59 protein-coding genes (2 of these 59 running past the window's edge) are annotated in these 55,448 nt (G+C 66.2%); 29 read left to right on the plus strand and 30 right to left on the minus strand.

Annotation, left to right across the window (positions count from 1 at the left end; all coding sequences use genetic code 11):
* Positions 1–230, minus strand: partial view of an iron chelate uptake ABC transporter family permease subunit gene (locus AB0C34_RS21385; RefSeq protein ID WP_357075883.1) — the beginning only. 784 nt of this gene lie to the left of the window's left edge; only the first 230 of its 1,014 coding nucleotides appear in the window; it begins with the start codon at positions 228–230; the stop codon falls past the left edge of the window.
* An 80-nt stretch (positions 231–310) separates the two neighbouring features.
* Entirely contained in the window at positions 311–1,357 is a 1,047-nt protein-coding gene (locus AB0C34_RS21390; protein WP_357075556.1) for an iron ABC transporter permease, read from the minus strand.
* Positions 1,358–1,455: 98 nt separating this feature from the next.
* On the opposite strand from AB0C34_RS21390, the gene AB0C34_RS21395 reads away from it, so the two are divergent.
* From AB0C34_RS21395 to AB0C34_RS21415, 5 genes are all read left to right on the plus strand, one after another.
* A complete protein-coding gene (locus tag AB0C34_RS21395; protein ID WP_357075559.1) occupies positions 1,456–2,157 on the plus strand; it encodes a hypothetical protein in 702 nt (233 codons plus the stop codon).
* 205 nt (positions 2,158–2,362) lie between these two features.
* Positions 2,363–2,809, plus strand: a complete 447-nt coding sequence (locus AB0C34_RS21400; protein ID WP_357075562.1) for a PaaI family thioesterase — start codon at positions 2,363–2,365, stop codon at positions 2,807–2,809.
* 80 nt (positions 2,810–2,889) lie between these two features.
* A complete protein-coding gene (locus tag AB0C34_RS21405; protein WP_357075565.1) occupies positions 2,890–3,192 on the plus strand; it encodes an urease subunit gamma in 303 nt (100 codons plus the stop codon).
* A gap of 55 nt (positions 3,193–3,247) precedes the next feature.
* Entirely contained in the window at positions 3,248–3,559 is a 312-nt protein-coding gene (locus tag AB0C34_RS21410) for an urease subunit beta (RefSeq protein WP_357075568.1), read from the plus strand.
* Between the two features lie 81 nt (positions 3,560–3,640).
* Positions 3,641–5,362: an urease subunit alpha gene (locus AB0C34_RS21415; protein ID WP_357075571.1), complete on the plus strand. Its 1,722-nt coding sequence runs from the start codon at positions 3,641–3,643 to the stop codon at positions 5,360–5,362.
* A 292-nt stretch (positions 5,363–5,654) separates the two neighbouring features.
* Here the strand turns inward: AB0C34_RS21415 and AB0C34_RS21420 are convergent, their stop codons facing one another.
* Positions 5,655–5,933 carry a hypothetical protein gene (locus AB0C34_RS21420; protein ID WP_357075574.1) on the minus strand — a complete coding sequence of 93 codons (279 nt, stop codon included), beginning with the start codon at positions 5,931–5,933 and terminating at the stop codon, positions 5,655–5,657.
* Between the two features lie 541 nt (positions 5,934–6,474).
* Here AB0C34_RS21420 and AB0C34_RS21425 point away from each other — a divergent pair.
* The 3 genes from AB0C34_RS21425 (at position 6,475) to AB0C34_RS21435 (ending at position 7,493) form a co-directional block, all read left to right on the plus strand.
* On the plus strand, positions 6,475–6,777 hold the full coding sequence (locus AB0C34_RS21425; protein WP_357075577.1) for a hypothetical protein: 303 nt from the start codon (positions 6,475–6,477) through the stop codon (positions 6,775–6,777).
* 128 nt (positions 6,778–6,905) lie between these two features.
* On the plus strand, positions 6,906–7,274 hold the full coding sequence (locus AB0C34_RS21430; RefSeq protein ID WP_357075580.1) for a nuclear transport factor 2 family protein: 369 nt from the start codon (positions 6,906–6,908) through the stop codon (positions 7,272–7,274).
* A 9-nt stretch (positions 7,275–7,283) separates the two neighbouring features.
* Positions 7,284–7,493, plus strand: a complete 210-nt coding sequence (locus AB0C34_RS21435) for a hypothetical protein (RefSeq protein ID WP_357075582.1) — start codon at positions 7,284–7,286, stop codon at positions 7,491–7,493.
* On the opposite strand, the gene AB0C34_RS21440 is transcribed toward AB0C34_RS21435, so the two are convergent.
* Positions 7,494–8,183, minus strand: coding sequence for a TVP38/TMEM64 family protein (locus tag AB0C34_RS21440; protein ID WP_357075585.1), 690 nt, complete (start codon positions 8,181–8,183; stop codon positions 7,494–7,496). It abuts the gene before it with no gap.
* A gap of 178 nt (positions 8,184–8,361) precedes the next feature.
* Here AB0C34_RS21440 and AB0C34_RS21445 point away from each other — a divergent pair, with 178 nt between their 5' ends.
* From AB0C34_RS21445 to meaB, 3 genes are read left to right on the plus strand one after another with little or no spacing between them, the layout of a single operon-like run.
* Positions 8,362–10,218, plus strand: a complete 1,857-nt coding sequence (locus AB0C34_RS21445) for a methylmalonyl-CoA mutase family protein (protein WP_357075588.1) — start codon at positions 8,362–8,364, stop codon at positions 10,216–10,218.
* Positions 10,218–12,497, plus strand: coding sequence for a methylmalonyl-CoA mutase (gene scpA / locus AB0C34_RS21450; RefSeq protein WP_357075591.1), 2,280 nt, complete (start codon positions 10,218–10,220; stop codon positions 12,495–12,497). Before AB0C34_RS21445 ends, scpA begins: the two co-directional genes overlap by 1 nt.
* Entirely contained in the window at positions 12,494–13,534 is a 1,041-nt protein-coding gene (meaB, locus tag AB0C34_RS21455) for a methylmalonyl Co-A mutase-associated GTPase MeaB (RefSeq protein WP_357075593.1), read from the plus strand. Before scpA ends, meaB begins: the two co-directional genes overlap by 4 nt.
* A gap of 54 nt (positions 13,535–13,588) precedes the next feature.
* On the opposite strand, the gene AB0C34_RS21460 is transcribed toward meaB, so the two are convergent.
* Together AB0C34_RS21460 and AB0C34_RS21465 are read right to left on the minus strand one after the other, a co-directional pair.
* Positions 13,589–14,491, minus strand: a complete 903-nt coding sequence (locus AB0C34_RS21460; RefSeq protein WP_357075596.1) for an amidohydrolase family protein — start codon at positions 14,489–14,491, stop codon at positions 13,589–13,591.
* Positions 14,488–15,540: a nucleoside hydrolase gene (locus AB0C34_RS21465; RefSeq protein ID WP_357075599.1), complete on the minus strand. Its 1,053-nt coding sequence runs from the start codon at positions 15,538–15,540 to the stop codon at positions 14,488–14,490. The genes AB0C34_RS21460 and AB0C34_RS21465 overlap by 4 nt, the downstream gene beginning before the upstream one ends.
* A gap of 119 nt (positions 15,541–15,659) precedes the next feature.
* Between AB0C34_RS21465 and AB0C34_RS21470 the strand changes: the two genes are divergently transcribed.
* Both AB0C34_RS21470 and AB0C34_RS21475 read left to right on the plus strand, forming a co-directional pair.
* Positions 15,660–16,244 carry a TetR family transcriptional regulator gene (locus AB0C34_RS21470; protein WP_357075602.1) on the plus strand — a complete coding sequence of 195 codons (585 nt, stop codon included), beginning with the start codon at positions 15,660–15,662 and terminating at the stop codon, positions 16,242–16,244.
* 195 nt (positions 16,245–16,439) lie between these two features.
* Entirely contained in the window at positions 16,440–17,309 is an 870-nt protein-coding gene (locus AB0C34_RS21475; protein WP_357075605.1) for a serine hydrolase, read from the plus strand.
* Here the strand turns inward: AB0C34_RS21475 and AB0C34_RS21480 are convergent.
* Positions 17,294–18,244 (minus strand): LysR substrate-binding domain-containing protein, encoded by a 951-nt coding sequence (locus AB0C34_RS21480; protein WP_357075608.1) that lies wholly within the window; start codon positions 18,242–18,244, stop codon positions 17,294–17,296. The genes AB0C34_RS21475 and AB0C34_RS21480 overlap by 16 nt on opposite strands.
* A 191-nt stretch (positions 18,245–18,435) precedes the next feature.
* On the opposite strand from AB0C34_RS21480, the gene AB0C34_RS21485 reads away from it, so the two are divergent.
* Positions 18,436–19,308, plus strand: a complete 873-nt coding sequence (locus AB0C34_RS21485) for an MBL fold metallo-hydrolase (protein WP_357075611.1) — start codon at positions 18,436–18,438, stop codon at positions 19,306–19,308.
* 221 nt (positions 19,309–19,529) lie between these two features.
* Positions 19,530–20,291 carry an alpha/beta fold hydrolase gene (locus AB0C34_RS21490; RefSeq protein WP_357075614.1) on the plus strand — a complete coding sequence of 254 codons (762 nt, stop codon included), beginning with the start codon at positions 19,530–19,532 and terminating at the stop codon, positions 20,289–20,291.
* 20 nt (positions 20,292–20,311) lie between these two features.
* On the opposite strand, the gene AB0C34_RS21495 is transcribed toward AB0C34_RS21490, so the two are convergent.
* Together AB0C34_RS21495 and AB0C34_RS21500 are read right to left on the minus strand one after the other, a co-directional pair.
* Positions 20,312–20,722, minus strand: a complete 411-nt coding sequence (locus AB0C34_RS21495; RefSeq protein WP_357075617.1) for a DUF2784 domain-containing protein — start codon at positions 20,720–20,722, stop codon at positions 20,312–20,314.
* Positions 20,723–20,759: 37 nt separating this feature from the next.
* Positions 20,760–22,190, minus strand: coding sequence for an SDR family NAD(P)-dependent oxidoreductase (locus AB0C34_RS21500; RefSeq protein ID WP_357075620.1), 1,431 nt, complete (start codon positions 22,188–22,190; stop codon positions 20,760–20,762).
* Between the two features lie 211 nt (positions 22,191–22,401).
* On the opposite strand from AB0C34_RS21500, the gene AB0C34_RS21505 reads away from it, so the two are divergent.
* The 3 genes from AB0C34_RS21505 (at position 22,402) to AB0C34_RS21515 (ending at position 25,409) form a co-directional block, all read left to right on the plus strand.
* Positions 22,402–23,547 carry an acyl-CoA dehydrogenase family protein gene (locus tag AB0C34_RS21505; protein ID WP_357075623.1) on the plus strand — a complete coding sequence of 382 codons (1,146 nt, stop codon included), beginning with the start codon at positions 22,402–22,404 and terminating at the stop codon, positions 23,545–23,547.
* Positions 23,548–23,557: 10 nt separating this feature from the next.
* On the plus strand, positions 23,558–24,193 hold the full coding sequence (locus AB0C34_RS21510) for a helix-turn-helix domain-containing protein (RefSeq protein ID WP_357075626.1): 636 nt from the start codon (positions 23,558–23,560) through the stop codon (positions 24,191–24,193).
* A 457-nt stretch (positions 24,194–24,650) separates the two neighbouring features.
* On the plus strand, positions 24,651–25,409 hold the full coding sequence (locus AB0C34_RS21515; RefSeq protein WP_357075629.1) for a DUF4190 domain-containing protein: 759 nt from the start codon (positions 24,651–24,653) through the stop codon (positions 25,407–25,409).
* A gap of 264 nt (positions 25,410–25,673) precedes the next feature.
* Here the strand turns inward: AB0C34_RS21515 and AB0C34_RS21520 are convergent, their stop codons facing one another.
* The 7 genes from AB0C34_RS21520 to AB0C34_RS21550 form a co-directional block, all read right to left on the minus strand.
* Positions 25,674–25,802 carry a transposase gene (locus tag AB0C34_RS21520; protein WP_357075632.1) on the minus strand — a complete coding sequence of 43 codons (129 nt, stop codon included), beginning with the start codon at positions 25,800–25,802 and terminating at the stop codon, positions 25,674–25,676.
* A 188-nt stretch (positions 25,803–25,990) separates the two neighbouring features.
* Positions 25,991–26,992 (minus strand): non-homologous end-joining DNA ligase, encoded by a 1,002-nt coding sequence (ligD, locus tag AB0C34_RS21525; RefSeq protein WP_357075635.1) that lies wholly within the window; start codon positions 26,990–26,992, stop codon positions 25,991–25,993.
* Positions 26,989–28,128 carry an ATP-dependent DNA ligase gene (locus AB0C34_RS21530; RefSeq protein WP_357075638.1) on the minus strand — a complete coding sequence of 380 codons (1,140 nt, stop codon included), beginning with the start codon at positions 28,126–28,128 and terminating at the stop codon, positions 26,989–26,991. The genes ligD and AB0C34_RS21530 overlap by 4 nt, the downstream gene beginning before the upstream one ends.
* 137 nt (positions 28,129–28,265) lie before the next feature.
* Positions 28,266–28,670, minus strand: a complete 405-nt coding sequence (locus AB0C34_RS21535) for a cold shock domain-containing protein (RefSeq protein ID WP_357075641.1) — start codon at positions 28,668–28,670, stop codon at positions 28,266–28,268.
* 34 nt (positions 28,671–28,704) lie between these two features.
* A complete protein-coding gene (locus AB0C34_RS21540; RefSeq protein ID WP_357075644.1) occupies positions 28,705–29,805 on the minus strand; it encodes an SPFH domain-containing protein in 1,101 nt (366 codons plus the stop codon).
* Positions 29,806–29,824: 19 nt separating this feature from the next.
* Positions 29,825–30,058 carry a hypothetical protein gene (locus AB0C34_RS21545; RefSeq protein ID WP_357075647.1) on the minus strand — a complete coding sequence of 78 codons (234 nt, stop codon included), beginning with the start codon at positions 30,056–30,058 and terminating at the stop codon, positions 29,825–29,827.
* 427 nt (positions 30,059–30,485) lie between these two features.
* Positions 30,486–31,112: a TetR/AcrR family transcriptional regulator gene (locus AB0C34_RS21550; RefSeq protein ID WP_357075650.1), complete on the minus strand. Its 627-nt coding sequence runs from the start codon at positions 31,110–31,112 to the stop codon at positions 30,486–30,488.
* Positions 31,113–31,290: 178 nt separating this feature from the next.
* Between AB0C34_RS21550 and AB0C34_RS21555 the strand changes: the two genes are divergently transcribed.
* A complete protein-coding gene (locus AB0C34_RS21555; RefSeq protein ID WP_357075653.1) occupies positions 31,291–32,787 on the plus strand; it encodes a condensation domain-containing protein in 1,497 nt (498 codons plus the stop codon).
* Positions 32,788–32,797: 10 nt separating this feature from the next.
* Here AB0C34_RS21555 and AB0C34_RS21560 read toward each other — a convergent pair whose 3' ends face one another.
* The 4 genes from AB0C34_RS21560 to AB0C34_RS21575 are packed head-to-tail and all read right to left on the minus strand — an operon-like array spanning position 32,798 to position 38,209.
* Positions 32,798–34,123 carry a pyridoxal-phosphate dependent enzyme gene (locus AB0C34_RS21560; RefSeq protein ID WP_357075656.1) on the minus strand — a complete coding sequence of 442 codons (1,326 nt, stop codon included), beginning with the start codon at positions 34,121–34,123 and terminating at the stop codon, positions 32,798–32,800.
* On the minus strand, positions 34,123–35,655 hold the full coding sequence (locus AB0C34_RS21565; protein WP_357075659.1) for an alanine racemase: 1,533 nt from the start codon (positions 35,653–35,655) through the stop codon (positions 34,123–34,125). Before AB0C34_RS21565 ends, AB0C34_RS21560 begins: the two co-directional genes overlap by 1 nt.
* Positions 35,652–36,941 carry a heavy metal-associated domain-containing protein gene (locus AB0C34_RS21570; RefSeq protein ID WP_357075662.1) on the minus strand — a complete coding sequence of 430 codons (1,290 nt, stop codon included), beginning with the start codon at positions 36,939–36,941 and terminating at the stop codon, positions 35,652–35,654. The genes AB0C34_RS21565 and AB0C34_RS21570 overlap by 4 nt, the downstream gene beginning before the upstream one ends.
* Positions 36,938–38,209, minus strand: a complete 1,272-nt coding sequence (locus AB0C34_RS21575) for an aminotransferase class V-fold PLP-dependent enzyme (protein ID WP_357075665.1) — start codon at positions 38,207–38,209, stop codon at positions 36,938–36,940. Before AB0C34_RS21575 ends, AB0C34_RS21570 begins: the two co-directional genes overlap by 4 nt.
* Before the next feature lie 165 nt (positions 38,210–38,374).
* On the opposite strand from AB0C34_RS21575, the gene AB0C34_RS21580 reads away from it, so the two are divergent.
* Entirely contained in the window at positions 38,375–38,806 is a 432-nt protein-coding gene (locus AB0C34_RS21580) for a pyridoxamine 5'-phosphate oxidase family protein (protein ID WP_357075668.1), read from the plus strand.
* On the opposite strand, the gene AB0C34_RS21585 is transcribed toward AB0C34_RS21580, so the two are convergent.
* The 4 genes from AB0C34_RS21585 to AB0C34_RS21600 form a co-directional block, all read right to left on the minus strand.
* A complete protein-coding gene (locus AB0C34_RS21585; RefSeq protein ID WP_357075671.1) occupies positions 38,803–39,237 on the minus strand; it encodes a CBS domain-containing protein in 435 nt (144 codons plus the stop codon). The genes AB0C34_RS21580 and AB0C34_RS21585 overlap by 4 nt on opposite strands.
* Positions 39,238–39,342: 105 nt before the next feature.
* Positions 39,343–40,605, minus strand: coding sequence for a helix-turn-helix domain-containing protein (locus tag AB0C34_RS21590; RefSeq protein WP_357075674.1), 1,263 nt, complete (start codon positions 40,603–40,605; stop codon positions 39,343–39,345).
* Positions 40,606–40,833: 228 nt separating this feature from the next.
* Positions 40,834–41,076 (minus strand): hypothetical protein, encoded by a 243-nt coding sequence (locus AB0C34_RS21595; protein ID WP_357075677.1) that lies wholly within the window; start codon positions 41,074–41,076, stop codon positions 40,834–40,836.
* 222 nt (positions 41,077–41,298) lie between these two features.
* Positions 41,299–42,096, minus strand: a complete 798-nt coding sequence (locus AB0C34_RS21600) for an SAM-dependent methyltransferase (protein WP_357075680.1) — start codon at positions 42,094–42,096, stop codon at positions 41,299–41,301.
* A 323-nt stretch (positions 42,097–42,419) separates the two neighbouring features.
* On the opposite strand from AB0C34_RS21600, the gene AB0C34_RS21605 reads away from it, so the two are divergent.
* Both AB0C34_RS21605 and AB0C34_RS21610 read left to right on the plus strand, forming a co-directional pair.
* Positions 42,420–42,641, plus strand: a complete 222-nt coding sequence (locus AB0C34_RS21605; protein WP_357075683.1) for a DUF397 domain-containing protein — start codon at positions 42,420–42,422, stop codon at positions 42,639–42,641.
* A gap of 89 nt (positions 42,642–42,730) precedes the next feature.
* Positions 42,731–43,618: a helix-turn-helix transcriptional regulator gene (locus AB0C34_RS21610; protein WP_357075686.1), complete on the plus strand. Its 888-nt coding sequence runs from the start codon at positions 42,731–42,733 to the stop codon at positions 43,616–43,618.
* A 229-nt stretch (positions 43,619–43,847) separates the two neighbouring features.
* Here AB0C34_RS21610 and AB0C34_RS21615 read toward each other — a convergent pair whose 3' ends face one another.
* The 5 genes from AB0C34_RS21615 to AB0C34_RS21635 all read right to left on the minus strand — a co-directional run bounded on the left by AB0C34_RS21615 (position 43,848) and on the right by AB0C34_RS21635 (position 46,400).
* Entirely contained in the window at positions 43,848–44,075 is a 228-nt protein-coding gene (locus AB0C34_RS21615; RefSeq protein ID WP_357075689.1) for a hypothetical protein, read from the minus strand.
* Positions 44,076–44,369: 294 nt separating this feature from the next.
* Complete coding sequence (locus AB0C34_RS21620; protein ID WP_357075692.1) at positions 44,370–44,672, minus strand: putative quinol monooxygenase; 303 nt, start codon at positions 44,670–44,672, stop codon at positions 44,370–44,372.
* Between the two features lie 64 nt (positions 44,673–44,736).
* Positions 44,737–45,396: an SDR family oxidoreductase gene (locus AB0C34_RS21625; RefSeq protein WP_357075695.1), complete on the minus strand. Its 660-nt coding sequence runs from the start codon at positions 45,394–45,396 to the stop codon at positions 44,737–44,739.
* A gap of 33 nt (positions 45,397–45,429) precedes the next feature.
* The gene (locus AB0C34_RS21630) at positions 45,430–45,762 is read right to left on the minus strand and encodes a DUF2599 domain-containing protein (protein ID WP_357075698.1); all 333 of its coding nucleotides are present in this window, start codon (positions 45,760–45,762) and stop codon (positions 45,430–45,432) included.
* Between the two features lie 398 nt (positions 45,763–46,160).
* Complete coding sequence (locus tag AB0C34_RS21635) at positions 46,161–46,400, minus strand: hypothetical protein (RefSeq protein WP_357075700.1); 240 nt, start codon at positions 46,398–46,400, stop codon at positions 46,161–46,163.
* 343 nt (positions 46,401–46,743) lie between these two features.
* Between AB0C34_RS21635 and AB0C34_RS21640 the strand changes: the two genes are divergently transcribed.
* From AB0C34_RS21640 to AB0C34_RS21670, 7 genes are all read left to right on the plus strand, one after another.
* The gene (locus AB0C34_RS21640) at positions 46,744–47,919 is read left to right on the plus strand and encodes a lipase family protein (protein ID WP_357075886.1); all 1,176 of its coding nucleotides are present in this window, start codon (positions 46,744–46,746) and stop codon (positions 47,917–47,919) included.
* A gap of 237 nt (positions 47,920–48,156) precedes the next feature.
* Positions 48,157–49,554 (plus strand): lipase family protein, encoded by a 1,398-nt coding sequence (locus tag AB0C34_RS21645; protein WP_357075703.1) that lies wholly within the window; start codon positions 48,157–48,159, stop codon positions 49,552–49,554.
* Positions 49,555–49,757: 203 nt separating this feature from the next.
* Positions 49,758–50,822: a fused (3R)-hydroxyacyl-ACP dehydratase subunits HadA/HadB gene (locus AB0C34_RS21650; RefSeq protein ID WP_357075706.1), complete on the plus strand. Its 1,065-nt coding sequence runs from the start codon at positions 49,758–49,760 to the stop codon at positions 50,820–50,822.
* Positions 50,823–51,261: 439 nt separating this feature from the next.
* Entirely contained in the window at positions 51,262–52,119 is an 858-nt protein-coding gene (locus AB0C34_RS21655) for a helix-turn-helix transcriptional regulator (RefSeq protein WP_357075889.1), read from the plus strand.
* A gap of 618 nt (positions 52,120–52,737) precedes the next feature.
* Positions 52,738–52,890, plus strand: coding sequence for a hypothetical protein (locus AB0C34_RS21660; protein ID WP_357075710.1), 153 nt, complete (start codon positions 52,738–52,740; stop codon positions 52,888–52,890).
* A gap of 142 nt (positions 52,891–53,032) precedes the next feature.
* A complete protein-coding gene (locus tag AB0C34_RS21665; protein ID WP_357075713.1) occupies positions 53,033–53,683 on the plus strand; it encodes a helix-turn-helix domain-containing protein in 651 nt (216 codons plus the stop codon).
* On the plus strand, positions 53,674–54,258 hold the full coding sequence (locus AB0C34_RS21670; RefSeq protein ID WP_357075716.1) for a hypothetical protein: 585 nt from the start codon (positions 53,674–53,676) through the stop codon (positions 54,256–54,258). The genes AB0C34_RS21665 and AB0C34_RS21670 overlap by 10 nt, the downstream gene beginning before the upstream one ends.
* A 191-nt stretch (positions 54,259–54,449) precedes the next feature.
* Here AB0C34_RS21670 and AB0C34_RS21675 read toward each other — a convergent pair whose 3' ends face one another.
* A protein-coding gene (locus tag AB0C34_RS21675) for an acyl-CoA carboxylase subunit beta (protein ID WP_357075719.1) crosses the window boundary here: on the minus strand, positions 54,450–55,448 show its 3' portion. It continues 552 nt past the right edge of the window; the window shows 999 of its 1,551 coding nt (coding positions 553–1,551); its start codon lies beyond the right edge, outside the window — the gene reads right to left on this strand; the stop codon is at positions 54,450–54,452.

Consider the following 55,448-nt stretch of genomic DNA (forward strand, 5'->3'; position numbering starts at 1 on the left):
AGAATCGACTGTGTGATGGCGCCCGCGAGTCCGAGTGCGATCCCCACCATGAGCGCGGTAAGCGCCCGTGGTAGCCGGGATTCGAGCACGATGAACCGCTGTGCGCGGGTGCCGCCCCCGGTCAGCACGTCGAGCACACGCCCGAGCGGGAGGTGTGATTCGCCGACGGCGATGTCGAGGCAGAACAGGACAAGTGCCACCACCGCCAGCGCCGCGGCGATCAGCGCCATCCGCGGGCGCAGCACGGTCGAGGCCGGCCCGACGCGCACTGCCGGCCGGGCGCCGCCTGCTGTGATCTGCGGCGAAAGTCTCACAGGCCCACCAACTTCCTGCGACGGACGAACGCGAGGAAGAAGGGCGCGCCGAGCGCCGCCAGTACCACCCCGACCTGTAGCTCGCCGGGTCGGGCCACCACGCGGCCGATGATGTCGGAGACCAGCAGCAGCAACGCGCCGAGCAAGCCGGAGTATGGAATCAGCCAGCGATAGTCCGGCCCGGTGAGCACCCGTGCGAGATGTGGAACGGCAAGGCCGAGGAACGCGATCGGCCCGACCGCCGCCGTCGCGGCTCCCGACAACAGCACGACGGCCGCCAATCCCAGTGCCCGGCTGCGACCGACGTGCACGCCGAGACCCCGCGCGACCTCCTCGCCGAGGCTCAGCAGATTCAGGCCCGGCGAGGCCGCCACGCTGAGCAATGTGCCGACCGCCAGAAAGGGAAGCACCTGCCAGAACACCTCGGCATCGCGCCCCGCCACGGTGCCGACCACCCAGAAGCGGTAAGTATCCAGGGCCGACGCGTCGAGCAGGATGACGGCGTTTGTCATCGCCTGCAGGAACGCGGTCACTGCTGCGCCGGCGAGCACGAGGCTCAGCGGGCTCGCCTTTCCACCCCCGACGGCCGAGATTCCGAACACCACCAACCCGGCGATCAATGCCCCGGCGAACGCGAACCAGATGTATTGCTCCGGCGTGCTGAACGCGAACAGATACACGCTCAGCGCCGCGAGGAAGGCCGCACCCGCGTTGAGGCCGAGCAGTCCGGCGTCGGCCAGCGGGTTTCGGGTGTAGCCCTGGATGAGGGCGCCGGCGATGCCCAGGGCAAGTCCGCAGACCAGCGCAAGCGCGGTGCGGGGGAGTCGCAGCCCCCGCACGATTTGTTCCTCGGTGGAGTCGGCCGCGCAGGAAAAGGGCCCGCCGGGGCAGGTGAGCGCGTGGTGCACGGCGTCGTAAACAGTGCCCGGTGCGAGCGATCGGGCGCCGACCGTGACGCCCGCCACGATCGCCAGCGATAGCAGCGTGGTGACCAGAAGTAGTCCGGTCAGTCGCCGTCGGCGCACGGTGTCGAGGGGTGTCACGCGGCGAACTACTCCTGACTCGGCAACCGGGCACTTGCTAGGTCTGGTAAGCCTAACCTATCTTTCGGTGCGACGGAGCCAACCCTCGAGGAGGTTCGATGACCGAACTCAGCACCACGCCGCGCCGATCTCAGGCGGCGTTCGGGCATGCCTGCGCGAAGCTCCGCGCTCTGCGGCCGGAGCATCCGCGGGTGTATGCCGTGGCCGCGATGGTCGAGCAGGGGAAGCGGCGGTGGTGGCCGCTGTTGGGTGGGGCGCGCGAGGGGCGGATCGAACTCATGTACCAGCGCCACGCCGCAGAGATGATCAGTGCCGACATAGCGGCGGAAGTTGTGGCGACAGCGCTGATTCACGCGGTCATCGGCAGGGTGAGCGCGCTGCTCGTCGTGGCGGGGCGCGCATGGGACCCTGGCGTGGAGAACCTCTGGATTCACACCGACAACGATGGCGGGATCGACTGGGCGGGCGTGGTGGACACCACGATTCGAGTGTTGGACGGCGATCGCCTCGCGGGTCGGCCCGGTGTGGTCGCACTGCCGTGCGAGGAGGCGATGTACGTGTGGCTCGCTCATCGCTGTGAGCCCGCTCTGGCGCTCATTCAGGCGAGCATGGCCCGCTGCTCCGGGCTGAGTCGGCGCCGGTTCTGGTTGTTGGTCGGCGAATCTATCGCCGGCGCTTCGACCTACGTGCCCGATCTGGCGCGGACCGACGCAACTGTGGGCGCGCGGCGCGGCCAGGGACTGCTGGCGGCGCTGACTGATCGCGGACTGCCGGTGCGTCCCACCGCCCGGGTTGCTTAGTTAGGTAAGCCTGTCCTACACTAGACCCGGCGTACGGATCATGCGAGAGTCCCGAGGGCTGCGGCGACCCCTGATCCCGTGCCGCGACGGGCTCCACTCCGGTGGGGCCCGTCGCTCTGCTCCTTCCCGATCGCAGTCGACCCGCGGGTGTCCGATCGGACGATCCTGCGGCGCCCGTTTGTCGACGCTGTGCGACAGTGAACGAATGACGCAGCAGGAGACCCAAGCGATCGGCTCGCTGGCGAATGTCACGCCCGAGCAGATGAACAAATACAGCGAAGGTACCTTCGCCGACCTGATCGGCCTCCGCTACACCGAGTTGACCGCCGACCGTGTACTCGGCGAATGGGTAGTCAAGCCGCATCTGTACCAGCCCGCCGGTATCCAGAACGGCGGCGTGTACTGCACCGTCATCGAGACGCTGGCCAGCGTTGGGGGCGGAATCTGGTTCGGCGACCAAGGCACGGTCGTCGGCGTGAACAACAACACCGACTTCCTTCGCGCGGTCCGCGAAGGCACCCTGTCCGGCGAAGCGACACCAGTGCATCGAGGCAGGCTCCAGCAGCTGTGGCAGGTCGTCATCACCGATGAGCAGGGCCGCACCGTCGCGCGCGGCCAGGTGCGGCTGCAGAACCTGCCACATCGGTCCTGACCGCGCTGGTCCGGACACGATGGAACGGGGCGGTGCCAGAATGACATCATCCAGCCACTGCGACCCGGGGAGGAGTGCGGATGCGACTGTCGCCGCACGAGCAGGAACGTCTGCTGTTGAGCTACGCCGCCGAGTTGGCTCGGCGCAGAAGGGCGCGCGGACTCGTGTTGAACCATCCGGAGGCGATCGCGCTGATCACCGACCACGTGCTCGAGGGTGCGCGGGACGGGCGCACCGTCGCCGAGCTGATGTCTTCGGGCCGAACGGTGCTGACCCGCGACGACGTGATGGACGGCGTGCCGGAGATGATTCACGACGTCCAGATCGAGGCGACTTTCCCGGACGGAACCAAACTGGTCACCGTGCACAACCCGATCGGGTAGAAGGCCGGATGCGATACCGGAGCGAAACGTTTCCCGGCGTGGGGCGAGGCGCGGAATGATTCCGGGTGAATACCTGTGTGCCGAGGGCACCATCGAGCTGAACTCCGGCGCGGACCGCATCGAACTGGAAGTGGTCAACACCGGCGATCGGCCGGTGCAGATCGGCAGCCACGCACACTTCCCACAGGCGAACCCGGCCCTGTACTTCGACCGAGACGCCGCGCACGGCCGTCGCCTCGACATCCCGGCCGGGACCGCGGTGCGCTTCGAACCCGGTCTCTCTCAGCGTGTGCGACTGGTGCCGCTCGGCGGCGCCCGCGAGGTCCATGGGATCACCCTGACCCCGCCCGGCCGTCTCGATGACTAGTAACTACGTGGATATCGCCCGATTCGATGGGGTGCTCGGGCGTTCGCAGAACGCGGTGCACGGTTCGAAACGGAGGACGCGATGAGTGAACTGAGCCGGGCCCGGTACGCCGAGCTATTCGGTCCGACGACCGGCGACCGGATCAGGTTGGCCGATACCGATCTGCTGATCGAGATCACCGAGGATCGCAGCGGGGGACCGGGGCGTGCCGGCGACGAGGCCGTGTTCGGCGGTGGCAAGGTGCTCCGCGAGTCCATGGGGCAGGCTCGCGCCACCCGCGCGGAGGGAGCCCCCGATACCGTGATCACCGGTGTAGTGATCATCGACCATTGGGGAATCATCAAGGCGGACGTCGGCATTCGGGACGGCCGAATTCGCGCGATCGGGAAGGCAGGCAATCCCGACACCATGAGCGGGGTGCACCCGGACCTCGTCGTTGGCCCATCCACCGAGATCATCGCGGGCAATGGCCGCATTCTCACCGCGGGCGCGATCGACTGTCACGTGCACTTCATCTGCCCGCAGTTGATGGACGAGGCGCTCGGTGGCGGTATCACCACGCTGATCGGCGGCGGAACCGGTCCCGCCGAGGGCAGTAAGGCGACCACGGTGACGCCTGGCGCCTGGCACCTGGCGCGGATGCTCGAAGGCACCGACGGCTGGCCGATGAACATCGTGCTGCTCGGCAAGGGCAATACCGTCAGCGTCGAGGCGATGTGGGAGCAGTTGCGCGGCGGCGCATCGGGATTCAAGCTGCACGAAGACTGGGGTTCGACGCCCGCCGCGATCGACGCCTGCCTCACGGTGGCCGACGCCGCGGGCGTACAGGTGGCGTTGCACTCGGACACACTGAACGAAGCCGGTTTCGTCGAAGACACGCTCGCGGCGATCGCGGGCCGGGGCATCCACGCGTATCACACCGAGGGCGCGGGCGGCGGGCACGCGCCCGACATCATCACCGTCGCTGCACATCTCAACGTGCTGCCCAGTTCGACGAATCCGACGCGCCCGCACACGATCAACACGTTGGACGAGCACCTGGACATGCTCATGGTATGCCATCATCTGAGCGCCGCCATCCCGGAGGATCTCGCGTTCGCCGAGAGCCGCATCCGCCCGTCCACCATCGCCGCCGAGGACCTGCTGCACGATCTCGGCGCCATCTCGATGATCGGTAGCGACTCGCAGGCCATGGGTCGGATCGGGGAGGTCGTGCTACGCACCTGGCAGACCGCGCACGTGATGAAGCGGCGCCGCGGCGCGTTGCCCGGCGACGCCGCCGCGGACAACGCGCGCGTCCAGCGTTACATCGCGAAATACACCATCTGCCCAGCTGTCGCGCACGGCATCGACCACGAGGTCGGCTCGGTCGAATTCGGCAAACTGGCTGATCTGGTGCTGTGGGAGCCCGCGTTCTTCGGCGTTCGTCCCCATGCCGTGCTCAAGGGCGGTGCGATCGCCTGGGCCGCGATGGGCGACGCCAACGCCTCCATTCCGACACCGCAACCGGTGCTGCCGCGTCCCATGTTCGGTGCTGCCTCGGCAAGCGCCGCGGCGACTTCGCTGCACTTCGTTTCCGAGCAGGCGATCGACGACGGGCTCGCCGACCGTCTGCGCGTCCAGCGAAGCCTTGTGCCGGTGCGCGATGTACGTCGCGTGACGAAAGCTGACATGCCGCACAACGACACCAGGCCGCACATCGAGGTCGACCCCGATACGTTCACCGTCCGCATCGACGGCGAGGTCTGGCAAGAACAACCCGCCACCGAACTTCCGATGGCTCAGCGCTATTTTCTGTTCTGAGCAGGTAAGGAGCTGGTCGGTCCGCCCGTAGCCCGGATGTCACGCGACGCGCATTTTCGTTACCGGAATATCACTTCGACCTTCGAGCGCACCAGTGCTGGGCGTACGGTGACCGCGTTCGGCAACTGAAATCGACGGTCGCCGCACTGTGCGATTCGGGGCGCCGAGCGGGGTCTGGGACTGCACGCTGCACAGCGATGGTCCGCTGTGTCCAGATCATCGGTCCGGCAACCTGGAATCCGGGTGTGACTTCTTCGACGAGTAGTCGCGGTCGTGCTGCCGCCCGGATGGCTCATAGCATGGTGGCATGCTCGTCGAGGCGGTGCATGTCGCTGGTCATCCGATGGATATCGCGGTCTCCTCGCGGCCGGTCCGCAGTGGCGGGGTCGACATGGCAGGGTTCCAGGGGCGCGCGCCGAGCCAGGTCGATCTTCAGGTGGTCCCATATCCTGCGCTGACGGTGTTCATAGATTTCGGTGACGTGTTGTTCATCGATGATGCCAGCGGTGCACGGAAACCGGCCAGCGGCGTTGTAGGCCTCGGTTCCGTCAGTGTTCGGGAGTGTGGGCAAACTGTCGATCTTCTGCGGATACGGCTGTCGCCGGTGGCGCGCACGCGATCTTGGGTGCCTCGCTGGGATCGGGTGGAGCGGTAGTGGCCCTCGAGGAGTTCTTGGGACGCGATGTCACCCGAATTCGGGGGCGACTGCACGCTGCCCGCTCATGGGATGACCGATTCGCCATCGTTGAGACCGTGCTCGCTGAACGGCGGCAGGCCGGACGGGCGGTCGATCCGGAGATTGCCTTCGCATGGCGACGAATCGTGGCACATAGGGATGCCATGGCCTTTACCGGGCTGACCCCCACGGCTCTCGCGGACGCGCGATGGCTCGCAGTCGATCCCGTCGCGTGGGCCGCCCCGGATTACGCATCCGGGTGTAATCCCAGTCGATACCGTTGGACGACACTTGTTCTCGCGGCATCACCCGTCGGAACGGCAACATTTCTCCAAGACATCCACTGGCGTGCTGGCACTGCTGGCAGTCACGTCCGACAGCGCTCGCCGGTACGAGCTGCGGCGTGGACGACGCGGTGTAATCGAGAAGGAACGACATGAGCGACACGACCGGTATCCAACGGTTGCCACCCGGTATCCGACTGTTGCGTGCCCTGCTGAAAGAGCCGGACTGCCCGACGATGACGACCGCGGAGTTGACTGCGACACTGCGCACGCTTACACGAACTCGGGTTGACCGACGTGCCGCGGCGCAACCTCGGCTGGCGCACATAGTGGGGAACCCCCTGGTTTCCTACGAGACTCGGCACGGCAACCAAGACCGGGTGACTCCGACATCAACACCGACTCGGCCACCCGATCCGCCAGAAGAGGCCGGGTGGCGGGTCTGGTCGCGCTGACTTGGATCCGCCGGATCATTACCTCGCGCGTAATCGACTGGGCGTGCGCACTGCGGCATGGTTGGAGTCAGCCGGCCCGGAGATCCGGGCAGGATATCGAAAAGTATTTGGGCACAGGAGGTTTCGACATGTCGCGACACGAGCAGGCAGTAGACCGGTACTTCGCCGCGTGGAACGCCACCGACCCTGAGATCAGGGCGAAGGCGGTCGCCGCCGCGTGGACGGAGGACGGCTTCTACACCGATCCGCTCGCGGACGTCAGCGGTCACGATCAACTTGTGGCCGCCATCGAGGGAGTGCAGACGCAGTTCGCCGGCTTCGAATTCCGCCCGATCGGCATGGTCGACGGCCACCACGACATCGTTCGATTCTCCTGGGAGCTGGTTTCGCGCGTCGACGGCAGTGCGCCGGTCGCGGGCACCGATGTGATCACCCTCGGCGCCGATGACCGGATCACGGGTGTGCACGGATTCCTGGACCGGGTACCGCCCGCGTAGTGTCCGGCTGTGGGCGCGGGAGTCCATCGACACTCGTCATGGGGTCGGCTCATCGGGTTCGGCCTCGGCCTGCGGGATGCGAAGGCGATCGTTGTGTCCCGGCGACTGTTTGATGCCGCCGCACACGGTCGGGTGATGGTGCCGCGCACCGGCGCCATGGTGGTTGTGATCGCTGTGCCGATCGAGCCGACGCCGCTGAACGTGGGCGACGCGGCCTGATTACTCGGCGACAGAGACGGGTGCGACGGCCGGAATCGGTGGTGGGGTCGTGCTCGTCTTCCACCGCGCGTCGACGATCAGACCGACGACGCCGACCGCCAGGCAGGCGCCGGAGAACACCAGTAGACCCGGATGCGTCGTCCCGGTGAGCGCGTCGCCGAGGATGACTGTGCCGATGGTGCCGGGTAGTACGCCGAACAGTGTGGCGGTCATGTACGGCCAGAACCGGATCGAGGACAGTCCGCAACAGTAGTTGATCACCGAGAACGGCACCGCGGCGATGAGCCGTAGCGAACCGACCGCCAGCCATCCGCGGCGGCGCAGGCGCTCGTCGATTGCGCGCACTGCGGGATGGGTGAGACGGGAGGCGACCTGATCGCGATCGAGCGCCCGGACGAGCAGGATCGCCAGTGCCGCGCTGAGGGTGGTGGCGCCCACCGCGAGCACGATGCCGAGTAACGGACCGAACAGCAGCCCCGCGCTGACGGTGAACACGGTGCGCGGAATCGGCGCCACTGTGACCACCGCGTGGACAATGAAGAACACCAAGGGAAGGGCCGGACCGACGGAAGTCGCCCACTCTTGAATCTGGCGCGGACTCGGCAGCGGAGCGAGCGTCGCCGCGACGAACAACGCGGCAGCGCCGACAAGCAACGCGACGACACGCGGGTCGCGGATCAGCCTGGTCACCCGGGAAAGGCTACCGGGTAGTAGCGGCGGGCAGCATCAACCGGCTGGCAACCGCCCGCTAGCATCAGAGGAGGCGGGACGAATGCTCGTTAACCGAAGTAGTCGCTGAGCTGGTCGAATGTGAGGGTATCGGGCATACACACACGGTGTCCGCGTCGAGGAAGAGGAACAGCGAGTTATGCCGATTGCTTCAGATCCTGGGGCGGATCCGGTGCCCGAATACGCCGCGTGGCGCAAGGGTGTTGCCGGGGTGCTGGCGAAGGCCCGCCAGGTCGATGTCACCGAACTTCCCGAGGAGCCTGAGCGGCTGCTGGACCAGACCACCTACGACGGGCTGACCATCGCCCCGCTGTACACCCTTCGCGACGAGCTGCCCGAACAACCGCTGCCGGGAGCCTTCCCGTTCGTCCGCGGCCGGGACGCCACCCGGGACGTCCACCGCGGGTGGTATGTCGGCGCACAGGTCGACGCCCGCGATGCCGCCGCGGCCAACCGGGAGATTCTCACCGGTCTGGAGAATGGGATCGGTGCGATCCGACTGGGTGCCGGTGAGCGCGGCGTGCCGGTGGCCGACCTGCCGACCGCCCTCGCGGGCTTACTGTTCGAGCTGGCTCCGCTGGCCCTGGATGCCGGCAGTGCGGTGACCGAAGCTGCCGACCAGATGTTCACCGTGCTCGACGGCTACCCGGCGCCCATCCGCGAGGATATTCGGATTGCGCTCGGCGCCGCACCGCTGACCAGCCGCTTCGCGGGCATCGCCGACATCGGGCTCGCCGAGGCGGTTGTACTCGCCGGGCGGGCCGCGAAACGGGCCGAGACGGTGCGAGCGATTACCGTGGACGGCACCGTTTTCCACGATGTCGGTGCCTCTGACGCCCAGGAGATCGGCGCTGCGGTCGCGGCGGGGTTGGCTTATCTGCGTGCCATGACGGAGCATCTCGACATCGCTGATGCGCTGGAGCAGCTGGAATTCCGGTTCGCCGCGACCGACGACCAGTTTGTCACCATCGCGAAGTTTCGTGCCGCGAGGCAACTCTGGGCCCGGGTGGCGCACGTGTGCGGTGCGCCGGATTTCGGCGGCGCACCCCAGCACGCGGTGACCTCGGCCGCCATGATGAGCCAGCGCGATCCGTGGGTGAATATGTTGCGCACCACGCTGGCCGCGTTCGGTGCGGGGGTGGGCGGCGCCGACACCGTGACCGTGCTGCCGTTCGACACGGCACTGCCGCCGGGTGAACTCGGCGTGTCGAAAGCGTTCTCCGATCGGATGGCCCGCAATACCCAACTGCTGCTGCTCGAGGAGTCGCATCTGGGTCACGTGCGGGACCCCGGCGCGGGCTCCTGGTACGTGGAGGACCTCACCGCGACGGTCGCCGCGAAAGCGTGGGAGTTCATGCAGGAGATCGAGGCGGCGGGTGGTTATCCGGCCGCGCTGGACTCGGGTCTGCTCGCCGAGCGTGTCGGTGCCACCAAGGCCGCGCGCGAGACCGATGTCGCGCATCGAAGGACCGCCGTCACCGGCGTGAACGAATTCCCGAATCTGGCCGAGCAGCCGCTGACCGAGGCGGCGCGGCAGCCGGGTCGGGTCGCTCGATACGGCGCGGCGTTCGAGGAATTACGCGACCGCTCCGACGCCTATCTCTTTGCTGTCGGCGCCCGCCCGAAAGCCCTGCTGGTGCCGCTGGGTTCGGTTGCCGAACACAACGTGCGGGTCACCTTTGTCGCGAACCTTTTGGCATCGGGTGGGATCGAATCGGTCAATCCCGGGCCGGTCGAGGTGGGCGCGATCGCTGCCGCGGCAACCGAAGCCGGGGCGCCTATCGCGGTGCTGTGCGGCTCGGATGCGCGCTACCGGACGGAAGTGGGCGAAGCGGTCGAGCAGTTGCGTGCAGTGGGCGTGCCGACGGTGCTATTGGCCGGTGCGGCCGAGGCCGTCGGCGCACTGAGCGACCCGCAGCGTCCGGACGGATTCCTCACGGCGCGCATGGATGCGGTCGCGGCGCTGTCTGCCCTGCTGGAGAAGGTGGGAGCGTAATGACTACTCGCGAGATCAGACATCTGATCGGCAGTTTCGCCGACGTGCCGTTGACGGAGAAGGCGCCGACCGCCGCCGCCGTCGATGCCGCACAGGTGCAGGCATACGTGCGGGTGGCAGCAGCGGCCAACCAGTACACACCCGAGCAACTGGTGTGGTCGACGCCGGAAGGCATCGACGTGCCGCCGGTGTTCACCAAGGCCGATCGGGATGCCGTTGCTGCCGAAGGGTATCCGCTCGACAGTGTGCCCGGCGTCGCGCCGTTCGTGCGCGGGCCGTACCCCACGATGTACGTCAACCAGCCGTGGACCATCCGCCAATACGCGGGTTTCTCCACGGCCGCGGACTCGAACGCCTTCTACCGCCGTAACCTGCAGGCGGGGCAGAAAGGATTGTCGGTCGCCTTCGATCTGGCCACCCATCGCGGCTACGATTCCGACCATCCGAGGGTGCAAGGTGACGTCGGCATGGCGGGTGTGGCCATCGATTCGATCCTGGATATGCGTCAGTTGTTCGACCACATCCCGCTGGACCAGGTCAGCGTGTCGATGACGATGAACGGCGCGGTACTGCCGATCCTCGCGCTCTACGTGGTCGCCGCCGAAGAACAGGGCGTCGCGCCGGAACAGCTCGCCGGAACCATTCAGAACGACATTCTGAAAGAGTTCATGGTCCGCAACACCTATATCTACCCGCCACGGCCCTCGATGCGGATCATCTCCGACATCTTCGCCTACACCAGCGCGAAGATGCCGAAATTCAACTCGATCTCCATCTCCGGCTACCACATCCAGGAGGCGGGCGCGACCGCCGACCTGGAGCTGGCCTACACCCTCGCCGACGGTGTCGAGTACATCCGCGCTGGCATCGACGCCGGCATGGCGGTCGACGAGTTCGCACCGCGCCTGTCGTTCTTCTGGGCGATCGGCATGAACTTCTTCATGGAGGTCGCCAAGCTGCGCGCCGGGCGTCTGTTGTGGAGCGAGCTGGTTGCGAAGTTCACTCCGAAGAGCGCGAAATCACTGTCGCTGCGTACCCATTCGCAGACCTCCGGCTGGTCGCTCACTGCCCAGGACGCCTACAACAATGTCGCGCGCACCTGTATCGAGGCCATGGCCGCCACGCAAGGCCACACCCAGTCGTTGCACACCAACGCGCTCGACGAGGCGCTCGCGCTGCCCACGGACTTCTCCGCGCGCATCGCCCGCAATACGCAACTGCTGATCCAGCAGGAGTCCAACACCACCCGGCCGATCGACCCGTGGGGCGGCTCGTACTACGTCGAGTGGCTGACCCATCAGCTCGCCAACCGCGCCCGCGCGCACATCGCCGAGGTCGAGGCGCACGGCGGCATGGCGCAGGCGATCGGCGAGGGCATCCCGAAGCTACGCATCGAGGAGGCTGCCGCGCGGACCCAGGCGCGCATCGACACCGGTCAGCAGCCGGTGATCGGCGTCAACAAGTACCAGGTCGAAGAGGATCAGCAGGTCGAAGTCCTGAAGGTCGAAAACTCGCGGGTGCGTGCCGAGCAGATCGAGAAGCTGCGGCGGCTGCGTGCCGAACGTGACCCGGACGCGGTGCGGCGGGCGCTCGCGGAATTGACCCGCGCCGCGGCCGCCACCGAGGGTGGCATCGCGAACAACCTGCTCGCGCTGGCGATCGACGCGGCGCGCGCGAAGGCGACCGTCGGCGAGATCTCCGACGCGCTGGAGCAGGTATACGGTCGCCATCGAGCCGAGATCCGTACGCTCTCCGGTGTGTACCGCGACGAGGCAGGGAAGGTCACCAACATCACCGCGGCGAGCGAGCTCGTCGAGGAATTCGCCCACGCCGAAGGTCGTCGCCCCCGCATCCTCGTCGCCAAGATGGGCCAGGACGGCCACGACCGAGGACAGAAGGTGATCGCCACGGCCTTCGCCGATCTCGGCTTCGATGTCGACGTGGGCCCGCTGTTCCAGACTCCGGAAGAGGTGGCGCAGCAGGCGGCCGACAACGATGTGCATGTCGTGGGCGTGTCCTCGCTCGCGGCAGGTCACCTCACGCTGGTGCCCGCGCTACGGCAGGCACTGGCCGAGGTCGGGCGTCCCGACATCATGGTCATCGTCGGCGGCGTGATCCCGCCCGGTGACTTCGACGAGCTGTACCGGGCCGGCGCCGCCGCGATCTTCCCGCCCGGTACCGTGATCGCCGACGCGGCGATCGACCTGTTGAAGAAGCTCTGCGCCGAACTCGGTCACGAACTGGGCAGCGGCGCCGCGGATTCCGCCGTTACCGAATGAGCGAAGCTGATTCGGCCGCCACGCAGGTCGCCGGGCGCAGGTTGATCGATGTCGACGTGCTGGCCGAGGCTGTCCGCCAAAACGAGCGGGCCGCTGTGGCGCGGGCGATCACGCTGGTGGAGTCGACTCGGGCCGACCACAGGGCCTTGGCGCAGCAGCTGCTGCTGAAGGTGACCCCGGACGCGAATGCCGCGGCGACGAGGCCGGTCTCGAACCGGGTCGGCATCACGGGAGTTCCCGGTGTCGGCAAGTCCACGTTCATCGACGCACTCGGCATGTACCTGATCGGGAAGGGGCATCGGGTCGCCGTGCTGGCGGTCGATCCGTCCTCGACCCGGACCGGCGGCTCCATTCTGGGTGACAAGACGCGGATGGCGCGTCTCTCGGTGCAACGTGCCGCCTACATCCGCCCGTCGCCGACCGCGGGCACGCTCGGCGGTGTGGCCAAGGCGACCCGGGAGACCATCGTGCTGCTCGAGGCCGCGGGCTACGACGTGATTCTGGTGGAGACCGTCGGCGTCGGTCAGTCCGAGGTCACGGTCGCGAACATGGTCGACGTGTTCTGCTTCCTCACGCTGGCTCGGACCGGTGATCAGCTGCAGGGCATCAAGAAAGGTGTGCTCGAGCTCGCCGATCTGGTCGCGGTGAACAAGGCCGACGGCACACACGAGATGGAGGCCAAGGCGGCCGCCCGCGAGCTGGCGGGAGCGCTGCGCCTCATCCACCCGCACGACGCACTGTGGCGGCCGCCGGTACTCACGATGAGCGGGTTGGAAGGCGTCGGTCTGGAGACATTCTGGGACACGGTGCTGGAGCACCGGCGGGTACTCACCGACGCCGGAGCGTTCGACGAGAAGCGCCGCCGTCAGCAGATCGATTGGACCTGGACCATGGTGTACGACCAGTTGCTGCGCAGGCTCGCGGACAACCCGGACGTGAAAGCCATCCGGGCACAGGTGGAACAACGCGTTCGAGACGGCACGCTGACCGCCGCCCTCGCGTCCGAGGAACTGCTTCGGGCCTTCGACGGCAACTGACCGAGGCGACGACCACTGCGCTGCGCGTGCGCGGGCTGTGGCTCATGGTGCTCGTTATGCCTGGGCCCGGAGTTGTTCGATGCCGAAGAGGCGGGCGGCGTTCTGGTAGCAGACCAGCCGCAGCCAGTCGTCCCCGAGGTCGAGTCGTTCGAGAACCTGGATCGAATGGCTGTAGGAATACGGGATGTTGGGGAAGTCGCTGCCGAACAGGATGCGGTCGGCCAAGGCGCGCAGCCGGCCGTACTCGCTGGTCGGGAAGGGGGAATGCGCCTCGAGGAAGTCGGTCCACACCATGGTGGTGTCCAACCGCAGGCCCGGGTATTCCTCGGCCAGGTCGAGGAATTCGGAATACTCGGGCGTGCCCATGTGCGCGATGATCAGCGGCAGACGCGGAAAACGTCGCAGCACACCAGCGATCGGCTCCGGTCCGGTATGTGCGCCTGGCGCAGGACCGGAACCGCAGTGGATGACGATGGGGATCTGGGCATCCTCCAGCAGTTCCCACACCGGGTTCAGTAGTGGGTCGCCGGGATGGTAGCCACCTACCTGGACATGCGCCTTGAAGATACGCGCGCCCCGCGCGAGAGCCTCCTCGACGTAGCCCGCGGCCTGCGGCTCAGGGAAGAATGTCGCGGTGTGCAAGCAGTCCGGGACGTGTCCGGCGAACTCGGCGGTCCACTCGTTGAGCCACGCCGCCATCGCCGGCTTGTGCGGATACACCAGCGCGGGGAATGTGCGAATGCCCAAGTCACGCAAGGTTTTCAGGCGGACCTGCTCATCGGCGCGGTAGGTGATCGGCCAGCTGCGCCCGACCAGCGGGCCCGCCGCGTCGAAGTATGCCCACACCTTGCGCAGTACCTGGTCGGGCATGAAATGTGTGTGGACGTCGATGATTCCGGGTAGCCCGAGCCTGGTCCGGAACGCGGAGAGGTAAATGGAGTCGTCGTTGTCGATCATCGCAGCTTCTGGGCAGCGGGTGGATGGACGGTCCGTGCGAAATCGCCGACCCGGCTGATCAGTCGGTCGAAGAACACGTCGGGATCGGTCCCGATCACAATGTCGGCGTTGGGTTCGCGGCCCCACATCCCAGCCCAGTCGGCGACGGTGGTCGCTCGGGTGAGCGTGCCGGCCAGCTCGACGTCGACTGTCGCGGCGCGGGTGCGGGCCAGCGTAGGGTCCAGCGCGACTGCGGCGGCGAACGGGTCGTGCATGTGGGCCAGATAGCCTTGGCCGTAGCTGCGGTGGAAGTCGAAGTAGAACCGGACCGCATCGGTGACGTACCGGACGATCGGATTGCTCGCCGCGGACCGGGCTTCGGGTGGGTCGGTCTCCGTGACCAGTTCCACCGGGTAGCTGTTCGCGCGTGTGGCAAGGCGGACGAGGTGTTCGGCTCGCATCTCGATGGTCTCGGTGACGTCGAGCGCGCACACGATCGGCCTGCGCTGCGGGGGAGCGGCGGCGAACGCGTCGAAGACCTCTTTGGCGGCCTCTGGGTCGACGTGCACGTTCCACTCGGTGGTCGGCGTCGTATTCCCAGGGTGGTTGAACGCGCCGCCCATGATGACCAAGCGGTGCAGCAGCACGGGCAGTTCGGGTTCGATCCGCAGGGCGAGGGCGAGGTTGGTCAGCGGTCCGGTGCAGAGTCCGACGATCTCGCCGGGGTGCGCGCGAGCCAGGTCGACCCACAGGTGAGCGGCCGTGCGCCGGGATAGTCGACGGACGGATCGCGGCAGCTCGGCGTAGCCGACGCCGTGTGGTCCGTGCGTGTCCTCGGTGGTGCGCAGCGGGATGGCTATCGGCTCGGCGGCGCCGAGTGCCACCTCGATATCGGGTGCGCGGCAGACATCGAGCCAGGCGAGGTTGTTCGCCGCAACCTGTGCCGCGGGAACGTTGCCGGCGGTCGCGGCGATTCCGGCGATCTCGGCATCGGGCGAGGCAAGAAGGTACAGCAGCGCGAGTGAATCGTCGATACCCGTATCGACGTCCGCGATGATCTTCTGCCGCACGGCATGAGACTAGCGAGTCGGTCCGGCGCCGCCGCGTCCGAGGCGGCGATGAAACGACGACCGCGGGGTGATAGAACAGACGTCTAGTACGAATGTCTGAGACGCTGTAGCCTCGGGCTATGGGAAATCGCGAGGACCTACTGGCGGGTGCACGGAAAGTCATCGTGCAACGCGGTGTCGCCAAGGCAACGGCCCGTGATATCGCGGCGGCCGCCGGAGTGAGCCTCGCCGCGATCGGATACCACTTCGGGTCCAAGGAGCAGCTGATCACCGAGGTGCTGTCGGACACTCTGGGCACCGAGATCGGCGACAGCATGGAGGCGATGATCCGAGCCGGCAGCGGCGTGCCGCCGCTGCGAGCGTTCGCCGCGATGTGGAACGCGATGCCGACGGTGATCGCCGACAACCGGGACGCCATGCTCGCGAGCATGGAGAACCTGGTCCGGGTCGCGCGGTCACCGGAAGCGCAGAAATTCTTCGCCGAGAGCGCGCCCGGTGCCTATCGCGACATGGCGACGGCGTTGCGCGTGGCGCAGCCGCACCTGAGCGAGGAACAGGCAGTTGCGGTAGCCGAGCTGTACTTCGTGCTCGTGCAGGGGCTCGGTGTGCTGCAGACGATCGCTCCGGAGATGCATCTTCCCGACGGAGATAGGTTGGCATTGGCGATCGCCGCGCTCGCGGGAGACGCGCCCGCCGCCGACTGATCCGAGGACGAAGGCGGCGCAGACGTAGTGGTGTGGGGCGCTGGCCCGCTCCGCCCGGTCGAAGTCGTCTTCTGGACGAGGGCTGGATCGGTGAACTCGGCAGGCTGGCGCACACCGCTCACCCGCCAGGGGAGCTGTTCGCATCGTCCGCACCCGGTGCCATGCCTGCCGCACGAGCCAGGGATGCTACATCAGATGCAAGAGATCTTTCGCGCTGTCGGCGTCCACGGGTGGGTGTACGCCCAGTGTTTCGACTGCGGTGCCGGGGCGGGTGCCGGGGCGGACGAGCCGGTTGTGCTGGCGTCGGTGGTGAAAGTACCGCTGGTGCTGGAGTTCGCCAGGCAGGTCGCGGCGGGCCAGCTGGACCCTGCTGATCGAGTCCGGGCTCGCGCGGCGGATCGGCTCGGCGGCGTGGGCACCGCGGGCTGCGTCGACGATATCGAGCTGAGCTTGCGTGATGCGGCGTATTTCGCGCTCACCCTGAGCGATAACACCGCGGCCGACCTGCTGTTCGACCGTGTCGGGTTGGACAATGTGCGTTCACTGCTGCGCGAACTCGGCCTCACCGCGACCCAGGTCGCCGGTCCGCCCCGGGCCATCCTCGAGTCCATGGCCGAGGATATCGGTGCGGCGGACGCCGCCGAGTTCGCGCGCCGTTTTCCGACGTTGGGCGCCGACGAGGTGCTCTGCACGCGGGCGCTCGATCCGAGACGTACCACCGCGAGCACGCCGCGCGAAATGGTGCGGCTGCTCACGATGATCGGCCAGGATCTGGCGGGTGCTCCCGAGGCGTGCCGGTGGGTTCGTGATCTGATGAGCCAGCAGGTGAACTGGCATCGCCTGGCTTCCGCGTTCCCGCCGCAGGTGCGGGTCTGGGCGAAGTCCGGGACGCTGCCCGGTGTGCGCAACGAAATCGGCGTTGTCGAGTATCCCGACGGAAAACGTTATGCCGTGGCGGTTTTCACCAGGGCGGCGACACTCGCGCAGCGGCTGCCCGCAGTGGACCGCGCGGTCGGGGCTGCCGCGGCGCACGCGATCGACCGCATCGCTCACGGCCTGCCATAAACGACATTCCAAGGCCGTCGCGGCAGGTCCGCGTCCGTCGCGGGTCGGGTCGCGCCGTCGTCCTGCAGCACCGTGACAACCAGCTCGGCGAGTTCGCGCACCCGCGGATGGGCCACAGCAACCGGCCACGCCAGCGACAGTCGCCTGCTCAGTGTGCCCGTTGGCAGCGGCCGCCAGACCACGCGCGGTTCCTTGCGCGCCACCAAGCCCTCGTCGAATGCTATCCCGCGCCCGGACAGCACCATGCCGAGCACGAACTCGGGGTTGTGCGCATGCTGCACCGCGATGGGCCGGAAGCCGAGCTCCCAGCACCGGCGCAGCGTCGCGTCATACAGCCCGGGGGCTGCGGCCCGCGGGAAGATCACCAACCCGTGCCCCGCGAGATCGGCGAGTTCCAGCGTGGACCGCACTGCCAGCGGTGAATCGCGCGGCAGTACCACCCCGAGCGGCGTCTCGACGGCGGGACCGAGTTCCAAGCCGACGACGTCGACCGGATGCTGAAGCAGCCCGGCGTCGAGCTGGCGGTCCGCGAGCAGTCGAATCTGTTCGGCGGTGGTCAGTTCCTGCAGGTCGGCCCGGACGTCGCTGGCCTCGAACGCGGTGAGCAGCGCGGCGAGCACCCGACCGGCCAGTTCGGGTGGCACGCCGATGCGAACCGCATCCATTTCGCCTCGATGCGCTTTGCCGACCAGCGTTTTCGTCCGTTCCCAGCGGGCAAGCAGATCGCGGGACTCGGCGAGCAGGATCTGCCCGGCCTCGGTGAGTTCGACTCGGCGGCTGTCCCGGTCGAAGAGGCGAGCGCCGAGGTCGGCTTCGAGACGACGGATGCGCTGGCTCAGGGGCGGCTGGGCGATGCCGAGGCGCTCGGCTGCCCGACCGAAATGCAATTCTTCCGCGACGGCAACGAAGTACCGCAGCTGACGCAGATGGTCCACGCTGCGACGATATCCGCTCTGATATCGTTGCGCCGGTCCGCCGGTCTTGGACACGGCCGCCGCGGATGTGGTGTGGTGCCCGCATGACAGGTTTCGGACGTCGAGGATTCCTCGGCGCGACTGCGGGGCTCGCGACGTTGGCGGGTGTATTATCTTGTGGCACAACGAATTCGACAGAGAAAGACGGGTCGGTGGCCGCCTCGGAGCGGCTGATTCCCAGCGGGGTGGCGCTGCGCTGGTGGGGTAACAACAGCTGGGAGATCCGTCTGCCCGGCGGCAAGACTGTACTCATCGACCCGTGGCTGACCAGGTTTCATACCGGAACCTACAGTGCCGAGGGCGCAGACCCCGAGACCCCGATCGTGGTGGATACCGCGCTGATCGATCGCTACGTCGACGGCGGAGAGTTACGCGCCGACCACATTCTGGTTACCCACGGGCACTACGACCACCTCACCGACGTGCCGTATCTGGCGAAGAAGACCGGGGCCACTGTGCTCGGCACCGAAACCCACCTCAACCTCCTGGCTGCGCTCGGAGCTCCGGAGAACCAACTCACCCTGGCCACCGGTGGTGAGTTCCTGCACTTCGGTGACTACTCGATCCGGGTGCTGCGCTCGCTGCATTCGGCGTCCGGGCCACGAGCCGGTGTGGCCTTCGCGGGCACCCGCCCTGGCCTCGGTGCGGGAAAGTTGCCCGAGCCCAAAGTGATTCGTGATCTCGTCGAGGGTGGCACCCTCGCCTACGAAGTGCGCGGCGGCGGGGTGAGCGTGTTGGACTTCGGCGGATCGAACTACATCGAATCGGAACTGGCGGGGTTGCGGCCAGATGTACTGCTGCTTCCTGCGGGTGGCGGGAAGATCGAGGACTACGTCGCGCGGCTGCTGCGCGTCACCGGAAACCCGCGCTATGTGATTCCCACCCACTGGGATGATTTCGACTATCCGCTCGCCGAACCTGCCCGCGACTGGGGCGGGCTGGAGGCATTGCGCACGGCCGTGGCCGCGGCCAGCCCACGCAGCACGTTCGTCACCGTCGACCATCTGCAAACCTTCACACCCTGACCGGTGTGCGGGCCGTCGAGTATTGTCCGGGCGGGGCTGCGGTGTTGTTCGGGTTCCGGCTGAGCTGGATGTCACCGGAAGAGAGCGGCACGAGCCCGGAGCCGTACGGGTACCGGATCCGGTGCGACGGGTCGGCTGGCGGCGACTTCCGGACCGCCAGGTTCGGGCGACTACGGTGTCCGGTGGGCCAGGTGCGCGCCGATGTCGGAAAGGAGATCAACGTGGCGGGATCCCATGCCGACTCGAAGTGGCTGCGTTCGTTGCGATCCGAGCCTCAGGGCCGGCACGCTCTGCTGTGCTTCCCGTCGGGTGGCGCTCCGGCCACGACGTATCGCGATCTCGCTCAGCGGTTCGGCGCGGATATCGCGGTGCTCGCGGTGCAGTATCCAGGTCGCCAGGACCGGTTCGGTGAGGCGCCGATCACGGATATCGCGGTGCTCGCGGACCGAATCGCCGAGGAGGTGCTGACCCGAGGAGCGGTCGAACGGCTGTCGCTGTTCGGACACAGCATGGGTGCCACAGTGGCGTTCGAGACCGCGCGCAGGCTGGAGCGCGACGGGCGGCAGCTCGCGACGCTGTTCGTATCGGGTCGTCCCGCACCCACGTTCGTGGAGACCCAGCGCCTGCACCTGGCCTCCGATGACGAGCTGCTCCGGGATCTCGAGCGGCTGGCCGCCGACCCAGCATCGGTCGGACTGCTGCGTAGCGAGCCGAGTCTTGCCGAACTCGTGCTGCCCGCGATCCGGGCCGACTACCAGGCGGTGGAGACCTATCGCTACCGCTCCGGCGTCGCGCTGCGCACCGACATCGCCGCGCTGGTGGGCACCGAGGACCCGACGATGCGTCCGGAGCAGGCCGACGAATGGCGCGGGCACACCAGCGGCGGCTTCGAGCGAGCGACCTTCCCCGGCGGGCACTTCTATCTCGACGAGCATGGCGCAGAGGTCGCCGACTTCGTCGGCCGGCACCTCGCAGGTCCCTGAGGCCAGGTGCGCCCGGCGATTCAGCCGGGGTGGGCCGGTCGGTGCGGGGCGTTCACGGGGACGGTCGGCACGGTGGACCGATGCCGCCGGGTCCACGCATACCCGGTCCACGACGCCACCACCAGCACCGCGACCAGCGCCCGTACCAAGCCGAGTGCGTCCTCGGGGTAGAGCACGCCGGTGATGTAGTGGTCGATGAACCCGCTCGACGGCAGTCGCGCTTCGCCGGCGCGGACTCGCGCCCAATTCTCCAGATCGGTCAGGGGGCATTCGAACCCCAAGGCGACCGAGCCGAGCCCCCAGCACGCCGCGATCAGATGCAGCCAGATGGTGCGCGCCAAGCGCCACGCGACGAAGCCGCCGACCACGACGTAGGCCACAAAGGCGAAGTGCGTGACGGCGGTGGCATCGGCCAGCAGCCGGTACAGCATTCTTCCAGCGTAGCTGTCGAAACCGTGCTGCGCGGGGCTACCACGGAGAGGGCTGGTAGTCCTTCAAGAAGCAACCGAAAAGGTCGGTACCGTTCTCGCCCTGCACGATCGGGTCGTACACCCGTGCCGCGCCGTCGACCAAGTCGAGCGGCGCGTGGAAACCCTCATCGGCCAGGCGGACTTTCGTGTAATGCGGGCGTTCGTCGGTGATCCAGCCGGTGTCGACGGCGGTCATCAGGATGCCGTCCTCCTCGAACATCTCGCGGGCGCTGGTCCGGGTCAACATGTTCAGCGCGGCCTTGGCCATATTGGTGTGCGGGTGCCCTGGCCCTTTGTAGGCGCGGGAGAACTGACCCTCCATGGCGGAGACATTCACGACGTACTTGCGCCGCGCCGCCGCGGCGGCCATCGTCGGACGCAGTCGTGACACCAGAATGAACGGCGCGACCGAGTTGCACAACTGGACTTCCAGCAGTTCGGTCGGATCCACCTCGCCGACGGTCTGCACCCAACTGTTCGTGTGTGCGAGATCCGGTACCAGACCGCCCGCGTCGATCGCCACGCCACGCGAAATGCGTTCCGGCGTAGCCGATCCCGCAACCAAGGCCAGCTCGGTCACGTCGGCGGCGGATAGCGTGGGCGTGAGTGAGGCGGTGAGCGCAGTGGGATGCGCCTGCATGGTTTTGCCGAAACTCACCATCTCCGGCAGCTGCCCGGCGGGCAGCGGCCCGGACTCGGCGTCGACCAGCGCGCTATAGGCGCCTGCGGAGCGCCGCACCGTCTGCGCGGCGTTGTTGATCAGGATGTCCAGCGGGCCATGCGCAGCCACGTCGTCGGCGAGGGCGACCACCTGAGCCGGGTCGCGTAGGTCGATGCCGACGATGCGCAGCCGGTGCAGCCAATCGGCGCTGTCGGCCATCGCGGCGAAACGCCGGATCGCGTCGCGGGGGAAGCGGGTGGTGACGGTGGTGTGCGCGCCGTCGCGGAGCAGCCGCAGCGCGATGTACATGCCGATTTTGGCACGCCCGCCGGTGAGCAGCGCGCGGCGTCCGGTGAGGTCGGTGCGAGCGTCCCGCTTGGTGTGGCTGCTCGCCGCGCACTCGGGGCACAACTGGTGGTAGAAGGCGTCGACTTGGGAATAGCGCTGCTTGCAGATGTAGCACGGTCGCGCGCGCAGCAGCGTGCCCGCACTGGCGCCGGCGCTGCGGGTGCTGATCGGGATACCCGCGGTCTCGTCATCGATCCGGTTCGGTGAGCCGGTCGCGGTTGCCGCCACCACCGCGTGATCAGCCGCGGCGATCGCCTCGCGGGCTGCGGACCTGCGCCGCTGCTTGAGTTTCTTGAACATGTGCCCAACCGCGCGTTGGACGGTCACCGAGTCGGGGTGGGCCTTGTCCAGCACTGCGGTCTGCTCCAGGACCCTGAGACAGGTCGCAAGGTCCTGCGGATCGATCATGCTTTCGGGCATCGCGGCTACGGACATCCTTCACTGAGCTGGGCAATCGACCGGCCTATTGTCGCAAACCCGTGCGCGGGATTGCCGTCCGGTCGTCTGGGTGGCGCACATCGGGCCGGGCTGGTCCGCCGGCCGCCAGCTTGTTGACAAGCTGCCAATAGTTGAGGAGCCTGGGGGCGAACCGGTGCTGGAGCCGGACACGGAGCGAGCGAGGGATCGAGCGATGGCACGCGCGGCGTGGAGTGACGACGAGGTCGAGGCGGTACGCGACCTGGCGAAGGCCTTCTTCGAGAAGGAGGTCGTCCCGCACGAGGACAAGTTCGTCGCCCAGGGCCATCCCGACCGTGCGCTGTACAACCGGGCAGGCGAACTCGGCCTACTGTGTCCCGCGATTCCCGCCGAATACGGTGGTGGCGGCGGGACGTTCGCACATGAGGCCGCGATCATCGAAGAACAGTCCCGTGCGGGCGACGGGTCGATGGGCATGCCCGTGCATAGTTCGATTATCGCGCCGTACCTCAATGCGTTCGGCTCGGAGGAACTCAAGCGGCGTGTGTTGCCCAAAGCGGCCAGCGGCGAAATGGTGCTGTCCATCGGTATGACCGAACCGGGCACCGGTTCGGACCTACAGAACATCAAGACCCGCGCGGTGCGCGAAGGCGACGAGTACGTGATCACCGGCTCGAAGATCTTCATCACCAACGGCTGGCTCTGCGACGGCATCATCATCGCTGCCAAGACCGACCCGACCAAGGGCGCGGCGGGCGTCTCGCTGATCTTCGCCGAAGTCGGCGACGACACCCCGGGGTTTGAGCGTGGCCGCATCCTGAACAAGATCGGCGGCAAAGCTCAAGATACCGCCGAACTGTTCTTCGACGGCCTACGCGTGCCCGCGTCCCACCTGCTCGGTGCGGCCGAGGGGCAGGGTTTCTACCAGATGATGCAATTGCTCGCGCAGGAGCGCTTGGTCACCGCGATCATCGCGGTCGTCATGATGGAGAAGGCCGTGCAGCTCACCGTGGACTACACCAAGGGACGCGAAGCGTTCGGCAAGCCACTGTTCGCCATGCAGAACACCAAGTTCGAGCTAGCCGAGTGCGCGACGGTCGCCACCGTCTCCCGTACCTTCCTGGACGACTGCATCGGCAGGCATTTGCGTGGCGAACTCGACATTCCCACCGCTGCGATGTCCAAGTACTGGCTCACCGACCAGCTGGGTATGGTGGTTGACCGCTGCCTGCAACTGTTCGGCGGCTACGGCTACATGACGGAGTATCCGATTTCGCAGCTCTACACCGGCGCCCGTGTTCTGCGCATCCTGGCAGGCAGCAACGAGGTGATGAAGGATCTCATTGCCCGGTCTCTCTGATGTCACGAGTGTGACCGCGGACGGTGGCGCCGAGTCGGTGTCACCGCGCCGCCGTCGGCTCGAACCCGACGAGCGGCGTGCGCAGATCCTCGCCTGCGCGATCGATATGTTCGGCGAACGCCCGTACGCGTCCGTGTCGACTGCCGAGCTGGCCCAGCGGGCTGGGGTGGCCCGCGGTCTGATCAATCACTATTTCGGTAACAAACGCGATCTCTACCTCGCTGTGGTGCGTCGGATGGTGACGCTACCCAAGCTCGACAACATGATCGTGCCCACCGGCACCGCCCGCGAACGCGTCGATGCCAGTGTGCGCTGGCTGTTGGATACCATCGCGGAGCATGGCAGCACCTGGGTGAAGGTGACCAGCCACGAGGGGGTCGGAGACGACCCACAGGTGCAGCAGATTCTCGACGCCGCCGACGATGCGGCAGCCGACCGCCTGCTGCTGATGGTCGGTCTCGCCGATTCGGCGCACGGTGCCGAGTTGCGCGCGATGGTCCGCGCCTATGGCGGGCTGGTCAAAGTTGCCGGGCGTGAATGGATCACTCGCCGCACGCTCACTCGCGAGCAGGTGCACGACCTGCTGTCGGACATCTTGCTGACGCTCGTCGATGAGTCGCTGCCGAAGGTGGATCGGCGTAGCTGAACTAGCGGCCCGAGCCGGTCGGTGCGTAGCCGTGTCGCGCCGCAGGTCGTCGGCGCCCGTGCGTGCTCCGATCTCGGTAGCGGCGTGCGGCAGGCTGTCGCCACGATCAAGAGAGAGCGTTCCCTGGAGTAGTTGAATTGGGGTTGCCGACTAGCAAATCTTCCGCATCGCAGGTGAATCCGGTTGAAATGGACTGCGGTCGCCTGGTTTACGTCGTCATACCGGCGAACATCCAGAATGAGGGCATGGCGTCTTGCCCTGCATGCCGGTCATGCGGCATTTGTGTGGCTAATCGATCCGCGCGAGCATCTCATCGTTGTTATTACGGCTCGATCACGAAATTATCGATACTCCAGATCCACTATTCGCGTTTTGCGCCTTATTCTGGGTCGGTATATCGGGGCGGGTTCGGACAGTCCGAGGTTCCTGCACGGTGTGGTGTAGGAGAGGTACCTGGATGGCACGGGCAGAACGCCGGGAGACCGAACGTTGGCCGGAGGCGCAACCGGACGAACGCTGGGCGGAACAGGAGCCCGACGGTCGGTGGTCGGAGCCGGAGACCGAACGTTGGCCCGAGCAGGCGTCCAGCCGCCGCCGGACCGGTCGACTGCGGGTAGAGGTTCCACCGATCGTCAATCCGTACGCGATCGTCGCGCTGGTAGCCGCGTTGCTGGGGCTGTTCCCGGTCGCGATCGTGTTCGGGTTCATTGCTTACAGTCATCCCCGTGGACGTGTCATGGCGATGTTCGCGCTGTTGATCGGCGTCGCCGAGATGACCGCGCTGGCCGCGTTCGTGGTGCTGTCGGGCAACTGGTTGCCCGGTGTCACGGAATCTCGAGCCGCCCCGGCCCCGACGTCGGTAGCCCCCGTGACCATCGAGCGTTCGGCGCCTGGTCCGACGACCGTCGCGGCGCGCACCACGGCTACGAGCACTCCACCTGCGGCGAGCCAGGGGCAGGTCACGAAGGGCTCGTCATGCACCGAGGCTCAGCTGGGCCAGATCGGCTCGGCCGCCGACGGCGGCACCTTGATCTGCCTCACTACCACCGGTGGCGGCTACCAGTGGGCCGGCCCGCACATTGTGGCGTCCGCGACCCAGCAGGCCGGATCGAAATGCGACCCCTCGGGTGCGAAGACCGGTCGTACGTCCGACGGCCGGGCGTTGGTGTGTGAAGGCACCGGCCGCACCGGAACCTGGGTCTTGTGGACCGACTAGGTTCTGTCCTGTAAGTAATCGGAGCCAGAGGATGTTCGCGGCGATGGTGGGTACGGCCTGGTAGTAGGCGGCGCGTTTCGCGTAGAGGTGGATCTTGGTGCTCCGCCCGCTACGGGACCGGCCGAGCGCTTCTCTATCGACAGCGACGCCGATGCTGCTGGCGCCCTTTTTTCCGGGCACCAGCAGCGTGCTGATGGACCGGGATGACAGTGGAATCCACACTGAGGATCCACTCGACCTCACCGATCGAGTCGTGTTCGACGATCACCTCGTCCAGGAGATCCGCTGCCAGGTCCCGTCGCCAGTCCACATCCGCAGCCGCTCGTACGCAGTTCTCCACGGCCCGTACCGCTCGGGCAACTCACACCACAGGCGCCGGCCCGCAGCTTCCACCGGATCGCGCTGATCCCCTGCCGGTGATCACGCCAGCACCGACCACGACCGGACACCGGCAGCATCGGCTAGATCCGAGCCCGGGCCCGGTCCGTCAACACACCACGACCCATCACGGCATACAGCTAACACCAACCGTCACAACGAATTACAGGACAGGCCCTGGTCGCATCGACCGTCGGGGTGCGCTAGTCCGACTTCTTGGCGCGGCTCGGCTGGACGCGGGGCGGCTCGTTCGGCATCTTCGGGTACTGCGGCGGCCAGGGAGCGTCCATCAGGCCCGCAGCCATGTCACGTTCGGACATTTCCAGCAGCGGTGCGAGGGACTGCGGGGCGCGGTCGGCCCACGGGTCGCCGAATTCGGCGTAGCGGGCCGGCACGGTGGCGATGGTCAGTTCATCGGGAACAACCGAATCCAGATCCGACCAGGTGATCGGCGTCGATACCTGCGCACCGACCTTCGGCCGGGCGCACCATGCGCCGAACACCGTTTTATGCGGTGCGTTCTGGTTGAAGTCGACGAACACGCGATTGCCGCGTTCTTCCTTCCACCACTGTGCGGTGATCTCTTCCGGGTGCCTGCGTTCCAGTTCACGGGCCAGCGCGACCGCGGCAGCACGCACCTGGTAGCCGTCCCATTTCGGTTCCAGCGCTACATAGATGTGCAACCCGCGCGAGCCGGAGGTCTTGATCCGCGAATCGATGTCGAATTCGCCGAACAGATCTCTGGTGAGCACCGCGGCGTGCTTGAGATCCTCGAACGTTATACCCGGGGAAGGATCGAGATCTATGCGCAACTCGTCGGCGATCCCGAGATCATCGGCGCGATTGGGCCAGACATGGAATCCGAGGCAGCCTTGGTTGACTGCCCACAGGATATGCGCGAGATCGTGCGCGACGAGGGCATCGCTGGTGGTGCCGTTCGGCGTGGACACCTCCACGGTGTGCAACCAGTGTGGCGCGGATTTCGGCACCCGCTTCTGGAACCACGATTTGCCGGACGCACCATCGGGATAACGCTCCAGCAGCAGCGGGCGCCCGCCGACCACGTTCAGGAACGGCTCGGCGATCGCCTGGTAGTAATGCACCAGATCGAGTTTCGTCTCGCCGCGTTTGGTGAAATAGACCTTGTCCGGATTGCTGATCGTGACGGTTCTGCCGTCGACCTCGAGATCGACCGACGCGCTCATCGTGTTTCGCTTTCGCTGGACGCCGCGCTTTCGCTGGACGCCGCGCTTTCGCTGGACGCCGCGCTTTCGCTGAACAGAGCACTCAATTCCGCGGGCGCGACTTCGTCCAGTTGCGCATAGGTGCACGATTCGGGAGTTCGGTCGGTGCGAAAGCGCACCAGTCTGCCGCCGTGGCGCAGTCTGCCCGACTGCACGTGCTCGTAGCGGACTTCGGCGACCAGTTCCGGCCGCAGCGCCTCCCAGGACAGGTCCTTGCCTCCGGTCCAGCGGCTGACCCCGCCCGGCATTTTACCCCCTGCCCTGGCCTGTGCGGCGGCGTCCGCCCAGGCCCGCCACGGGTGGTTGTCCAGCGCGTTCTCCCGTAGCGGAGTCAGCTCTTCGACCAGCTCTTTGCGTCGTGCCGCGGTGAAACTGCTGGCCACGCCGACGTGGTGCATGGTGCCCTGGTCGTCGAAGAGCCCCAGCAGCAGCGACCCCACACCCTGACCGTCCTTGTGCCAGCGGAAGCCCGCCACCACGCAGTCGGCCGTGCGCTCGTGCTTGACCTTGAGCATCACCCGCTTGTCCTGCAGGTAAGTCAGCTCGTCGGACTTGACCATGACGCCGTCGAATCCGGCACCTTCGAACCGGGTGAACCAGTCTTCGGCGATATCGGGGTCATGGGTGAGCGGGGTCAGATGGACCCGGGCGAGTTCAGTGCGCAGGATCGTCTCCAACAATCGCCTCCGCTCGGCGAACGGCGCACCGGTCAGATCCTTGTCGCCGAGTGCGAGCAGGTCGAAAGCGACGAAGCTGGCCGGTGTCTCCACGGCGAGTTTGTCGACCCGGGACGCGGCCGGGTGCAGGCGGTTCTGCAGGGTGTCGAAGTCGAGACCATGCTCGGTGACCACCACTATTTCGCCGTCCACTACGCACCGGTCCGGGAGCGCCAGCTTCAATAGCGCGGCGACCTCGGGAAAGTACCTGGTCAGCGGGCGGTCATTGCGCGAGCCCAACTCGACGTCGGTGCCGTCGCGGAACACAACGCAGCGGAAACCGTCCCACTTCGGTTCGTAGCTCAGGCCCGGCTCGCGTGGCACCGCGGGCACGGATTTGGCCAACATCGGCCGGACAGGCGGCATCACCGGTAAGTCCACGCGAACCTCCTCGGGTCGATCGTCACCCGTACCGACGTCACCCGCGGCGCAAACTCATCGGTACGTGGCGCGGCTTCGGTCGATGGTAAGTGGCAACCCCGACACGGTCGTGGACTTCGGCGTGTTCGCGCTCCGGCTCAGTTCTCCAGCCAGCCGTGCTGGTCGGCGAAAGCGGTGAGCCGATCCCGGATGGTGAGGATCTCACCGGCCGTGAGCGCCGGGCTCGCATCCAGAAGCAACTCGGTGATCAGGCGTTTGTGTTCGGCGACCGTGAGCGGTCCCGAGCCCGGTCTTTCCTTCCCTTTGGACCGGGGAACCGCGGGAGCGGGCTGGCCGCCGACCGCGCTGAGATTGACCGCCTTGGGTCCACGGTCGCCTTCGGTCACGTCGAATTCGAACACCCGCCCCTGGCGTAACTCGTCCTCGTCCAGTCCGATGTCGTTGACGTGGACAAACACGTCCGGACCGCCGTCTTCCGGCCGAATAAACCCGAATCCCCGAGAGCTGTCGAACGACACCAATTTCCCGATGGACACCACCACACCCGCTCCTCGCCGCAGTCGATACCCGGCTACTTTAACCCGCATCTTCCCTGTCGTTGGGGGTTAGGGCCTTTTGTAGCGAATTGAACACGGTCAGCCCCTGACCGACCATTCCGTTCACCAGTTCACTCACGCCATCGGGTCCATTGAGTACGGTGAGATTCGCGTTCGCCAGGCCGTTCGAGGCCTGCTTGACGATTTCCGGAAGTTGTTCGATCAACAATTGATCCAGCGCGATCCGGTTGTTCGACGCGGCTGCCTCGGCTTGGATCCTGGTCCGGTCGGCCTCCGCCTCGGCCAGGATGCGCACCCGATCCGCTTCGGCTAGAGCGGGTTTCACGACCTCGGCCTGCAGTTGCTGTTCGCGTAGCTCGGCTGCTTTGCGTGCCTGCTCGGCCTGAGCGGTGAGCACCTCTTGCAACGCCATCGCCTCGGCGAGCGGCCCGGCCTGAGCCGCCTCGGCGTTCGCCTTGTCGATATCGCGCTGGTATTGCGCACGCAGGATCGCGGTCTCGCGCTGGTATTCCGCCTGCCTGCGCTGGGATTCCTGCTCGGCCTGCGCTGACACCTGCGCCGCCTGGGATTGCGCGATCTGCGCATCGCGCTGTACCGCGGCATTATGCGGCGCCGCCAGTGCGGCGATGTAGCCGAGGTTCCCATCGTCGATGGACTGGATCTGGAAGGAGTCGACCCACAGACCGATATTGCTCATTTCCACTTTCGACGCGACGAGCACTTCGTCCGCCAGTCTCTGGCGTTCCCGGATGATCTCCTCAACGGTCATCGAACCGACGATCGATCGCAGGTGCCCGGAGAAAATGCGTCCGGTAAGCACCGACATCTCTCGCTCCTGCTCGGAGAGAAAGCGCTGCGCCGCGTTCACGATTGAGGGAGTGTCGTTAGCGACCTTGAACGCGATCACCGCTCGAACGTCGAGTTGGATCGCCTGCTTGGTGACACACCGCTCTTTGATCTCGGCCTCGAACATCGCCAGGGACAGGTAGCTCACCTTGCGGAACAGTGGAATCACCCAAGCGCCACGTCCGATGATCACCTTGAACGGTGCGTTGTCTCGGCTCGTACCGCCGCTGACCAACATCGCCTCGTCCGGGTCCGGCACGTGATAACCCAGCACGTCTGTCTCCCTTACTGTTTCAGAATAATTCGCCGGATTCCGTGTCGAGCGGAATCCATGGGACGACATCGACGATGCGTCCCGGATGGACCGCGATGACCAGCACCGCCGATCCAGCCGAAATCGGCTCGACGGCTTGTGCGAGATACAGCTCGGTTCCCCCTCGAATCGCGACCAAGACCTCACCCAGCGTCCCGGCTCCCCGGATCGGCGATGTGAGCGTACCTGTCGAACCAACTATGGGGTCGGTCATCTCGCGATCTCCGGTACAGACTGCCGGATCGTCGGACTACTTCGCACACAACATATTCGACACCGGAAGATCTGCGATGGTGGTGTTTCCCTGTTCCGGGCGATCCAGCCGCGCCCGCGCGTGTTGGCTTGCCAGCCAGGGCGCCGTGGTGGGTGAGTTCGGAGTGTGCGGCGTCGGGCGGGACCGGAATCCATCGGCGAACTCCCGAACGTGCTGTACGACCATCCGGGCTGGTGGCGGCCTGCGATGGTGCATGCGCGGGTGGCCTCGATCAGATTGGGGCATCGGAGTTCACGGTCGTACACAGGACGTTCGCGGCACTGTCGCGAGGCAGGTCGCGCAAATACCCGGACGGAGATACCGACATCCGAGTCGTCGGTACACCGCGACGCGGTCGCGGTCGAAGTCGGTGCCGGGAGGTGTGCGGTCAGCAATACAGCGAGCGATACGCGGTGAGCATCGCGACGCAGTGGTCGACAATCTGGTCCCGGGTTGCGCGCAGCGAGCCGTTCAGCCACGCCGCGAACATACCGGCATTGCCGCTGGCCATCGTCACCGCGGCAAGTCTGCGCCGGACCGGGTCGTCGATGTGGCCGAACAAGTGGTCCTGCATGATTCGAGTGAACACCGGCATCACCGCGATGGTGGTCTGGCCGAGGCCGGTGCTCGAGTACGGCTCGACCAAGAACAGTCGCGACTTGCGCGGGTCGGCGAGCACTGCGTCCACCAAGATCTCCGACAACTCACGGTCGCGGGACCGGTCGTCGGTGGCGGTGAAGGCGGTCATCGGTGCGAGAAACTCGTCGGCGATCTGACGGTAGAGCACATCCAGCAGTTCGTCGCGGCTGGTGAAACTCTCGTAGAAATAGCGGTCGGTGAGGTTGGCTCGTCGGCACACCGCGCGCATGGTGACCCCGCTCGCGCCCGCCTCGCCGATCAGGTCGAGCGCGGCCTCCAGCAGCGCTGCCCGGCGTGCCTCCCTCCGCTCGGTGAGCGTGGTTCCACCCCAGATCCGCGGGCCTGAGTCGCCCTCTGATTCCTGGTCTGTCTGCACCGCCCAACGATAGTGCCTTGGGTCTGCGGATGTATCCCGGACCTGCCTGGAACCTGTACGGACACCATGGTCTTGCCGAAACAAATGCTGGACGATTACGGGATGGTAACTGTATGTTTACGCGAGCCGGTTACGCTGCCGGTTTGATCGGTGTTTCTGCGGTGGAGGATTACAACGCGTGAACAACTCCACTGTGGGAGGCCGCACCGTCGGCGGCGGATTGGGGGTGGCTCTGCCCAACGACCGACGACCTTCGGTCCTTAATCTCCCACCGCGGCAGCGTCCGGCTGCGCTCGCCCGCCGCCCGCGTCCGGCGTACGTGCCGCTCGCGCCCGCCCAGGAACGGATGTGGCACGCCGCGCGCGCGGGTAGCTCGAGTGACTGGAATGTGGCTCGCGCGGTGCGGATATGCGGTCCAGCGTTGGAAGTCGGCGCGCTCGTCGCGGCGATCCGCGATGTCGTCGCCCGGCATGAGCCATTGCGCACCCGCTACCCGGAGACCGGTGCGGGTCCGGCGCAGGTGGTCGTTCCGGTACTCGAGGCCTGGGTGCGGCCTGAGGTCCGCATGGTCACCGAGGATGAATTACCGAAACACATTGCCGAATTCGCGGCGAACGAATTCGATCTGGCTACCGACCAACCGCTGCGGGCGCGGCTGTGTGTGCTCGGGCCGCACGATGTCGTGCTGGTGCTGGTCGTCCACCATATCTCGATCGACGGCCGCTCGGTGGGTCCTCTGCTGCGAGACCTCGTCACTGCCTATCTGGCCAGGCGGGCTGGCGTCGCGCCCGGGTGGACGCCGCTACCGATCGACTATGTCGACTACACGCTATGGAAGCACGCCCAGCTCGGCGATTATGCGGACGAGTGGAGTCGGGCCACTCAGCAGTTGCGTTACTGGGCCAACGTTCTGGCCGGTCGGCCGGCCGTGCTCGAATTCCCTTGTGCCCGAGTACGTCCGGACCGTCGGGCGGACTCCGTCGGCGCCCTCCTTCCGGTCACGTTCGGCGCCGGCGTGCACCGCGGGCTGCTCAACCGGGCCACGGCGGCGCAAGCCAGTATTTTCATGGTGCTGCAGGCCGCGTTCGCGGTGGCGGTCGGGGCCTTCTCTTGCAGCGACGATGTCACGGTGGCCACCGCGGTGTCGGGGCGGGGGCACCGCCTACTGGATGATCTGGTCGGAAACTTCTCCGACGACGTGCTGATGCGGGTCCGTCTCGACCGCGCCGCGGACGTGGACGACCTGCTCGAACAGGTACGCAGGGTCGCGCTGGCGGCGTTCGCCAACCCCGATACGCCGAACACTCGGCTGAAGCGCTGCCTGCTCCAGGACGCGGCCTGCCCACTGTTCCAAGCGACGCTGATCCTCCAGCGCGGCGCGGCCGCGCAGTCCGCGCACACCGGCGGCGACCTGACCATCGCCGAGATCGATATCGGCGTGATCCGCGCCAAGCACGATCTCGAGTTCGGCCTGGTCGAACGCTACGATCGGGTGGGCCGGCCCGCGGGAATCGACGGCGGGTTCATCTACCCGACTGCGCTGTTCGAGCACGACACAGCAGTGGCGTTCGTGGAATTGTTCTCGGCGACAGTCGAATTGTTCGCCACTGGATACCGCGGTCCGCTGGCCCCGCTGCTGGCGAACATCCGACACTGCACCACTGTGGTGCGGTAGCCGGCTGGGCTCAGCCGCGCTCGAGGGGCAGACCTGCGTCACGCCACGCGACGATCCCGCCGTCGAGGCTCGCGGCGTCATATCCCGCCCGATGGGCGCGGGCCGCGAACCGCAGCGACAGCTCGCCGACCGGACAGACGAAGACCACCGGTCGCGACCGCGGGAACGGGATACCGTGGGTGAACATCTCGTCGAGTTGGTCGTCGCGGATGTTCAGTGCGCCGGGCACGTGCCCGATGCGGAAGGCCATCGCGCCACGCGTGTCGACGATAGTCGGTCGGCCGGTCCGGTCCAGTTCGACGAGTTGCTCTGGCGACAGTCTGGGTGTGGCGTTCAGTTCGGTAGCAGTCGGCGCCGCTTCCCCGCCTGTGCGGTCGAACAGCTCGGGCCTGCGCTTCTTGATATATGACAGGTACGGCTCGAGCCGATCGCAGACGATGAGCACGGCGATGATCGGATCGGTCGGGTCGATCGCCGACTGGTCCAAAGCGTCGAGTGTGTCCAGCGCAGCGGCATAGGCTGCGCCGCTGGTCGGCCCGGCGAGCACCCCATACCCGCTGGCGAGCCGTAGTGTCGCGTCCACCGCGTCGGTGGCGGGCACGGTGACGATCCGATCGTAGAAATCGGGTTGGAACAACCCGACATCCCACATCTCACTTTCGGACCGGATACCGGGGATGAAGTCCGACCGCTCGGACACCACCGCGATGGTGCGCAGTTCGGGATTGTGCTTGCGCAGGTAGGTGGCGGTGCCTCGGGTGGATCCGGTGGTGCCAAGCCCTCCGATCAGATAGTCGACCCTGGTGATGCCGTCGGCGGCGAGGTCTTCATGGATCTCCCGGCCGGTGCCGGAATAGTGCGCCTCCACATTCTTCTCATTGGTGTATTGCGACAGATGGCGATAGACACCGGGCTGCTGCGCCATGGTCGTCTCGATGACCGAGTAGACGTCGTTCGGCGTGGTCGGGTCGGGGCATTCGGACAGGCCCGGCAGTTCCACGATCTCGGTGCCGAACAGCTGTAAGAGATCGCGGACCTCGGCGACTTTGATCCGGTTGGTGACCGCGCGCAGACCGATGCCGTACACCGCGCCGAGGATGCGCAACGCCTTGGCGGTGTTCCCGCTGGATGCCTCGATCAGGGTCTGGCGGCCCGCGCCGATATCGGCCAGGTCGTCGCGGATCATGCCCCAGGCCACCCGGTCTTTGACCGAGCCGAACGGGTTGTGCGACTCCAGCTTCGCGTAGAGTTCGACGTGCGCCAGTCCGTGCACTGTGGGATCGAGGCGCAGCAGGGGCGTGTTGCCGATGAGTTCGGTGATGTGTTCGTAGCGCATCAGTGGGTCTCGACGGATCGGACCGGCCGCGTGGGACGGTGGCCGGGGTGTGGAATCGCCGAGTGCGGCGGGTCGAGAGCGACGGGTGGTTCGTAATCGATGTCGCGAACGACCTGGAAGTCACCGGCGCCGTAGGTGACGGCGAGCTTCCCAGGCGGTGGATGCATCGAGGCCGATGCCGCGGACAGATCCATGTGGTAGGCGCCGGTGTTCGGGAAAACGATCAGATCACCCGACCGCGGCGGGGCAGGCAGCCATACCTTGTGGTTGGTGATCAGGTCACGTTCCAGGCACAACTGCCCCGCGAAATAGACGCCGACCGGCCCGGATTCGCTTCTGCCCAGCGCCGGATCCAGCCCGGTGGACGCAGCCTGGCGCACTGCGCGGGGCAGAACGATCGGATCAACCATGACCTCCTGGTCGGCAGGCGTCACCGAATCGCGGCTGAGGTCCAGATTCACCAGCACACTGCCGTCGGAAGTCTGCTTGACGAACTGGACCGAGGCCACCGTGATACCCGCGTGGTCGACCAGCGACTTACCCGGCTCCAGCCACAACTCGAGCAGATTGTCGCCAGTGACCTGTGCCACCGTGCGCCCGCCGTGCCCCGGCAGCGGCGCGTCGAGCAGATCCGCGAGCATCGTGCTCGCCGGCACGGTGTTGGCGTACTTGTGGAACACTGGCGTACCGTGCACGGCACTGCCGCTGATGTGGTACCCGAAGGTGTTGCTGCCCCAGCTCATCGGCTCTCTACGACCGAGTAGCGACTCGCGCAGTGCAAGCACATAGTTGTCGAACTGCTCGGCGTCGGCGGTGAACACCTGACGGAATCCACCGCCGATGTCGAGTACCGACGGTGCGAGTCCGCAATCGTAAGCCCGCTCGACCAATGCTAGGCAGGCGTCGATCGCGCGGACCCGCTCACCGAGGTCACCGGAGTCGAGGTGGAAGGCGAAACCGAGGAATTCGATGTGCTCGCACTGCTCCGTCAGCAGGTCCAGCGCCTGCCGGGTGTGCGTGAGCGGCACGCCGAACCGACTCACCTGACCGGCGGCGAAACCGGCGACCCGAAGCAGCACCGGCACCGGTAGGTCCCCGGCCAACTCGGCGATCCGGCGCAGTTCCCATAGGTTGTCCACGTTGATGGTCGCCCCGTGGTCGATGAGGTCACGCAGGAAGGCTTCGCCCTTCGGCCCGGTCACCTCGATGCGCGGCGGATCGAACCCCGCACCGGCGGCGCTGGCCAGCTCGTGCGTCGAGGCGACGTCGATGGTGATACCCGCTTGCTCGGCGGTCCGAACCAACGCGCGGGACTGATTGACCTTGTGCGCGTAGCAGATCCGGTGTCGTGGCGTGCGGCGGTCGAGCACGTCGCGCAGACTCGTGAGGTTCTCCGCGAACACTTGCGGGAATACCAAGTGCGCCGGGGAGCCGAACCGCGTGAGTGTCTGCGCCACGGCGTCCGGAGTGTCGAGGAAGGCGGAAACCAGCGGATGCAGCTTCGCTGGGAGCGCCGGGAACGGACCCGTCATACCGCGGTTTCCGAGGGCTCTGCGGCGACTTGCCGCGCCGGGGTCTCCGGCTGCGCAGCGACGGGGTTGTAGCCGCCGTCCCGGATCGCCTCGAACGCTCGTGCCCGGTTGCGCGGGCTACGGAACTCGGCGATCACCCGCTTGGTGGTCAGGTCGATGTCGATCACGCGGATGTCCATCGACGCGAGCACTCCGCCGATCGTGCGGACGCAGTGCTGACAGGTCATGTCTGGCACGGAGAACACCTGATCCTCGACGGTGACAGCGCGGTCCGCGTCCGCCCCGTAGAGGTCGGCGCTAACCTCGACGATCTCGCAGCGCTCGGTGATCTCGAGGAACGTCGCGACGAACCGGTCGACCACAGTGGGCAGGATGCTGTAGTGCTCGCCGTTCATCTGGTGCGGCATCGCGGCGAGGCAGGCGGGGCGGGTTCCCGTGGGCAGCAACGCGTACTGACGTGAGATCAGGTCGAGATCGTCGTGGTACTTGGCAAGCGCGTCCGGGATCGAGAGCCCCTCGACGGTGGTGGCGCGGCGCATCACAGTATGCGCGTCGGCGATGGTGGCGTCTTTCATCGCGCGCAGGGTCGCCACTGTCTCCGCCGAATAGCGTACGGCGCCGTTGGGTTGTGCAACAAGGGTCACCGGGATCATGCCGCGCCGGTAGGTGGACGCTTGCAACTCCCAGAACCAGCGCGTCGCCACCGCCGCGAACAGTCCGGAATCCTGTATTCCCTTCGCGAACTCGGTGGCGTCGTGATACGGGGTCTGGCTGGCGAGCAGCGCGTGCTGCGTCAGCACGCGCCCGGCCGACTCGATGCCGACTCGCACGATGTCCAGCGGATCGTGATCGGTGGTAGTGCCGAGCAGCGCCGCGTGATCGCTCGGGCGCAGCGCCGAAACCCGTTCGAAGAAGGTGGGATTCGCGTCTATCGCGTGCCAGAGCGCCAGAACGGCTTCGCGTGTGGCGATCGGCACCAACGGCCCGAGTCCGTCGGCCCGGAAGTGTCCCGTGTTCGGGATGCCGTCGCTGTCGGTCCACGCGATCCGATGGGACGCGCTGGTCACCTGATCCGCTCGGCACGGCCGCATGAACCGCTCCAGATACAGACGCTGGGAGTAGGTGAGGTGACTGCCCGGCTCGGCGGACAATGCGGCACAGGTGAATTCGATCCGGCGCGGCAGCGCTGGCGGCGACAGCGGTGCGGTGAACAGCCCCGGCTGCGCCAGTCCGGCCAGCACCTGGGACGCGGCCCGCCGGTCGTAGCGCGGGGTATCGATCGTCACGTGACCTCCTCGGCGATCTTATTGACGCAAGTGGTGAATCGGTCGATCTCGTCGCGGGTGTTGTAGACGTGCGTGCTCACCCGCACCGAGTCGACCTCGTCGGCTACCGCGGGAGTGCAGTGCGCACCGGTACGGACCAGGAATCCCAGCTCGCTCAATACGAATCCCAGATCGGTGGCCGAGATTCCGTCCAGCGTGAACGAGACGATCCCGTACCCGACGGCGCAGTCGGCGTGCGCCGGCCCGGGCAGGAACTCCAGCCGCCGCAGTGGTCGCAGGCCATCGATCAGCCGCAACGTCAGGTCCCGGTTGTGTGCCGCGATCGCACTGATGTCGAGAGATTCCAGCACGTCCAGCGCGCTGCCGAGTGCGAGGATGCCCGGGATGTTGGGGGTGCCGCCCTCGAGCAGTTCGGGCATCGCCTCGGGAAGGAGGCCGCCCGCGCCGAGACGCACCCCGGAGGTGCCACCCGGCAGGAACGGGACCAGCCTGTCGTGCACGCGTCTGCGGCAGTAGAGGATTCCGGTTCCAGGCATGCCGAACATTTTGTGCGCGGCGAAGATCGCGAAGTCCGCACCGAGTTCGGTCACGTCGACCGGAAGGTGCCCACCACTCTGCGAGCAGTCGAAGCACAGCAGAATGGCAGGATCGATCTGCCCACGCAATTCCTCCAGCGTGGTGCGACCGCCGAAGACATGGTGTAGATGGCTGGTCGTGATCAGCCTGGTCCGCGGAGTGATCTTGGCCAGGATGTCGGCGGTGTCCGCCTCTCCCGTGCCGGTCACTCGGTAGGGAACCAGCGCGATATGGCGCCCGAAGCGCGCGAGCAACCCGCGCAGATGGTGCCACGGATACACATTCGACGCATGATCGGTCGCGTTGTAGAGGATTTCGTCACCATCGCCGAGGTCGGCCATGCCCCACGACAGTGCGACGGCGTTGAGCCCGGCAGTGGCTCCGCTGGTGAAAACCACCTCGTCGGCGTGCTCGGCACCGATGAACGCCGCGGCATGCTCCCGGACGTGGGCGATCCGCGCGGACAGGCCGGTCGCCCATGGGTAGGTACCGCGCCCCGCATTGGCGGTCCGTGCGCTGTGATAGCGGTGGATGGTCTCGATGACAGGTAGCGGTTTCTGCGTGGTGGCGGCGCTGTCGAGGTAGACCTCGGTGGCATCGGCCAACGCCGGGAACAGTTCGCGCACCGAGGTGGGCACGAGTGCCGAGGGCCGCGTGACCTCCGCCGGTGTGACCTCTGCCCGCGTAACCACCGCCCGCGTAACCACCGCCCGCGCCACACGCGACCTCGGGGCGGGGAAGCGCACGGTGACGCTCCCTTCGCCGGATCCGCTGGACTTCACCCACGATACGCATTTTTGGTACGGACTTCGAAGTTTTGTCGTGGACAACGGCTTTCGAACGCTAGCCTGGTGGTCATGCCACTGACCTCGGACGAGCGTCAACAATTCTTCGCGCAGCCACACATCGCGGCACTGTCGGTGTCGGCGGGATCCGGACGTGGCCCGCTCACTGTCCCGATCTGGTACCAGTATCGCCCCGGCGGCGAGGTATGGGTGCTCACCGGCCCGCAGTCGCAGAAGATGCGCCTTATCCGGGAAGCCGGTCGGTTCACCCTCATGGTGGAGCAGGTGGAGCCGACCGTCCGTTATGTGAGCGTGGAGGGCCCGGTCATCCGAGTCGCGCCGGCGACCGACGAGATGCACCGCGAGATGGTCGCGCGTTACCTGCCCGCGGAATCGGTCGACGCCTATCTGAAGGCCGCCGAGGCATACGGTGAGCAGGTCGCGATCTACCTGCGGCCGGAGCACTGGCTCTCGGCCGATCTCGGCAACCTCAGCGAACTCTAGTACCGGCCCTGCAGGTACTCGACGAGGTGTTGGCGCTCGGTCGCCAGCTCCGAGATCGCGCTTTTCACCACATCGCCGATGCTGACGATGCCGACCAGTCTCCCCTCGTGTACGACGGGCAGGTGCCGGATACGGTGTTCGGTCATGATGGAACGCAGGCCGTCGACCGTATCGTCGAGCGCGCAGGTGCGTACGTCGGAAGTCATGATCTCCGATACGGGGGTGTCCAGCAGGCCCGCGCCGCGGGCGTGCAGACTGCGCACCACGTCGCGCTCGGAAACGATACCCGCGATCGTGTTCCCGTCCGGGGAGACGACGACCGCGCCGATATTGTGCTCGGCCAGCGCGGCGAGCAGCGTGCGTACCGTTGTGTCGGTGGCGACGGTGGCAACGTCGCTACCCTTTCTACGCAGGATCTCCGAAATTCGCATATTTCACCATCCAGACATCGAGGCCTTACCAGGATCGCAAGTTCGCCGTGCGGTGACCAGCACGAATCCGTTACGGCCACGGATCGGTCACGGACCGGGCAGTCATCAGCGGGGCCGTACGACGCTGCGGTCCAGGTCACGGGCGAGCAGTGCGATCGCGGCCTGCGAGATTCCCGCCGAGGTCGCCAGATCGAGGGAAGTCAGCTGGGTGATGCGGCGCAGCCGATAGTCGACGGTATTGGGATGCACGTAGAGCTGGCGCGCGGTGAGCCGACGATTCATATCGTTGCCGAGGTAGGCGCGCATGGTCTCGAACAGTTCGGGATGGGCGTCGAGCGGACCGAGAATGGTGGCGATTCGCCGGGTCGCCGGGCCGCCGCGGGTGAGCTGATATTCGACGGCCAGATCAGCCATCTGGTAGAGACCGGGCGGTCTGCTGCCGATCTGAACCAGATTGAGCAGCTCATGGGCCTGGTCGGCGGATTCGGGAATCCGGTCGGTGTCACTGGTCACGACGGTGGCGGTGAGCGGGACCTCCGCGGCCTCGGTCAAGAGGCCGAGCGTCGCGCCCCCGACGGTGGTTTCGGTGTCCGCGCCCAGCGGGATCAGCAGCGTGCCGCCCTTCGTGCTGAGCAGGGACAGTGCGCGGGACGCGAACACCGAGGCCAGCCCGGACTGTAGCCGGCGCAACGTGCGACGTGCGGCGACATTCGTGTCGACTTGCGCGTCGCGCTCGTCCGGGTGCTCCGGGATCGCAAGGGCGATCACCTGATAGGACCCTGCGATCGGGATGCCCGTCTGCCGTGCCAGTGCCGAAGTTCCTCGTCCGCTCAACAGTGCGGAGGCCAGCGTCTGTGCCGCCGTCTGGTGTTCCCGCGCGACCGAATGCTGCTCGTCGACATAAGCTTCGGATACCGCCGCGGTGACCGCTTCCAGCAGTTCGAACACGAGATCGGTGGCGATCAGCACCTCGTTGACGTCATCGGCTTTGGCGTGCGCGGTGACCAGACCGAACGCGATGCGTACCCCTTCGTGGTAGGCGCGCAGGATGGTGCGCAGCGGCACGCCCTCCCGGGCCCACTGGGACGCCGATTCGCGCATCGCGCCGAGCTGCTCACCGTCTGGGACGGCGCGCCGGTCGAACATCTCGGCGACGAGGCCGAGACAGCCGCGGGCGAGTTCGGTGATTTCTCCGCGCGAGTGCTCGCCACGGAGTGCGCGACTGGGGGCCAGGCAGGTCTCGAAGTACCCGACCATGTGCGAGGCGACGTGATCGGCATTGCGCAGTGGCGCGGACGCCGGCTGTCCGCCGATTTCGAGTGCCGAGTCGGACGAATCTGTGGACAGATCCAGCGTGGAGAAGGTCATGCCGAGTTCGCTCCCATGCCACCTCGAGCGTGCGAGTGCTGCGCCCGAGTCGATCGGATCACTATACGAAAGGGTCGTGTGTGTGGCGAGTGATCGGTGAGATCGATTGCGAGCATGGCGCATTGTGCGATGACCTGCTCACGACGGGGACCCTTGCGGTTGCGTCCGATGATGAAACTGCCCTCGGGCTGGGGCGAACAACTGTGTGCGCCAATCGATTTCGGTGTGCTACTCGTCGTCCAAGCCAGCTGACAGATAGGCGGCGGCCGCCAGCCACTGCCTGCACTGCGGGCCGTGTACCTCATGGGCGTAGAGGATGTCCCGGGCCTGCCGGTAGGTGAGGCCGGGCGGCTCGACTCCGCAATCGGACATCGAGAACTCCGGCGGCGGGCATCGGCGCAGTAGTTCGGCGCCGGCTCCAGCGCCCTCGAGGACGGTAACCCGGCGGGGAGCTAGGAATGGTTGGCTCATTCGACTACCCCTCGCGTGTGCACGTGGCGGGGAGGACGATGTGATGGTGACGCCGGCGCGAACTCCCTGCGTACCTCCCCGATTTCGGGTATGAGTCTATGCCTCTGTCGCTTACAGATGCAAGTACATTTGCACGATCGGTCGGAAGAATCGGCGCGGCGGTCGTCGACTTCGGGTCGGTCGACCGCCGCTGTGCCGCTTCAGATTTGACGTCTATGGGGCTTACGGCTTGCGGGCAACCGCGCCGTAGGCGGAGATTGGGCGGATCTCGCCTATCTGGGTCTGGTCGGTGCGCCATTGGGTGATCGACACAACGCCTGGGTCCACCAGCTCCAGCCCGTCGAAGACGGCTTCGATCTGGGCGCGAGGACGCGGAACATAGGGGGTGCCGCCGGTGCCGGTGTAGTTCTCACACAGCGTGACGTAGTCCTTGCTGTCGTCGGTGCCGTCCCACATCACCAGGAAGCTGCCCGCCGGCACCGAATCCAGCACGGTCCGCACGATGCGCAACAAGTCGTCGTAGGTTTTGGCGTGGCCGAGCACGCCCATGAACATGACGGCGATCGGCTGCGTGAAGTTCAAAACATTCTTGGCGTCGGAGATGATGCGTTCCGGCTCGTGGTAATCGGCATCGATGTAGGTGGTAACGCCCTCCGGGGTCGTGCTGGTCAGCAGTGCTCTGGCATGGGTGAGCACCAATGGGTCATTGTCCACATAAACGATCTTGGCTTCGGGTGCGACGCTTTGAGCGACCTCGTGCGTGTTCTGCATAGTGGGCAGGCCGGTCCCGATGTCGAGGAACTGTCGGATGCCTTGCTCGCCCGCGAGATAGCGCACGGCACGGATGAGGAACTGGCGGGATTGCACTGCCATGGTGGTGATGTCGGGATCGACTTCGATCCCGGCGTCTCCGGCGACGCGATCTATTTCGTAGTAGTCCTTGCCGCCCATCCAGTAATTCCAGATCCGCGCGGAGTGCGGGATGTCGGTCCGGATCAAGGGGCTGTGGTCTTCGGGCATGGGGTAGGGCTCCTCAGGGAAACGGTCCATGACACGGCCGTGCGGGTGCTGCGCCGCGGGTGTCGCGAATGACTGATGCATCCGATGTGCACTGTGACAGTACAAGATTCGTGCGTCTCGGGCCGGGTAGATTGTCGAGCTGATCACGGGATTTGGTGTCGACCCGATCGTGTTTCACATTCGCGATCGAGCGGTCCGGATCGCCGGACACGCGAGGGCGAACTTCGTGCTATCGTCCGGGTGTGGGTGCAGATGCAAGAACGTTTGAGCGTGCATCTGCACGAACCGATTCGTCGAACTGCGGTAACCGAGGAGTGGGGAAGATGTTGGATACATCCATCAACGAGATCATCGGAACTTGGCGCAAGAGTTCTTTCAGTAATCCGAGCGGCAACTGCGTCGAGGTCGCTGAAGCGGCCAATGGCCAGGTGGCAGTACGGAACTCGCGGGACCCGGAGGGCGGCGTGATCTTCTATACGCGTCCGGAGATCGACGCGTTCGTCCGCGGCGCGAAGGCGGGGGAGTTCGACTATTTGACTAGCTGAGCGGTAGCATTGGCGGTCGGTGCGGTGTGTTTCACGACAGGTGGTTGTGACACACTGTGGGCAACCCCGGAGTATCGGAGACGAACTCGATGATCGCTGAACCCGATGACGATGGTCATGTGCAATCTGTTGTCGCGGAACGTGGTCCGACCGTGCTACGCATCGCACTGGGCGGCCAGTTGCGCAAGCTCCGGGAGAACAGGGGCATCACGCGCGAGGCGGCGGGTGATGCGATCCGGGGTTCACATGCCAAGATCAGTCGACTCGAGTTGGGCCGCACCGGTTTCAAGGAACGCGACATCCGCGACTTGCTGACCCTCTACGGAGTCCTCGACGCAAAGGAACGCGAGTCGTTCCTTGAATTGGCCAGGCAGGCCAACGAACCGGGCTGGTGGCATCGATACAGCGACCTGCTGCCGCAGTGGTTCGGCACCTACCTCGGTTTGGAGCAGGCCGCGAACAAGATTCGCACCTACGAGGCGCATCTCGTCCCCGGACTGCTTCAAACACCCGAATACGCCCGGGCTGTAGTGGCCCTCGGGTACGAGGATGCCGATACAGATCGGCGAGTCGCGGTGCGGCAACGCAGGCAGGAGATCTTGTTCCGATCGGATCCGCCGATCGTCTGGGCGGTGATCGATGAGGCCGCGTTGCATCGGCCCGTGGGTGGCGCGCAGGTGCACCGCGAACAAATGCAGCATCTGATCACACTCGCCAAGTTGCCGAACGTGACGATCCAAGTACTGCCTTATTCCGCCGGCGAGCACGCCGCGGCGGGCAGTTCTTTCAGCATTTTGCGTTTCGCCGAGCCAGAACTGCCTGACATCGTCTACCTCGAGCACCTGACCAGCGCGTTGTATCTGGATCGGCGGCAGGACTTGGCGCTGTACTTGTCGGTGATGGACCGGCTCAGTGTCCAGGCAGAGCGTCCGGACAAGTCGATCGCGATCATCGACAAGTACGCTGCCGGACTCTGAGTTCGTCATGGGGCGCGATCCGTCGGGGCTGTCGCTGAACGGCTGATGACACAAGGCAACTACGGCTCAATAGCCGGTCGCTACCTCGCGTTCTGCGCTCCTTGATTTCAGCCGGTCAAACCTTTGGCTAGGCGGTCGGCGGATACATCCAGCGCCGTATGGTGGGACGGCAGCATTGCCGAAGGCGTCGTCGCGTGGTGCGGTGCTTGTGGTACAGCGCCGGGCGGTATTACAGCCTGATGCAGCTGGAGGTGATCCGCCAGAATGTTGTGCGCTGCAATGTGGTGAAATCCCAATCGTCGGCCATAGCGTGCACGGTGGTGACGATTCGCTCGATATCGAAATCATGTCGTGTCGCCGCGCCGGTCGATTCAACCGCATCGATGACGTACGCTACGGCAGTTTCCCGCGAGAATGCGGTAGTGGTTTGGCCGCTTCGGGCCGACGGTGTGCTCATTTCTCCACCGTTCGCCAGCTGATCAGTCGGTGCAGCATCGGCTAATTCGAGCCGGCCACCATGTAGTGATTGTTTCATTCGAATGCCCCTACTGTGTGGCAGTGGCGAGCACGTGGTGACTTCGGCGTTCGGCTGGCCATGCGGCCTCCCCTGCTTGTCCCCAGTAAAGCGTTGCCGACTGAGTCTAGGTCGCTGTACCTTTCAGATGCAAGCACATCTGCACGATCGATTGCATGGTCACGCTAGGCTTTTGGCGTCTGTGAGTTTGCGGACGCACTGCTCGCGAGCGTGCTTTCATTCGCGCCCGAATAGCACGTCCGTGCTGTAATCGATCTGCGTACCCGGCTCTACGAATTGATCCGCCGCGGCATGCCAGGTCAGGAAATGTTCGGTGAAGCGATGCGCTTCCGCTGCCTCGTCATCGGTGTACAACTGGTAGAGGAAGAACCGGTGCGGGTCGACCCGATCTGCGCAGATGTCGAAGCGCAGGCATCCAGGCTCGGTCCGGACCGCGGCATCCGCGCTCCGGGAGATGGCCGCGAGGAATTCCGCGCGCGAGCCGGGGCGGATCTTCATCGAGACGATACGACTGAACACGGGTCGTTCTCCCATCGTGATGGTGGCGTCGAGCGGCACGGGCGGCAGTGGTGTTCGCTTCCGCTCAATCGGACAGCTGCGCAATTGCCTGGCTAATTGGAGTGCTTCCGGACACGAGTTCCACTGTCATGCCGAAAGTGTGTGCCGCGGGCAGCAGCGCGGTCAGAACGGCGGCCACATCGGCGCGCGGTACGTCGCCGCGGCCGACCGGGGGAGGGGCCAGTGTCACCAGTCCGGTGCCGGCCGTGTCGATCAGACGACCCGGCCGCAGGATCGTCCAGTTCAGATTCCGTGCCCGCAGGTCGTTCTCGGCCTGGGTCTTCGCGTCGATGTAGGCCGCCCACACCTTGTCGCTGCCCCGCGCGGGCGGCTGGCCGGCGCCCATGGTGGAGATCTGCAGGAAACGCTGTGTCCCCACCTGCTCGGCGGCCTCGGCCAACCGCACCGAACCACCCGAGTCCACGGTGTACTTGCGGGCCACGCCGCTGCCCTGTCCGGCCCCGGCCGCGAAGACCACAGCATCGGAGCCCGTGACGACGGCGAGGAGTCTGTCGGTCGCGGTGTTCTCCACGTCGAACAGGATCGGTTCGGCGCCTGCTGCCCGTACGTCGGCGGCATGCTCGGGATTGCGAATGAGTGCGGCGACCTCGTCACCGGCAGAAGTGAGCGATCGGGCGAGGAGTAGTGCGATCTTCCCGTGTCCGCCTGCGATGACGACGCGCATCAGTCGGTCCTTCCGGTCGGGCGGTCGCCGTACTCAGCGTTCGGGACCACCGGGATTGCAGCGTGCTTCGACGGTGGCCTGGTAGCCGACCGCCGGACGCCACGGTTCCAGATTCCAGCTGGACTTGGTCGGCTGCACCAGCCGTGCCCAGGCCCAATGACAGAGGAACTGGTCGTGCATGCCGGGGGTGTCGGCATCCGCCGATTGTGCGACTACCTCTCGCCAGGCGCGTATGTCCGAGTTCGGGAAGGTGGTCTGGCGCCCGGCGGAACTGGGAAACACGAGCAGCCTCGGTCCGTCGATCGCCTCGGTCCAAGTGACGTGGTCGATCAGCGGCAGTTCCGCATAAGGGTCGACGGAAGGCACTGCCTCCATCGGAGTGGACGCCGGGGACGTCGACGTACTCCGCGTTGATGCGGCCGTGGCCGAGCTTGCCGTTGTGTGATCAGCGGCGGAAGGCTGGTCGAAACCGCAAGCGACGCAGGGCACGGACAGTAGCGCGAGGGACAACCAAGCGGCGGCGCGGTGCCGTAGGCCACCCCCGTGCGGGTACCGCTGTGCCACTGTCGAACCTCCTGTGTTCTCCTCGGCACCGCTGTGTGCCCCTCGAGCCTAGCGAGCACGGGCGGCCCCGGCGAGGATCGGGGTACCGAGTGTGACGGCTTGACGGCACCGAGTTCCGGAGGAGATAGTCATTAGGCGCTTACCTACGGACCATGGCGCGGGAGCGACGGCGGTCGAGCAGGAGCGTGAACCCGCCGTACTCAGTGCCAGAGCGACCGGCAGGGGAGCCTGCGCAGGTCGGGACGCACCAGGGCGTCCACGCTGACGGACAGGCCGGCATGCACGGCGGCGGCGGTGAACTCACCGGCCTCGGTTCGAGTGGCCGCGTACTCGAGAACGAGCGCATCGCGGGGGGTGGGCCCATCGAAGTAGACGGTGATCCGCTGGGTCGGCGCCTCGGTGTCGTCGCAGTCGGCGGGTATGTGCGTAGTGCCGTCCATGCCACCGTCTCCTTCCGGACCAGCGCCACACCGCGCCGTTGGCACTGACGGTAAGTGCCCACCATTGCTGAGAACATGTTCCAGGTTGTCGGCTGGAAATGTGACAGAACGGGCGCGCGGCGGTGGGGTAGAGTCGCGACCGAGGACGCCCTGGGAACACAGGCATGTCCCCGAAACTTGTGAATTGTCAACATGTTCGCGCCGGCAGCTGCCTTGTCCGTGGGATGTTGTCGAGGATCAGCACTGCGTTGGATCGTTCAGGAGGCATACGTCGATGAGTCAGGGCCCACGTTCGATGGGGAAGGGAGTGCGACGACGGCGCCTCGCCCGCGCGTTCGGTGCGATGGCCACGGGCCTCGTGCTGGTCGCGAGTACGGCTGGAGCGGCGGTCGCCACGCCGCTGTATCCGACGCCGGATCCGGACCCTTTCTATGGGACACCCGCGGATATCGCCGACAAGAAGCCGGGCGATGTGATCGAAACCCGTGCCATGCCTGCCCTGATGATCTTTCCGGACACAACCGTCACCGTGGTCCGTTTCCGATCGACGAGTTCCGAGGGGCAGCCGATCGCGGCGACCACCACCGTGCTCACGCCGAAGCAGCATCGCAAGGACGGGCCGCTGCTGTCGTTCCAGCACATCATCAATGGGCTCGGCGCGGAGTGCTCGGTCTCCCGGGTGCTCTACACCGACAATCCGGACCTGATCGTGCGGGAGGCCCCCGGTTGGAACGTGCTGCTGTCTCGCGGCTGGAGCGTCGCTCTGCCCGACCACCTCGGCCCGAACTTCGCCTACGGCGCAGCCAAACTCGGCGGGCAGATCACCCTGGATGGCATCCGCGCGGTGAAGCAGGTCGCTGAGCTACAGGTGCAGCAGAGCCCCGTAGGGATGGTCGGGTACTCCGGTGGCGGCATGGCCACCGCCTGGGCGGCCGCTCTGCAACCGAAGTACGCGCCGGAACTGGACATCGCGGGCGCGGCGATGGGCGGTGTGCCGATGAACCTGGTGAAGATGCTCGAGACGCTCGGGCTGAATTCGCACCCGGTGTTCGGGCTCGCATTGGCCGCCGGTCTGGGCCTCGAGCGCGAGTATCCGGACCGTTTCCCGCTCAGTGACCAACTGAACGAGCGTGGACTCGCCGCCCGCGCGCAGATCGCCAACAGTTGCACCAATGACATCCTCGCGACGGGCGCCGGCCGCGGTGCACTGGACTTCGCCAAGACGACCTCGATGATCAATGACAACACCGCGCGCGCCGTGGTCGAGGAGAACAGCCTCGAACTCTATGACGGAGTGCCCGAGACTCCGGTGTTCGAATGGCATTCGCCCATCGACGGACTCATCCCGATCGACTCGGTGGTCGACACCGACAAGCGCTGGTGTGCGGCAGGCGCCAAGGTGCAGTCCGACCAGATTCCGGTGCCCGATCACCTGACGGCGGCGGTCCTCGGCATCCCGGCGGCACTGAACTGGTTGGATGCCCGTTTCCGAGGGGATGCCCCACCCAGCAACTGCTGATCGGCCGTAGGTGGCGGCAGCGACCGAGCGGAATCGGTTCTCTCCCCATCGGTCTCGACTCGGTTATCGCGAAATAGGTCTTCGACAGACACAATTCGGCCGCTTTTGGGTATCGAACTCGAGATGCTGGCGTAGCCTGACGTTCTGGCTCCGGAATGACAGGGGGCATTTCGGGGTCGAAGGCCACACCTCCGGGCGCCAGGCGAACCCGACGCCGCGCACGAAGAGGTCTGTGCCATGAGATTCTTACGTGTCATCGCTGTCACGCTGCTCGTCGTTTGTCCGGCATCGGCCGGACAGGCTGCCGCCGAGCCGCTGCCCGCTCCGCCGCTGCCCCCCGTGTCGGGCGCGTTCCCGCCGCCCGGCGGGCTGTTGCCCGGCCTACAACAACTCATCGACCAGGTGATCCCGCCGCCGCCGATCACCCCGAAATCGGCGTCGCCCACGCAACCGGACGCTGCGCTGTCGCCGCAGTTGGCGGCCTTACGCCAGGCCTCGCTGCCCGCGCCGATCGGCGATCCGATGTTCGACGCCTGGCCGGCCGATCTCGGCGAACTGGCCGAGGGGCAGGTCATTGCCTACCGCGACGTCAGCACGACGACCGCGCCGCTGATGCTGATGCCGATCCGGCGTGCCGTGTTGATGAAGTATCGGACCACCGATTCGCACGGCGCACCCTCGTACGCCACTGCGACACTGATTGTTCCGGCCGCGGCCTGGGCGGGCCCCGGCCCACGCCCGGTTGTGGTGAACAATCTCCCGATCGACGCGCTCGGCCGCACCTGCACCCCGGGGTACACCCTCGCGCACGGGCTCAACGCGGACACCAACTTCACCGACTTCGTGCCGCCGACTACCCATGTGGCAGCGCTGCGCGGGTACGCCGTGTTGATCCCGGATCATGAGGGGCCGTTGATGGCCTACGCCGAACCGGTCGTGGCCGGTCACGCGGTGCTCGACGCGATCAGAGCGGTCCGCGGCCTGTTTCCCGGCGAGTTCGGCGCGAGCAGGTTCGGCATCGCCGGGTACTCAGGTGGCGCCATCGCGACGCACGGCGCGGTGAAGCTGATCGCCAGCTACGCACCGGAGTTGGCGGATGCGATCGTCGGCGCGGCGCTGGGCGGCGTGCCTGCGGACTACGAGATCTTGGCCCGAAGCATGAACGGCAACCTCGCCTCCGCGGTCTTCATGAGCGCCGTCTTCGGGATCGGCCGGGAGCGCCCGGAGATCCTGGCCAGGATGAACAACCTTGCCCAGTGGGTGGCGACGTCGCGGCTGAAGGACTTCTGTGGCAGCAGCTACGGACTGGTCGGAGTGCTGATGTTGCCCATCGATATCGCGGCGAACATCCCGGATCCGTTGCACTCGGATTTGGCTGTAGACATCTACCGAGTGACCGGGATGGCCGACATGAAGTCGGCGACTCCGTTGTACATATACAACGGTGAGCAGGAGTTCTGGATTCCCGCCGAGGGCGCGCGTAATCTGTATCGCGAGCAGTGCCGCCTCGGCGTACCCGCGGTCTACCGCAGTGTGCTCGGCGAGCACGTCATCGCGGCGGTACTCGGCTATCCGGAGGCGATGATCTGGCTGGATGAGCGGCTGCGCGGCGCGCCGGCACCCAATGAGTGCTGACAGCACGTTGATCGAGCCTCCGGGCTGCAGGATCCGCCGGTACGAAGTGCCCCGCCCACCGTGGTCCAGCACCCCAGCTGATATATCTGGCGGTTGGTTTGTCGTGATGTCCAGATCCAAGATCAGCGCTGTGCGGCACGTCCGCCGTTCCGGTACGGTGGGCCGGTCCGGGCGGGGCGACGCCGGGTTCGCGAAAGAGGCACATGAACGACATTTCGATCTCCGCGTCCGAGCAGGCCAAGGCGCTGGTGGGGCGGAGTTTTCGCATGACCGATCACTACGAGGTGGGACGGGAGAAGATACGCGAGTTTGCGCGGGCCCTGCAGGACGGCCATCCGGCGCACCGACAGGAGGGCGCCGCAGCGGATTTGGGATTCGACGGACTGATCGCGCCGGTGACCTTCTCCTCGATTGTCCTGATGCTGATGCAGCGCAAGATGTTCGAGCACATGCTGACCGGTTATGGCCTCGGGCAGGTGCTGCAGACCGAGCAGTCCATCCGGGTGTATCGGCAGATCGTCGCGGGTGACCAACTGCGCTGTGACTCGTATATCGAGTCGTTTCGGCAGTTCGGTGACAAAGACTTCATGGTGACCAAGAACGTGCTCAGCAACCAGCACAAGGAAGTGCTGCAGATTGCGCACACCACGGCGGTGGCGCAGACCGGGGCGGATATCGCGACCGACCTACGCGCGGTGGTCGATGGTGTGATCATGACCGGGCAGTCGGCCGCCGGCCGATCCGATGTGGCGGGCACACGGGCGGGGAACCAGGATATGGGTTTGGTCGAGTGTATCGACGAACTGGCCCAACTCGATTCGGAGCCAGAGCACAGGACTCCTCGGACCGGGCCCACTTTCGAGGAACTGACGGTCGGCATGGAAATCGCTCCGCGCACCGTCGCGCTCACCCGTGGTGATCTGGTGAATTATGCCGGGGTGTCCGGAGATACGAATCCAATTCACTTCAGCGACCTCGTCGCACGCAGCGCGGGCTTGCCCGACGTGGTGTCGCACGGACTGCTGACGATGGGGCTCGGTGCCGGGTACCTCTCGTCGTGGCTGGGCGATCCGGCCGCCATATCGGACTACGGAGTGCGGTTCGCCGGGTTTGCCCCGGTTCCGTCTATCGAGGCCAGCGCGATCGAATTCCGTGGCCGTGTCAAGGAGTTGGACCCGGTACGCCGATCCGCCACCATAGCGCTGAGTGCGACGTGCGACAGGCGCAAGCTTTTCGGCCGCGCGACGGCGGTCGTGCTGCTGCGCTGAGTGATGCGGCGGAGTTGCCGCTTCCGGCTCGGTGCGCACGCGCGGGCTGCGGCACGACAGCGCCGGGTCGCAAATGTTGGCTGATCCGCAGTCTCGCGGATGTGCCGGGCGAATGCGCTCCGTGCGACTCCTCCCATGCCACTTGATGGCGCTTGACCTCTCGATGGCATTACCGACGGCAACGAGCGGTGATCGGTCAGGTCGCAGATCGGGTGCGCACCAGCCGATTCCAGTTCTCGCACGACGGTGGCGTGGGCGCGAAACTTCCTGGGATGCCGGCGGATACCCGTTCGGTTTTGACCGAGCAGCGTTGGTGCTGGAGTGCGGAGGGTACCCGTGCAAGACTCGAGGTATGCGTGCTTCGGTAATGCGACATCGAAACGGAATCATCGCTCGCACAACGACTCCGGTCGGAGATGGTGGGCCGACTGTCCTGCGGATGATGCTCGGTGGTCGGATGCGGAGATTGCGGGAGGTTTGTGGGATATCGCTCGAGGAGGCGGGGGAGGCGATCCGTGGTTCGCATTCCAAGATCAGCAGGCTCGAGCTGGGGCGGACCGGATTCCGGGAACGTGATCTGGTCGACCTGCTCGATCTCTACGGGGTCACCGACGGCGACGAACGTGCCGAGTTCAGGCACCTGGCCGAGCAGGCCAATACCTCGGGCTGGTGGCATCGCGACACCGACTGGCTGCCGAAATGGTTCGACACCTACCTGGGGCTGGAACAGGGCGCACAGTTGATCCGGTGTTACGAGCCGAGGGTGGTTCCCGAGTTGCTGCAGACCGCGGACTACGCTCGCGCGCTGCTGACCCTCGCCCATCCGCAAGAGGATGGGGAGTCGATCGAACGACGGGTGTCGCTGCGGATGCGCCGCCAGGAAATCCTGACCCGGCCGGATCCGCCCCAGTTGTGGCTGATCGTCGAGGAAGCGGCGCTCCGTCGTCGGATCGGCGGATCGCAAGTGTGGCTCGCGCAGCTGGAGCGGGTGCTGAGCGCCGCGGAGCCACCGAATGTCACTGTGCAGGTGCTCGCCGACCACGTCGGCGGGCCCGCACTCGCCGATGGCGCGTTCACCATACTCCGCTTCGGCGAGTCGGATCTGCCCGACATCGTCTATCTCCAGCAGCTGACCGGCGCGTTGTACCTGGACAAGCAGGCTGATCTGGCCGCTTACCGCGCTGTCGCGAACGTCCTGTCGGTACATGCCGCGCCGCCCGAGTACACCACCGAGCTCGTCGCGGCGCTGCGCGAAAGCGTTCCGCCGACTCTGGATCAGCCATCGGGTGTCAGCTAGCGACGCGGAGCGGCGAGGTCGATGCGGGCGGAGCCCGTTCGATCGTCGTCGGAATGTTCTCTGGCGGCGCCGAGCCGTTCGACGGCGCGGGTCGAGGCTTGTGGCGTTGACTACGGCTTTCGACTCACTGGACACCACATGTCGTGCAACGGCGAGTGAAGCGGCGGTGGCGCCGGGTGGATTCGCTACGTGTTACGGCTGGTCGGCCGAGGCGGCCGGGTAGGCAGCAGTTTCACCTCGCAGGTGACAAGCCTGGCTCCGGATGAAACCGGTCGGTGCGGAGCTTGCTCTATCTTGCGCCAGCAGATATTCGCGCGGCGAAAGCGTCGACCAGCTGACGGCATTCGATCATGCTGTCGCGACCGCCGCCGACGACCTGCCCGCGCGAGCCTGACGAATGTGCCCGGTGATCATCGCGAGTGGCCGGTCGGTCGTTTTCGAGGCGCTGGCGATGCGGCAAGCCCGACGATCTGCTAGTGCGAAGCGTGCGCCGGATGCTCGAGCGCTCGCGTCGCCATACTCCTGGCCATGGCGTTCACGGCAGCCTCGATCCGCCGTGTACAGCCGGAGAACCTGCCAGTGCCAACGTGTCCTGGGCCGACGGACATGGTCACGATCATGCTGAGACCTCGCGGCGTCATCTGCCCGAGTTCGACTTCGCGGCGCCATCTGGACCCGCTCGACGAGATTGTTCGGATCCGTCCGCAGACCTCCGCCCGTGCCCTGGGCAGACCGGCGGTGGATTCGTTGGGTCTGAAAGTGGGCATCTGATAACAGAGATGGATACTCATGCCCTCGCACGCTGCGGTGCATTGAGCGGGGTCGCACTTACCCTGGCGGCGCCCGCTGTGTCCTGCTCGCACACAATGGCGAAGTATTGTCCCAATGGGACAATTGGGGGTAAACTACCCATATGAGCGACGATGGCGTCGATCTGGACGGCCGAAGGCTACGCACTCGGCGTAGCCGTGAGGCATTGTCGCGCGCCGCCTTCGATCTACTCGCCGAACGGGGGCTGGGCGCGGTCGCCGTCGAAGATGTCGCGGTGCGTGCCGGCGTCACGCGCCGCACCTTCAGCAGGCATTTCGCCTCCATCGAGGAAGCGATTCTCGGTGACGTCGACCAAGACGTGCATCTACTCAATGAGGCGTTGTGCCGACGCCCGGCGGGCGAACCGCCGCTGGTCGCCTATCGCAACTCTGTGCACGACTGGCTGGTCACCGAATACAGCGGGTCTCGTGCGGCCCGGCTGGCGCGACGCTGGGAGCTGTTCCAGCGTTTCGAGGACGAGCCCGAGTTGTTCGCCGGCTATCAACGTATACGCATCGACGGCCAACGTGAATCGGTACGAATCATCGCGGCACGGTTGGGCGTGGACCCGCTGACGGACCCACGCCCAGCCGCTGCCGTGGGCGCCGGGGCGGGCTTGCTGCTCGCCGCGTTGCAGACCTGGGCGGCCGGCTCGGACCCGATGGGATTGGCCGCCCTTGTCGAAGAGTTTTTCGACACCCTTGTCACTCTCACTACCGAATTCCGGAACGAGGAGTCACCGTCATGCCTATAGGGTCGGTGAACATGTACCGCCGGACGTGCCGACGCGTCGGGCTGGACCGTAATCCTCTGCGGCGCAGGGAAGACCGCTGGCAGACCGGGGTAGCCGCCTTCCTCGTGTTGGTGTTCTTGCTTGTCGCGCCAGTGCTCGCCTACGCGGTCGGCGGTCAGGTGTATCGCGTGGAAACATCGGCGGTGCAAGCCGAAACGGCGCGCCTGCACCAGGTCGATGCCACTGTGGTCGAGACCGGCAAGACACCGCTGTACGCGCCGATCATGCCGGCCCGGGTGTCGTGGAAGGATGCCGACGGAGTGGTACGCACCGGCGACTATCAATCAACCACCGTCGTCGAGCCGGGTTCCACCGTGTCGATCTGGTTGAACAAGAGCGGCGCTATCGTCGAGCCGCCGTCGTCCGCCCAGGCGGCCAGCAAAGCGGTGCTGCTCACCTCGGGCGCGCTGCTCGGTGTCCTCGGTGTCCTCGCGGGCTGCTACCTGTTGCTGCGGCGCGGCCTGGATCGGCGTCGTCTGCACAACTGGGAATCGGAATGGGTTACCGCCGACCTGACCTGGGGCAACCGTGGCTGAGCCCCAGCGCTGCGGGCGGCCGCGCGGCGTTGACACCGGCTGCGTATTCGGTCACACCTGACGAGCGACGAGCCGAATACGGCCGCGGCACCGGCACAATGGCGCTGCTTGCGCACCGATCACCGGACAGTCGACGACATGCCGGTTCTGTGGGGTGTCGTGGCCTGACCGCGCGTTACCGCGGGACCGGATCACACCGGGAAAAGGCTATGTTTGCGGGGGTTGGGTTCGGCGCTCGCTGCCTTGTCGCGCAGCAGCCGCAGCGCATGCCGGATCTCGAGCCGGGTCCGCGACGGCTCGATCACCGCGTCGATGTATCCGCGCTCAGCCGCGATCCAAGGCGTGGCGACGGTCGAGTTGTACTGATCGATCATGAAGTCCCGCACCGTTCCGCGCTGCTCGGCGGGCAGCTGGGCGAGCTGGCGCTTGCCGATGATGCTGACAGCGCTTTCCGCTCCCATGACCGCGATCCGTGCGGAGGGCCAGGCGAGGCTGATATCGGCGCCCAACTGCTTGCAGCCCATCACCGCGTAGCCGCCGCCGTATGCTTTGCGCACCACCACGGTCACGATTGGGACGGTCGCCTCGATCACCGCGCGGAAGAACCGGCCGCCGCGCTTGATCACGCCGCTGCGCTCCTCTTCGACGCCCGGCAGCACGCCGGGGGTATCCACGACAAAGATGAGCGGCAGCCCGAAGACATTGCACAGCCGGATGAAGTGCGTTGCCTTGTCCGAACATTTGGCATCGATAGCGCCACCCAGGGCCAACGGCTGATTCGCGATCACGCCGACACTACGCCCATCCACCCTGGCGAAACCGGTGATCAGATTCTGTGCGGTGACCGCGCTGATCTCATGGAACTCGCCGTCGTCGAACAGGCGCAGCAGAATCTCGTGCATGTCGTAGCCCTCCCGGTCCGAGTCCGGGATGATCGAGTCCAGCTCCAGATCGTGCGGCGTGATCGTCGGCTCGAGTCCAGGGTTGACGAGGGGTCCCTGTTCCAGGCAACTCGACGGCAGATAGCTCAAGTATTTTCTCGCCCAATCGAACGCGTCCTGTTCGGTGGCCGCGACATGGTGGATGGTGCCGTTGGCTGCCTGCACCTGCGCTCCGCCGAGTTCCTCCATGGTCACTTCTTCGCCGGTGACCTCTTTGATCACCTCCGGTCCGGTGACGAACATGTACGA

The sequence above is a fragment of the Nocardia sp. NPDC049220 genome, assembly GCF_040647855.1.
Classification (GTDB): domain Bacteria; phylum Actinomycetota; class Actinomycetes; order Mycobacteriales; family Mycobacteriaceae; genus Nocardia.

Excerpts from the sequence above, each read along its gene's own strand:
- AB0C34_RS21395 (WP_357075559.1), top strand. The coding sequence starts at position 1,456 with ATGACCGAACTCAGCACCACGCCGCGCCGATCTCAGGCGGCGTTCGGG.
- AB0C34_RS21400 (WP_357075562.1), top strand. The coding sequence starts at position 2,363 with ATGACGCAGCAGGAGACCCAAGCGATCGGCTCGCTGGCGAATGTCACG.
- AB0C34_RS21405 (WP_357075565.1), top strand. The coding sequence starts at position 2,890 with ATGCGACTGTCGCCGCACGAGCAGGAACGTCTGCTGTTGAGCTACGCC.
- AB0C34_RS21410 (WP_357075568.1), top strand. The coding sequence starts at position 3,248 with ATGATTCCGGGTGAATACCTGTGTGCCGAGGGCACCATCGAGCTGAAC.
- AB0C34_RS21415 (WP_357075571.1), top strand. The coding sequence starts at position 3,641 with ATGAGTGAACTGAGCCGGGCCCGGTACGCCGAGCTATTCGGTCCGACG.
- AB0C34_RS21425 (WP_357075577.1), top strand. The coding sequence starts at position 6,475 with ATGAGCGACACGACCGGTATCCAACGGTTGCCACCCGGTATCCGACTG.
- AB0C34_RS21430 (WP_357075580.1), top strand. The coding sequence starts at position 6,906 with ATGTCGCGACACGAGCAGGCAGTAGACCGGTACTTCGCCGCGTGGAAC.
- AB0C34_RS21445 (WP_357075588.1), top strand. The coding sequence starts at position 8,362 with ATGCCGATTGCTTCAGATCCTGGGGCGGATCCGGTGCCCGAATACGCC.
- scpA (WP_357075591.1), top strand. The coding sequence starts at position 10,218 with ATGACTACTCGCGAGATCAGACATCTGATCGGCAGTTTCGCCGACGTG.
- meaB (WP_357075593.1), top strand. The coding sequence starts at position 12,494 with ATGAGCGAAGCTGATTCGGCCGCCACGCAGGTCGCCGGGCGCAGGTTG.
- AB0C34_RS21460 (WP_357075596.1), bottom strand. The coding sequence starts at position 14,491 with ATGATCGACAACGACGACTCCATTTACCTCTCCGCGTTCCGGACCAGG.
- AB0C34_RS21470 (WP_357075602.1), top strand. The coding sequence starts at position 15,660 with ATGGGAAATCGCGAGGACCTACTGGCGGGTGCACGGAAAGTCATCGTG.
- AB0C34_RS21475 (WP_357075605.1), top strand. The coding sequence starts at position 16,440 with ATGCAAGAGATCTTTCGCGCTGTCGGCGTCCACGGGTGGGTGTACGCC.
- AB0C34_RS21495 (WP_357075617.1), bottom strand. The coding sequence starts at position 20,722 with ATGCTGTACCGGCTGCTGGCCGATGCCACCGCCGTCACGCACTTCGCC.
- AB0C34_RS21500 (WP_357075620.1), bottom strand. The coding sequence starts at position 22,190 with ATGCCCGAAAGCATGATCGATCCGCAGGACCTTGCGACCTGTCTCAGG.
- AB0C34_RS21505 (WP_357075623.1), top strand. The coding sequence starts at position 22,402 with ATGGCACGCGCGGCGTGGAGTGACGACGAGGTCGAGGCGGTACGCGAC.
- AB0C34_RS21515 (WP_357075629.1), top strand. The coding sequence starts at position 24,651 with ATGGCACGGGCAGAACGCCGGGAGACCGAACGTTGGCCGGAGGCGCAA.
- ligD (WP_357075635.1), bottom strand. The coding sequence starts at position 26,992 with ATGAGCGCGTCGGTCGATCTCGAGGTCGACGGCAGAACCGTCACGATC.
- AB0C34_RS21545 (WP_357075647.1), bottom strand. The coding sequence starts at position 30,058 with ATGACCGACCCCATAGTTGGTTCGACAGGTACGCTCACATCGCCGATC.
- AB0C34_RS21560 (WP_357075656.1), bottom strand. The coding sequence starts at position 34,123 with ATGCGCTACGAACACATCACCGAACTCATCGGCAACACGCCCCTGCTG.
- AB0C34_RS21565 (WP_357075659.1), bottom strand. The coding sequence starts at position 35,655 with ATGACGGGTCCGTTCCCGGCGCTCCCAGCGAAGCTGCATCCGCTGGTT.
- AB0C34_RS21580 (WP_357075668.1), top strand. The coding sequence starts at position 38,375 with ATGCCACTGACCTCGGACGAGCGTCAACAATTCTTCGCGCAGCCACAC.
- AB0C34_RS21585 (WP_357075671.1), bottom strand. The coding sequence starts at position 39,237 with ATGCGAATTTCGGAGATCCTGCGTAGAAAGGGTAGCGACGTTGCCACC.
- AB0C34_RS21590 (WP_357075674.1), bottom strand. The coding sequence starts at position 40,605 with ATGACCTTCTCCACGCTGGATCTGTCCACAGATTCGTCCGACTCGGCA.
- AB0C34_RS21595 (WP_357075677.1), bottom strand. The coding sequence starts at position 41,076 with ATGAGCCAACCATTCCTAGCTCCCCGCCGGGTTACCGTCCTCGAGGGC.
- AB0C34_RS21600 (WP_357075680.1), bottom strand. The coding sequence starts at position 42,096 with ATGCCCGAAGACCACAGCCCCTTGATCCGGACCGACATCCCGCACTCC.
- AB0C34_RS21605 (WP_357075683.1), top strand. The coding sequence starts at position 42,420 with ATGTTGGATACATCCATCAACGAGATCATCGGAACTTGGCGCAAGAGT.
- AB0C34_RS21610 (WP_357075686.1), top strand. The coding sequence starts at position 42,731 with ATGATCGCTGAACCCGATGACGATGGTCATGTGCAATCTGTTGTCGCG.
- AB0C34_RS21615 (WP_357075689.1), bottom strand. The coding sequence starts at position 44,075 with ATGAGCACACCGTCGGCCCGAAGCGGCCAAACCACTACCGCATTCTCG.
- AB0C34_RS21625 (WP_357075695.1), bottom strand. The coding sequence starts at position 45,396 with ATGCGCGTCGTCATCGCAGGCGGACACGGGAAGATCGCACTACTCCTC.
- AB0C34_RS21635 (WP_357075700.1), bottom strand. The coding sequence starts at position 46,400 with ATGGACGGCACTACGCACATACCCGCCGACTGCGACGACACCGAGGCG.
- AB0C34_RS21640 (WP_357075886.1), top strand. The coding sequence starts at position 46,744 with ATGGCCACGGGCCTCGTGCTGGTCGCGAGTACGGCTGGAGCGGCGGTC.
- AB0C34_RS21645 (WP_357075703.1), top strand. The coding sequence starts at position 48,157 with ATGAGATTCTTACGTGTCATCGCTGTCACGCTGCTCGTCGTTTGTCCG.
- AB0C34_RS21650 (WP_357075706.1), top strand. The coding sequence starts at position 49,758 with ATGAACGACATTTCGATCTCCGCGTCCGAGCAGGCCAAGGCGCTGGTG.
- AB0C34_RS21655 (WP_357075889.1), top strand. The coding sequence starts at position 51,262 with ATGATGCTCGGTGGTCGGATGCGGAGATTGCGGGAGGTTTGTGGGATA.
- AB0C34_RS21660 (WP_357075710.1), top strand. The coding sequence starts at position 52,738 with ATGCTGAGACCTCGCGGCGTCATCTGCCCGAGTTCGACTTCGCGGCGC.
- AB0C34_RS21665 (WP_357075713.1), top strand. The coding sequence starts at position 53,033 with ATGAGCGACGATGGCGTCGATCTGGACGGCCGAAGGCTACGCACTCGG.
- AB0C34_RS21670 (WP_357075716.1), top strand. The coding sequence starts at position 53,674 with ATGCCTATAGGGTCGGTGAACATGTACCGCCGGACGTGCCGACGCGTC.